Annotated in this window: 53 protein-coding genes and 1 tRNA gene (2 of these 54 cut by a window edge); 35 read left to right on the forward strand and 19 right to left on the reverse strand. The window is 58.3% G+C overall.

Features of this window, described 5'->3' with window-relative positions; genetic code table 11:
* Nucleotides 1-815 carry the start of a dihydroxy-acid dehydratase gene (ilvD, locus tag KXD86_RS14635; RefSeq protein ID WP_218636897.1) on the reverse strand. It extends 1,021 nt beyond the left edge of the window, so only the first 815 of its 1,836 coding nucleotides appear in the window; it begins with the start codon at nt 813-815; its stop codon lies beyond the left edge, outside the window.
* Between the two features lie 173 nt (nt 816-988).
* Here ilvD and KXD86_RS14640 point away from each other — a divergent pair, with 173 nt between their 5' ends.
* Complete coding sequence (locus KXD86_RS14640; protein WP_218636898.1) at nt 989-2,245, forward strand: HDOD domain-containing protein; 1,257 nt, start codon at nt 989-991, stop codon at nt 2,243-2,245.
* Nucleotides 2,246-2,296: 51 nt separating this feature from the next.
* The gene (locus KXD86_RS14645; RefSeq protein WP_218636899.1) at nt 2,297-2,875 is read left to right on the forward strand and encodes an LON peptidase substrate-binding domain-containing protein; all 579 of its coding nucleotides are present in this window, start codon (nt 2,297-2,299) and stop codon (nt 2,873-2,875) included.
* On the opposite strand, the gene KXD86_RS14650 is transcribed toward KXD86_RS14645, so the two are convergent.
* Genes KXD86_RS14650 through KXD86_RS14660 form a run of 3 tightly spaced genes read right to left on the reverse strand, consistent with a single transcriptional unit; the run spans nt 2,872 to nt 6,328 of the window.
* Entirely contained in the window at nt 2,872-4,320 is a 1,449-nt protein-coding gene (locus KXD86_RS14650) for a VTT domain-containing protein (RefSeq protein WP_218636900.1), read from the reverse strand. The two genes, KXD86_RS14645 and KXD86_RS14650, sit on opposite strands and share 4 nt — an antisense overlap.
* The gene (locus KXD86_RS14655; RefSeq protein WP_218636901.1) at nt 4,317-5,315 is read right to left on the reverse strand and encodes a GGDEF domain-containing protein; all 999 of its coding nucleotides are present in this window, start codon (nt 5,313-5,315) and stop codon (nt 4,317-4,319) included. Before KXD86_RS14655 ends, KXD86_RS14650 begins: the two co-directional genes overlap by 4 nt.
* Nucleotides 5,312-6,328: a GGDEF domain-containing protein gene (locus KXD86_RS14660; protein WP_218636902.1), complete on the reverse strand. Its 1,017-nt coding sequence runs from the start codon at nt 6,326-6,328 to the stop codon at nt 5,312-5,314. Before KXD86_RS14660 ends, KXD86_RS14655 begins: the two co-directional genes overlap by 4 nt.
* A gap of 141 nt (nt 6,329-6,469) precedes the next feature.
* Between KXD86_RS14660 and KXD86_RS14665 the strand changes: the two genes are divergently transcribed.
* From KXD86_RS14665 to lipB, 10 genes are all read left to right on the forward strand, one after another.
* On the forward strand, nt 6,470-7,723 hold the full coding sequence (locus tag KXD86_RS14665) for a glutamate-5-semialdehyde dehydrogenase (RefSeq protein ID WP_218636903.1): 1,254 nt from the start codon (nt 6,470-6,472) through the stop codon (nt 7,721-7,723).
* Between the two features lie 5 nt (nt 7,724-7,728).
* Nucleotides 7,729-8,379: a nicotinate-nucleotide adenylyltransferase gene (gene nadD, locus KXD86_RS14670; RefSeq protein WP_218636904.1), complete on the forward strand. Its 651-nt coding sequence runs from the start codon at nt 7,729-7,731 to the stop codon at nt 8,377-8,379.
* A 70-nt stretch (nt 8,380-8,449) separates the two neighbouring features.
* The gene (gene rsfS / locus KXD86_RS14675) at nt 8,450-8,800 is read left to right on the forward strand and encodes a ribosome silencing factor (RefSeq protein ID WP_218636905.1); all 351 of its coding nucleotides are present in this window, start codon (nt 8,450-8,452) and stop codon (nt 8,798-8,800) included.
* A 2-nt stretch (nt 8,801-8,802) separates the two neighbouring features.
* Nucleotides 8,803-9,273, forward strand: a complete 471-nt coding sequence (gene rlmH, locus KXD86_RS14680) for a 23S rRNA (pseudouridine(1915)-N(3))-methyltransferase RlmH (RefSeq protein ID WP_218636906.1) — start codon at nt 8,803-8,805, stop codon at nt 9,271-9,273.
* 9 nt (nt 9,274-9,282) lie between these two features.
* Entirely contained in the window at nt 9,283-11,178 is a 1,896-nt protein-coding gene (gene mrdA, locus KXD86_RS14685) for a penicillin-binding protein 2 (RefSeq protein ID WP_218636907.1), read from the forward strand.
* On the forward strand, nt 11,178-12,320 hold the full coding sequence (gene rodA, locus KXD86_RS14690; protein WP_218636908.1) for a rod shape-determining protein RodA: 1,143 nt from the start codon (nt 11,178-11,180) through the stop codon (nt 12,318-12,320). The genes mrdA and rodA overlap by 1 nt, the downstream gene beginning before the upstream one ends.
* 126 nt (nt 12,321-12,446) lie before the next feature.
* Entirely contained in the window at nt 12,447-13,340 is an 894-nt protein-coding gene (locus KXD86_RS14695; protein WP_218636909.1) for a septal ring lytic transglycosylase RlpA family protein, read from the forward strand.
* A 46-nt stretch (nt 13,341-13,386) separates the two neighbouring features.
* Nucleotides 13,387-14,550: a D-alanyl-D-alanine carboxypeptidase family protein gene (locus KXD86_RS14700; RefSeq protein WP_218636910.1), complete on the forward strand. Its 1,164-nt coding sequence runs from the start codon at nt 13,387-13,389 to the stop codon at nt 14,548-14,550.
* Between the two features lie 40 nt (nt 14,551-14,590).
* A complete protein-coding gene (locus tag KXD86_RS14705) occupies nt 14,591-14,860 on the forward strand; it encodes an HP0495 family protein (protein ID WP_218636911.1) in 270 nt (89 codons plus the stop codon).
* Nucleotides 14,861-14,865: 5 nt separating this feature from the next.
* A complete protein-coding gene (gene lipB / locus KXD86_RS14710; protein WP_218636912.1) occupies nt 14,866-15,504 on the forward strand; it encodes a lipoyl(octanoyl) transferase LipB in 639 nt (212 codons plus the stop codon).
* A gap of 3 nt (nt 15,505-15,507) precedes the next feature.
* Here the strand turns inward: lipB and KXD86_RS14715 are convergent, their stop codons facing one another.
* Complete coding sequence (locus tag KXD86_RS14715) at nt 15,508-16,599, reverse strand: GGDEF domain-containing protein (protein ID WP_218636913.1); 1,092 nt, start codon at nt 16,597-16,599, stop codon at nt 15,508-15,510.
* 250 nt (nt 16,600-16,849) lie between these two features.
* On the opposite strand from KXD86_RS14715, the gene KXD86_RS14720 reads away from it, so the two are divergent.
* Nucleotides 16,850-18,280 (forward strand): ABC1 kinase family protein, encoded by a 1,431-nt coding sequence (locus tag KXD86_RS14720; RefSeq protein ID WP_218636914.1) that lies wholly within the window; start codon nt 16,850-16,852, stop codon nt 18,278-18,280.
* Here KXD86_RS14720 and KXD86_RS14725 read toward each other — a convergent pair.
* Nucleotides 18,235-18,663 carry a YqaA family protein gene (locus KXD86_RS14725; RefSeq protein ID WP_218636915.1) on the reverse strand — a complete coding sequence of 143 codons (429 nt, stop codon included), beginning with the start codon at nt 18,661-18,663 and terminating at the stop codon, nt 18,235-18,237. The two genes, KXD86_RS14720 and KXD86_RS14725, sit on opposite strands and share 46 nt — an antisense overlap.
* Nucleotides 18,664-18,722: 59 nt before the next feature.
* Between KXD86_RS14725 and KXD86_RS14730 the strand changes: the two genes are divergently transcribed.
* Together KXD86_RS14730 and KXD86_RS14735 are read left to right on the forward strand one after the other, a co-directional pair.
* On the forward strand, nt 18,723-20,849 hold the full coding sequence (locus tag KXD86_RS14730; protein ID WP_218636916.1) for a methyl-accepting chemotaxis protein: 2,127 nt from the start codon (nt 18,723-18,725) through the stop codon (nt 20,847-20,849).
* A 136-nt stretch (nt 20,850-20,985) separates the two neighbouring features.
* On the forward strand, nt 20,986-21,240 hold the full coding sequence (locus KXD86_RS14735) for a GrxA family glutaredoxin (protein ID WP_218636917.1): 255 nt from the start codon (nt 20,986-20,988) through the stop codon (nt 21,238-21,240).
* 89 nt (nt 21,241-21,329) lie between these two features.
* On the opposite strand, the gene KXD86_RS14740 is transcribed toward KXD86_RS14735, so the two are convergent.
* The gene (locus KXD86_RS14740; protein ID WP_218636918.1) at nt 21,330-22,592 is read right to left on the reverse strand and encodes a 6-phosphofructokinase; all 1,263 of its coding nucleotides are present in this window, start codon (nt 22,590-22,592) and stop codon (nt 21,330-21,332) included.
* A 156-nt stretch (nt 22,593-22,748) separates the two neighbouring features.
* Between KXD86_RS14740 and mpl the strand changes: the two genes are divergently transcribed.
* From mpl to KXD86_RS14760, 4 genes are all read left to right on the forward strand, one after another.
* On the forward strand, nt 22,749-24,143 hold the full coding sequence (gene mpl / locus KXD86_RS14745) for a UDP-N-acetylmuramate:L-alanyl-gamma-D-glutamyl-meso-diaminopimelate ligase (RefSeq protein WP_218636919.1): 1,395 nt from the start codon (nt 22,749-22,751) through the stop codon (nt 24,141-24,143).
* Nucleotides 24,144-24,180: 37 nt separating this feature from the next.
* The gene (locus tag KXD86_RS14750) at nt 24,181-24,834 is read left to right on the forward strand and encodes a flavin prenyltransferase UbiX (protein ID WP_218636920.1); all 654 of its coding nucleotides are present in this window, start codon (nt 24,181-24,183) and stop codon (nt 24,832-24,834) included.
* A 122-nt stretch (nt 24,835-24,956) separates the two neighbouring features.
* Nucleotides 24,957-26,096 carry an acyl-CoA dehydrogenase family protein gene (locus KXD86_RS14755; protein WP_218636921.1) on the forward strand — a complete coding sequence of 380 codons (1,140 nt, stop codon included), beginning with the start codon at nt 24,957-24,959 and terminating at the stop codon, nt 26,094-26,096.
* 156 nt (nt 26,097-26,252) lie between these two features.
* On the forward strand, nt 26,253-28,154 hold the full coding sequence (locus KXD86_RS14760; protein WP_218636922.1) for a hypothetical protein: 1,902 nt from the start codon (nt 26,253-26,255) through the stop codon (nt 28,152-28,154).
* Nucleotides 28,155-28,252: 98 nt separating this feature from the next.
* Here the strand turns inward: KXD86_RS14760 and KXD86_RS14765 are convergent.
* Nucleotides 28,253-28,339, reverse strand: a tRNA-Leu gene (locus KXD86_RS14765).
* A 255-nt stretch (nt 28,340-28,594) separates the two neighbouring features.
* Here KXD86_RS14765 and rnr point away from each other — a divergent pair.
* The 8 genes from rnr (at nt 28,595) to alr (ending at nt 36,854) form a co-directional block, all read left to right on the forward strand.
* Complete coding sequence (gene rnr / locus KXD86_RS14770) at nt 28,595-31,165, forward strand: ribonuclease R (protein WP_218636923.1); 2,571 nt, start codon at nt 28,595-28,597, stop codon at nt 31,163-31,165.
* Nucleotides 31,166-31,180: 15 nt separating this feature from the next.
* Nucleotides 31,181-31,918 (forward strand): 23S rRNA (guanosine(2251)-2'-O)-methyltransferase RlmB, encoded by a 738-nt coding sequence (gene rlmB, locus KXD86_RS14775; protein ID WP_218636924.1) that lies wholly within the window; start codon nt 31,181-31,183, stop codon nt 31,916-31,918.
* A 241-nt stretch (nt 31,919-32,159) separates the two neighbouring features.
* Entirely contained in the window at nt 32,160-32,576 is a 417-nt protein-coding gene (gene rpsF, locus KXD86_RS14780; protein ID WP_218636925.1) for a 30S ribosomal protein S6, read from the forward strand.
* Nucleotides 32,577-32,601: 25 nt separating this feature from the next.
* The gene (rpsR, locus tag KXD86_RS14785; RefSeq protein WP_007154918.1) at nt 32,602-32,832 is read left to right on the forward strand and encodes a 30S ribosomal protein S18; all 231 of its coding nucleotides are present in this window, start codon (nt 32,602-32,604) and stop codon (nt 32,830-32,832) included.
* 26 nt (nt 32,833-32,858) lie between these two features.
* Complete coding sequence (locus tag KXD86_RS14790; RefSeq protein WP_218636926.1) at nt 32,859-33,725, forward strand: YybS family protein; 867 nt, start codon at nt 32,859-32,861, stop codon at nt 33,723-33,725.
* Between the two features lie 19 nt (nt 33,726-33,744).
* Nucleotides 33,745-34,191: a 50S ribosomal protein L9 gene (gene rplI / locus KXD86_RS14795; RefSeq protein ID WP_218636927.1), complete on the forward strand. Its 447-nt coding sequence runs from the start codon at nt 33,745-33,747 to the stop codon at nt 34,189-34,191.
* A 180-nt stretch (nt 34,192-34,371) separates the two neighbouring features.
* Nucleotides 34,372-35,778: a replicative DNA helicase gene (gene dnaB / locus KXD86_RS14800; protein ID WP_218636928.1), complete on the forward strand. Its 1,407-nt coding sequence runs from the start codon at nt 34,372-34,374 to the stop codon at nt 35,776-35,778.
* Nucleotides 35,778-36,854, forward strand: a complete 1,077-nt coding sequence (gene alr, locus KXD86_RS14805; protein WP_218636929.1) for an alanine racemase — start codon at nt 35,778-35,780, stop codon at nt 36,852-36,854. The genes dnaB and alr overlap by 1 nt, the downstream gene beginning before the upstream one ends.
* A 22-nt stretch (nt 36,855-36,876) precedes the next feature.
* On the opposite strand, the gene KXD86_RS14810 is transcribed toward alr, so the two are convergent.
* The gene (locus tag KXD86_RS14810) at nt 36,877-37,233 is read right to left on the reverse strand and encodes a hypothetical protein (RefSeq protein ID WP_218636930.1); all 357 of its coding nucleotides are present in this window, start codon (nt 37,231-37,233) and stop codon (nt 36,877-36,879) included.
* 161 nt (nt 37,234-37,394) lie between these two features.
* Between KXD86_RS14810 and KXD86_RS14815 the strand changes: the two genes are divergently transcribed.
* Nucleotides 37,395-38,270 carry an SDR family oxidoreductase gene (locus KXD86_RS14815; RefSeq protein ID WP_218636931.1) on the forward strand — a complete coding sequence of 292 codons (876 nt, stop codon included), beginning with the start codon at nt 37,395-37,397 and terminating at the stop codon, nt 38,268-38,270.
* 20 nt (nt 38,271-38,290) lie between these two features.
* Here the strand turns inward: KXD86_RS14815 and fnr are convergent, their stop codons facing one another.
* Entirely contained in the window at nt 38,291-39,043 is a 753-nt protein-coding gene (gene fnr / locus KXD86_RS14820) for a fumarate/nitrate reduction transcriptional regulator Fnr (protein ID WP_218636932.1), read from the reverse strand.
* A gap of 140 nt (nt 39,044-39,183) precedes the next feature.
* Entirely contained in the window at nt 39,184-40,392 is a 1,209-nt protein-coding gene (fabB, locus tag KXD86_RS14825; RefSeq protein WP_218636933.1) for a beta-ketoacyl-ACP synthase I, read from the reverse strand.
* A gap of 217 nt (nt 40,393-40,609) precedes the next feature.
* Here fabB and KXD86_RS14830 point away from each other — a divergent pair, with 217 nt between their 5' ends.
* Nucleotides 40,610-41,143: an Mpo1 family 2-hydroxy fatty acid dioxygenase gene (locus KXD86_RS14830; protein ID WP_218636934.1), complete on the forward strand. Its 534-nt coding sequence runs from the start codon at nt 40,610-40,612 to the stop codon at nt 41,141-41,143.
* Nucleotides 41,144-41,229: 86 nt separating this feature from the next.
* Complete coding sequence (locus tag KXD86_RS14835; protein ID WP_218636935.1) at nt 41,230-41,997, forward strand: AraC family transcriptional regulator; 768 nt, start codon at nt 41,230-41,232, stop codon at nt 41,995-41,997.
* Here KXD86_RS14835 and ylqF read toward each other — a convergent pair.
* Nucleotides 41,954-42,886 carry a ribosome biogenesis GTPase YlqF gene (ylqF, locus tag KXD86_RS14840; RefSeq protein ID WP_218636936.1) on the reverse strand — a complete coding sequence of 311 codons (933 nt, stop codon included), beginning with the start codon at nt 42,884-42,886 and terminating at the stop codon, nt 41,954-41,956. The two genes, KXD86_RS14835 and ylqF, sit on opposite strands and share 44 nt — an antisense overlap.
* Before the next feature lie 242 nt (nt 42,887-43,128).
* Between ylqF and KXD86_RS14845 the strand changes: the two genes are divergently transcribed.
* Nucleotides 43,129-43,584: a Spy/CpxP family protein refolding chaperone gene (locus KXD86_RS14845; protein WP_218636937.1), complete on the forward strand. Its 456-nt coding sequence runs from the start codon at nt 43,129-43,131 to the stop codon at nt 43,582-43,584.
* A 64-nt stretch (nt 43,585-43,648) separates the two neighbouring features.
* Here the strand turns inward: KXD86_RS14845 and KXD86_RS14850 are convergent, their stop codons facing one another.
* The 4 genes from KXD86_RS14850 to KXD86_RS14865 all read right to left on the reverse strand — a co-directional run bounded on the left by KXD86_RS14850 (nt 43,649) and on the right by KXD86_RS14865 (nt 50,011).
* A complete protein-coding gene (locus KXD86_RS14850; RefSeq protein ID WP_218636938.1) occupies nt 43,649-46,150 on the reverse strand; it encodes an efflux RND transporter permease subunit in 2,502 nt (833 codons plus the stop codon).
* Between the two features lie 99 nt (nt 46,151-46,249).
* Nucleotides 46,250-47,299 carry a lipoyl synthase gene (gene lipA, locus KXD86_RS14855; RefSeq protein ID WP_218636939.1) on the reverse strand — a complete coding sequence of 350 codons (1,050 nt, stop codon included), beginning with the start codon at nt 47,297-47,299 and terminating at the stop codon, nt 46,250-46,252.
* A gap of 130 nt (nt 47,300-47,429) precedes the next feature.
* Entirely contained in the window at nt 47,430-48,707 is a 1,278-nt protein-coding gene (locus KXD86_RS14860) for an O-acetylhomoserine aminocarboxypropyltransferase/cysteine synthase family protein (RefSeq protein WP_218636940.1), read from the reverse strand.
* 89 nt (nt 48,708-48,796) lie between these two features.
* A complete protein-coding gene (locus tag KXD86_RS14865; RefSeq protein WP_218636941.1) occupies nt 48,797-50,011 on the reverse strand; it encodes a serine hydrolase domain-containing protein in 1,215 nt (404 codons plus the stop codon).
* Between the two features lie 148 nt (nt 50,012-50,159).
* On the opposite strand from KXD86_RS14865, the gene KXD86_RS14870 reads away from it, so the two are divergent.
* On the forward strand, nt 50,160-50,492 hold the full coding sequence (locus tag KXD86_RS14870; RefSeq protein ID WP_218636942.1) for a DMT family transporter: 333 nt from the start codon (nt 50,160-50,162) through the stop codon (nt 50,490-50,492).
* A gap of 56 nt (nt 50,493-50,548) precedes the next feature.
* Here the strand turns inward: KXD86_RS14870 and KXD86_RS14875 are convergent, their stop codons facing one another.
* Complete coding sequence (locus tag KXD86_RS14875; protein ID WP_218636943.1) at nt 50,549-50,953, reverse strand: hypothetical protein; 405 nt, start codon at nt 50,951-50,953, stop codon at nt 50,549-50,551.
* Nucleotides 50,954-51,124: 171 nt separating this feature from the next.
* Nucleotides 51,125-51,307: a hypothetical protein gene (locus KXD86_RS14880; protein WP_218636944.1), complete on the reverse strand. Its 183-nt coding sequence runs from the start codon at nt 51,305-51,307 to the stop codon at nt 51,125-51,127.
* A gap of 654 nt (nt 51,308-51,961) precedes the next feature.
* Here KXD86_RS14880 and KXD86_RS14885 point away from each other — a divergent pair.
* Both KXD86_RS14885 and KXD86_RS14890 read left to right on the forward strand, forming a co-directional pair.
* Nucleotides 51,962-52,441, forward strand: coding sequence for a hypothetical protein (locus KXD86_RS14885; protein WP_218636945.1), 480 nt, complete (start codon nt 51,962-51,964; stop codon nt 52,439-52,441).
* Between the two features lie 510 nt (nt 52,442-52,951).
* Entirely contained in the window at nt 52,952-54,061 is a 1,110-nt protein-coding gene (locus tag KXD86_RS14890; protein ID WP_218636946.1) for a hypothetical protein, read from the forward strand.
* A gap of 150 nt (nt 54,062-54,211) precedes the next feature.
* Here the strand turns inward: KXD86_RS14890 and KXD86_RS14895 are convergent, their stop codons facing one another.
* Entirely contained in the window at nt 54,212-56,386 is a 2,175-nt protein-coding gene (locus KXD86_RS14895; protein ID WP_218636947.1) for an AAA family ATPase, read from the reverse strand.
* Between the two features lie 171 nt (nt 56,387-56,557).
* Between KXD86_RS14895 and KXD86_RS18905 the strand changes: the two genes are divergently transcribed.
* A protein-coding gene (locus tag KXD86_RS18905) for a hypothetical protein (RefSeq protein WP_228739608.1) crosses the window boundary here: on the forward strand, nt 56,558-56,570 show its start. 287 nt of this gene lie beyond the right edge of the window; only the first 13 of its 300 coding nucleotides appear in the window; it begins with the start codon at nt 56,558-56,560; its stop codon lies beyond the right edge, outside the window.

A 56,570-nucleotide genomic window follows, 5' to 3' on the forward strand; every position in this document is an offset into this window, starting at 1 on the left:
GCGATGTCCATTACCATGGCATTTTCAAAGGCGGCCATGGACGCGATGCTCAGTGGCAGAACACTGGCGTCCTCATCCTCGTAATAGCGCCGGGCATTCTCCACAATCTGACGACCTGCCTTCAGGAACAGTTGCTCGCGATCGGCGTGGGTGGCCAGCAGGGAGCCGTTGCCGGGAAGGGCTAGACCGATGGCTTCGGTCAGGCAGTTCATGGAGTTGGCGGTAAACATGCCGGAACAGGAGCCGCAGGTCGGGCAGGCACTGCGCTCGTACTCGGCCACAGTTTCGTCATCGGCGTTGGGGTCGGCGGCAATAACCATGGCGTCGACCAGGTCGAGCTTGTGCTCGGACAGCTTGGTTTTGCCGGCTTCCATCGGGCCGCCGGAAACGAAAATGGTGGGGATGTTCAGACGCATGGCGGCCATGAGCATGCCCGGCGTGATCTTGTCGCAGTTGGAAATGCAGACCAGGGCATCGGCACAGTGGGCGTTGACCATGTATTCGACGGAGTCGGCGATGATTTCCCGGGACGGCAGCGAATAGAGCATGCCGTCGTGACCCATGGCAATCCCATCGTCCACGGCGATGGTGTTGAATTCCTTGGCGACGCCACCGGCTGCCTCGATTTCACGGCAGACGAGCTGCCCCAGATCTTTCAGGTGGACGTGACCGGGTACAAACTGGGTAAAGGAATTGGCGACCGCAATGATCGGCTTGCCGAAATCCTCGTTTTTCATACCGGTGGCGCGCCAGAGGGCGCGGGCGCCGGCCATATTGCGGCCAGCGGTGGAAGTCCGCGAACGATACTGAGGCATGATGTTCTGTTCTCTCTGTTATTACCTGATGGTGGTGTCGGGTTGGCTTTGATCGACCTCAAAGGATACCAGATTAGACTCCTATCGCATGGTTGTTTTAGCGGACCGTGTTTACAATACATAACAGGGAGCACAAATCGTCTCTGGATTTGCCTCACACAAGGAGTTTGCCTATGGCTGGCCGGGACAGCCTGCCACTTCGCCGCCTCAAAGAATTTCAGCCGTTAAACCGGCTCAGTGATGATCAACTGGTGCTGCTGGCGAGCCGCGCCGAGCGCCGGACCTACGGTGCCGGCCAGCGCGTGGTGGAGCGTGGGGTCAGGGACGGGCTCGATTTCTTCCTGATCGCGGGCCTGGTCGAGCTCGAATCCATTGATGGTCGCAAGTCCCTGATCGAGGCTGAGACTGAAAAAGCGCTCAACCCCATTGCCAGGCTTCAGCCTCGAATGTACGAGGTAACGGCTGTGCGACCCTGCGAGTTCCTCGCGGTTGAGCAGGACATCCTGAACCAGTTGCTGCGATCGGCCCCGGTCGATCAGGTGGGCATGGAGTCGGGCGAAGGGTTTGGTGGCGGAGACGGCGAGGAGCATGAGCTCTTGATGGAGTTCTACTCCGAACTGCGCTCCAATCAGGTCAAGTTGCCCAGTGTTCCGGATGTGGCCTGGAAGGTTCGTCGGGCCGTGGATCGTGAGGATTCCACCGCCGAGCAGGTGGCCAGTGCCGTTTCCGCCGATCCGGCCATGGCGGTCAAACTGGTGCGGGCATGCAACAGTCCGCTATACCGTGGTTTCAGTGACGTCCGCAACGTTCGAGAGGCGGTGGTTCGGCTGGGCATGCGAACCACCCGGCAGTTGGTGACGGTGTTCTCCATGCGGGAAGTGTTCAAGAGCCGACAGCCTGCGTTGCAGAAAGAGATGGAGAATCTGTGGCGTCACTCCCGGGAGGTGGCGGCGTTGTGCTGGGTGCTTGCGGATCATGCCACCCGGCTGAACCCCGAGGAGGCTATGCTAGCCGGCCTGTTACACGATATTGGTGTCGTGCCGGTGCTGGTTCAGGCGGAGCACCACCCCAGTCTGTTCTCGGATCCGGACAACCTGCGCCACGCGATCCGAGAGCTTCGTGCGGACGTCGGTACGGCCGTACTGGAAAGCTGGGAGTTTCCGCCCTCGTTCGTCGAGGCGGTTCGTCACGCTGAGGAATGGCATCACGAATGCCGTGAATCCGAGCCGCAACTGACCGATGTGGTGATTGTGGCGCAATTGCATTCGATGATCGGTTCGCACCAGAATGCCGAGTTGCCTCCGTTCGATCAGGTACCGGCCTATCGCCGGTTGGGAGAGCTGGAGCTGAACGCCTCGCGCAGCCTCCAGCTGTTGACCGAGGCTCGTGCCAGGGTTGACGACGTACAGCAGTTGCTTTCTATTCGATGACCCGAAGGGTCTGATTTTTTTGGGGTTCGCCAAGCGGTGACTAGTGTTGATATGAATGTACCTCTCTTCCCCCTGAATTCCATCGTTCTCCCCCGGGGGAGGATACCCCTGCAGCTGTTTGAGCCGCGTTACATAGATATGCTCACCCGTTGCCTCAAGGAAGATCGCGGATTTGTCGTGGTCCTCTTGCGCGATGGCGCGGAAATAGGTCCGACCGCGTCGTTTTACGACATCGGCACCTACGTCCGGATCATCGATTTTCAGCAGCTGGATAACGGCTTGCTTGGCATCACGGTGGAAGGGACGTCAAAAGTGACCGTGGTCCGCAGTTGGCAGCAGGAAGACGGGCTCAACGTCGGCGATGTCGAGGTTCTGCTGGACGAGGCTGACAGAGAAGTGCCAGAACGGTTCAGTGAGCTGCCCTCGGTTCTCCGGGCACTGTTCAAGCACCCGGTGGTTCGTGACCTGGATATGGACGTGGACTACCGGGACGCCCGCCACGTGGGCTGGCGCCTGACGGAGCTGTTGCCCCTCGACAAGCAGGAAAAGCAGCGGCTGGTTGAACTCCAGGATCCGCTGGAACGGCTCAGCCGGTTGCAGGAACTGCTGGAAGCCCTGGAAGAAGGCTAGAGCGGCCGGAAATCCGCCTGTGCTTCCGGCCAGGCCAGGGCAACGTAGGCGATCGTGAACCCCAGCCAGAGCACGCCCGCCACCGCCATGGAAACATCGGGCGCCAGATGAATGCGGTCGTGCCGACTGTAGCTTGCCCGTATCGCCCCGGTAATGGCCAGCCCCAGCAGAATCCCTCCAATCACATCGGTAAACCAGTGCAAGCCGAGGTAAAGTCGACTCAGCGCGACCGGCAGCAGCGGCAGGGACAGCAGCACGTACGATTGCCAGCGACTGTGGCTACGGCTTTCCCCGGCAACGAAACTGGCGGCGAGGGTAACGAAGACGGTGATCCCGGCACTGTGGCCGCTGGGAAAGGCGCCCGAGGAGGGGGGGCTGAGTACCGCGTCCGGCCGTGCGATGCCCAGGGTGAACTTCAACAGCCAGACCAGGAAAAAGGTGAGTGCTGCTGCGATCACGATGTGAATGGCCGCGGCGTAGTAGCCCCGAAAGCTCAGGGCGAGGGTGGCGAGAATGGCGGCGGCGAGCAGCACTGGCGGGTCTCCCAACAGAGTCGCGAGAATCGCCGGTCCGTCAAGTAGCGGTTGTCGGAGCTGCTCGAACCAGGCGAATGCCAGTTGGTTAAACGTGTCCAGGCTGTCGGTCTGGGTCGCGAGCTGCCCCCAGAGTAGCAGCAGCCCGGACGCGCCCAACGCCAGCATCAGGGAAGCCAGTGGAAATTCCCCGCCCCGGTCTGGCCGGTGATTGGTATACAGTCGCCAGAAGCGGTGAGTGGCGTCGTAGCTCGCCATGCGACGCTCGAGCCAGGTATAGAAACGGCTGCCCTCGCCAAGTCCGAGCTGGAACTGGATCAGTATGAGATATACCGCCAGCATCACCACCAGACTGACGCCGACGACCGCGTAGAAGTGCGCTGGTGGCTGAATCTCGCTGGCCAGTGCGCTTCCGACCAGGAACCCCGGCAGAATATACACCGGCGCCCAGCCAACGGCCGAGGCGATATTGAAGGCGAGGAATCGTTGCCAGGGCATCCACAAGGCGCCGGCAATCAATGGGATGATGGGGCGGACGGGGCCGACGAAGCGACCGATGACCACACTCTTGCCGCCATGTTGGCGGAAGAAGGACGTGCCCTTGGCGATCAGCGCAGGGTAACGGCTAAGCGGCCACACGGAATCCAGGCGGCCCTGGAGTTTCCGGCCGAGAGCGAAGCTGAGCGTGTCGCCGGCGATCGCGCCCAGGCCGGCCCAGATGAGCGCCTCCGCCAGTGGCATGCCGGTTTTCCCGGCCAGCGCTGCGAACGCAAAGAGAATCGCGACCCCGGGCACCACAATGCCTGCCAGTGCGAGGGACTCTATGAAAGCGGTGCAGAACAGGGCGAAGGCCAGCCAGCCGGGGTGCAAGCTGAGCCAGGCCGACAGATTCTGCAGCCAGTCCCCGCTCATGCCGTGATGGTCTCTCCAGCACTGAACCAGACCGAGTCGGCGCCGCGCCGACGGGCTTCTTCCATGGCCTCGTGGGCCCGTTTGCGAAGCCCGTCCGTGCGGGTGTCACCACTGCCCCGGGTCGTGCAGCCGAGGCTGACCGTGGCCTTGCCAACAACCGGCCACTGGTGTTCGGCAATGGTCCGACGGATGCGTTCGGCGATGACCCGCACCCCTTCTTCCGGCGTGAACGGCAGGATCAGGAAGAATTCCGACTCGTTCAGGGTGTAGAGCGTGTCGCCGGCGCGGATCACCCCGAACAGGTGCTCGGTCATGTCGCGAAACAGGTTCTGTACGCCGGCTTTGCCATAGAGGTCCTCGGCTTCGTCCGCGTAGTCGATGCTCAGATCAATGACCGACAGCGGGTGACCGGTGGCGATGGCCCGGCTGATTTCCTTCTGCAGGGTCTCGTCCAGAAAACGGGCGTTGTGGGCGCCGGTAACCGAATCCGTGATTGCCAGATCCTCTGCGGACTGGGCCATGTGATCGTAATGCCAGATATACAGCGAGGCCGCAGTGAGCAGTATGAAGAGGCCCGCGATCACGGTCAGGGCATCCGCGGGTGGCTGCTGGAACAGGATGATCGCAGAGGTCGGTAGTAACAGCAGCACCGACAGGGCAACGGCCTGCCTGAGAGGCAGGATGAGCAGGTTGAGGATCAGCATCGGCATGGCCCAGTGGACGATGCCCGGGCTATCGAGTGTGAGGAGGGCGGCGAGCAGGCCGCTGTTCAGGCCGGCCAGGATGATCAGGTGGCCCGGGGCCGATAGCTGGTGCCGGCGGCAAATAAAGGTGTAGGCAACCCCGCCCAGGGTCAGCACGGCCATACCGGTGGCGAGGTAGAACAGTTCATAGAACCCGTAGCGAAGGTTCTGCATGGCCAGCGTAAAAATGAACAGCGTCGCCAGGCTGTAGCCAATGCTGTGGGTCAGGGTACGCAGGCGCGTTTCGGTCATGATGCTGGTCCTTCGGCCGAGGAGGTGCCCGAGTTCCCGGACTGGGCCCAGGCGCTGTAGGCCTGAGTTCGGTTGCCACCTTGTTGCTGGGCCCGGCGCAGGGCGTTGGCAGCACTCTGTTGCAGACTGTCCGCGTCGTCGCCGATGTTGAGCCCCGCGATGCCGGTGCTCACGGTCAGCGCCAGCCCGTGTGACTCCAGCAGGGTGCCGAGGCCCTTGCGGATGATCTCGGAGCGATTGATCGCGTCACTGGTTGAAATGCCGGGCAGGATGACCAGAAACTGCAGGTCGGCAACCCGGTAATAGGTATCGAAATCCCGGATCTGGCTGTGCAGGTATCGGCCAATCCGCGGCAGGATGGACCGAATATCCTCGTCCGGATCATGGTCGCTCAAGTGAGTGTCGAGGCCGATCATGATGATGGACATGTCGGTTCCCTCGCGCTCGCTGCGTTGAATTTCCTTGTGCAGATCCGCTGACAGGTATTCCCGGCTGGCGGCCTGCGTCAGTTCATCGGTGCGACGTAACGGCGCCAGCTGGCGGGTCTTGTACTCGCGCAGGAACACCAGCAAGCCCGAGAGCAGGGTGGTGAGCATGAACGCGCTGATCATCTGGTGGCGGTCGGCCAGGCCGGTTGCCAGCGGGATTGCCAGCCCTGCCAGTGCCATAAAGACCACGCTGATGATAATGGCCAGGGGAGGTTTGGTCAGGGCAAAGGCCAGCAGGGGAATTGCGTAGAACCAGTGGCTGAGTGACCAGGGGCCGGTCCAGAAACTGGTCAGCAGAAGCAGTAGGAGAACCACGAAAAACAGCTGTTGCATCTGGGGCCAGGGGCGTTGCTGGCGATTGGCGTGAAAGGTGCGTCCGCAGATCACGATGCCGGCACCTGCGGCAGCGGTGGCGGACGTCAGGGGCTCTCCCAGCAGGGCGCAGAGTGCGGCGATGGCGATCAGGGCAGCGACGCCGGCCCGTGACAGTCTGCTTAACAGAAATTTCTCGGCCAGTTGGGCCATGGTGTCCTTCCTTTTCCGAAACTCCCTAAGTATGTGGCATACCGCAGCGCTATAATATCTGTTTGGGGTGCGTACTTGAAACGGGAAAGGTAAAGTTAGCTGGTATTAATGAATTCTGCTTGAAAACACGAAGGTAAATGGATGGATATTGCAGCTTACATGGCTGACGTTGGAGTACAGGCCCGCGCGGCGGCAACGCACGTGGCGCGCTCAACCACGGCCGTGCGCAATCAGGCGCTGCTGGCAACGGCCCGGGCATTGGATGAGGCCCGCGACGAACTGGCTACGGCCAACAGCAGGGACCTCGAAAACGGCCGCCAGAACGGACTGGACGTGGCCATGCTGGATCGGCTGGAGCTCACGCCGCAGCGTATCGATACGATGATTGAGGGCCTTCGCCAGGTGGCGTCGCTGCCGGATCCCATTGGCGCAATTACCGACATGACCTACCGCCCCTCGGGCATTCAGGTTGGCAAGATGCGGGTGCCCCTGGGCGTGATTGGCATCATCTACGAATCCCGTCCGAATGTGACCGTGGAGGCGGCGAGCCTGTGTCTGAAATCGGGCAACGCGACCATCCTCCGCGGGGGCTCCGAATCCATTCATTCGAACCAGGCCATTGCGCGGTGCCTGGCCCAGGGCCTGTCCGAAGCCGGCCTGCCGGAGACCGCCGTTCAAGTGATCAACACCACGGATCGGGCTGCAGTCGGTGAGCTGATCACCATGCCGAAATACGTCGATGTGATCGTGCCCCGTGGTGGCAAAGGGTTGATCGAGCGCGTCAGCCGGGATGCTCGTGTCCCCGTGATCAAACACCTCGATGGCGTCTGCCATGTCTACATCGACAGCCACGCCGATCCGGAGAAGGCGTTGAACGTTGCGGTGAATGCCAAGACCCAGCGTTACGGTACCTGCAACACCATGGAAACCCTGCTGGTGGATTGCGAGATCGCCGAGGATATGCTGCCACTGCTGGCCTCTGCTTTCTCGGACCGGGGAGTGGAGTTGCGTGGGTGCGACCAGACCCGGGCAATCATCGATGCCGGTGAAGCGACAGAGGCCGACTGGGAGGCCGAATACCTGGGCCCGATTCTGGCACTTCGCGTGGTTGATGGCCTGGACGGTGCCATCGAGCACATCAACCGCTACAGCTCCCAGCATACCGACAGCATCATCACCGAGAATTTCACCCGGGCCCGGCGGTTCATCACCGAAGTGGACTCGAGTTCGGTCATGGTCAACACCTCGACCCGTTTCGCGGACGGTTTCGAGTATGGCCTGGGCGCGGAAATCGGCATCTCCACCGACAAGATTCACGCCCGAGGACCGGTTGGCTTGGAAGGGCTCACGTCCCAGAAGTATGTGGTATTCGGCGACGGCCACATTCGGACCTGATGCCAATGCACGTGATTTACGGCGGCACCTTCGATCCGATCCATCACGGCCACCTTCGGCTGGCGCTGGAACTGAGTGACCGGCTGAGTGTGGATCAGGTCAATCTGGTGCCCTGTCACATACCGCCCCATCGAGGCGATACTGGCGCGACGTCCGAGCAGCGATGGAAACTGTTGGAGTTGGCCGTGGCCGGGGAGCCTCAGCTTCGGGTGGATGACCGCGAACTCCGGCGGGCAGGGGCGTCCTACACCGCGGATACCCTGAGGCAGCTGCGTCAGGAGCTCGGCCCCGACGAGCCGCTTGCCATGGTGGTGGGTACGGATGCCTTTGCCGGTTTCGATCGCTGGCAGCAGTGGCAGCAGATTCCCGACCTCGCCCACATCGTTGTGGTCCGTCGGCCCGGCCCCGGGCTGGATCCGGACGGTGAGCCGGCGCGCATGCTGGCGAAGCGCGCGGTACGGGACGTCAGGTTGCTGCACAACCAGCCAGGCGGCCTGATGCTGGAGCTGGATCCGCCGCTTCTGGATATCTCGGCCACCGGCATCCGGGAACGGATTGGTGACGGCCGGTCTCCCCGTTATCTGGTTCCGGATTCGGTGTGGCAGGAGATTCGTCGCCAGGGGCTCTATGGTGCGTGCCCCGGCGGGAACTTTTAGTGCTACAATCGCGTCTGAATATGACTTTTCGGGCGGCCATATCGGTCGACGCCCGTCCTACAGGGTGATTATGCAGGCAGAACAACTGAAAGATCTGGTAGTTAACGCGCTTGAAGATGTGAAAGCACAGGACATCAGCGTCATTGATGTCCGTGACCGTACCAGTGTCACCGACTTCATGGTTCTGGCATCCGGAACGTCCAACCGTCATGTGAAGTCACTTGCCGACTCCGTCGTGTCCGAAGCCAAGGATGAGGGCGTACGCGCCAGCAACGTTGAGGGCGGTACCGCCAGCGACTGGATCCTGGTAGACCTCGGCGACGTGGTTGTACACGTCATGATGCCCGCCACCCGGGAATTCTACGATCTGGAGCGCTTCTGGCGGGATGCCCCGGATCTTGGTGTTGCAGGCAGCGAATAATCATGCGGTTACGTCTGATCTGCGTGGGGCAGAAGATGCCCGACTGGGTCAGTGCGGGGTATAACGATTACGCACGCCGGATGCCGCCAGAGCTGCCCCTGGAGCTGGTCGAGATTCCCATGGCACACCGGGGCAAGAATCCGGATATTCCCAGACTGATGCAACGCGAGAGTGAAGCCCTGCTTGCTGCTGCCGGCTCGAAAGACCGGGTCATAGCGCTGGAAGTGGGCGGTCGGCCGTGGTCGACCGAGAAACTCGCCAGCCAGTTGGAGAACTGGCAGCAGGATGGTCGCGACGTCAGTTTCTTTGTCGGCGGTCCAGACGGTTTGGCTGAGGGCTGTCGTCAGCGGGCGGACCAGCAGTGGTCCCTGTCGCCGCTGACCCTGCCTCATCCGCTGGTTCGTATTGTGCTGGCCGAGCAGCTTTACCGGGCCTGGTCGATCACCCGAAACCACCCATACCACCGGGCTTAGGAAAACGTCATGCCGTGGGGTGAATTCAAGGACACTGCTGCCGAGCGCCGATTGTTCCAGAGCCGGGCCATGGTGATGCTGGTCTTCGTTGTGATATTGATCGGCGGACTGCTCGTGCGCATGTATCAGCTCCAGGTTATCGAGCATGAGGTCTACACCACCCTTTCGGACAAGAACCGCGTCCAGGTACAGTCCGTGCCGCCTCCCCGGGGCCTCGTCTACGACCGCAACCGAATTCTGCTGGCCGAAAATCGCCCCGTGTTCAGCGTCACGCTGGTGCCTGAGCGGGTCGACGGCATGGATCAGACCCTGTCCCAGCTTGGCGGCATTCTCGACGTCTCGGAAGAGGACCTGGAACGCTTCGAGCGTCGTTTGCAGGAGCCGAGGCGGCCATTCCAGGAAATCCCCCTTCGCTACGACCTCAACGAACAGGAAATGGCGCGGCTCGCCGTCCACCGGCATGAGTTGCCCGGCGTCGAGGTGAAGGCTGAACTGGTCCGGTACTACCCCCACAGTGAACTGACGGCCCACGCGCTCGGCTTTGTCGGCCGTATCAACCGGGATGAGCTACAGCGCATTGATCCGGTCAACTACGCGGGTACCAACTACATTGGTAAATCCGGCATCGAACGCTTCTATGAAGATCTGTTGCACGGTGAGGTCGGTTACCAGCACGTGGAGACCAACGCCCGGGGCCGGACCCTGCGGGTGCTGGAGCGGGAAAATCCGATTCCCGGGGAAGACCTTCAACTGCACCTCGATCTCCGGCTTCAGAAGCGGGCGCACGAGCTGCTGGACGGGCGGCGCGGGGCCATCGTCGCCATTGAGCCGGCGACCGGCGGGATTCTCGCGCTGGCGAGCGTCCCCGGGTTCGATGCCAACAAGTTCGTGACCGGCATCAGCGTCAAGGATTACCGCGAGCTGAGTGAGAGCCGTGACAAGCCATTGTTCAACCGGGCCCTTCGCGGCCAGTACCCGCCCGGTTCCACCATGAAGCCGATGCTGGCGATTGCCGCCCTGGACAGTGGCGCGACCACTCGTGATTACACCATCTGGGACCCGGGCTACTTCCGGCTTAACGACTCGGGCCGCCGTTATCGGGACTGGAAGCGGGGCGGTCACGGCTGGGTTGACCTGATGGACGCCATGGCCGAGTCCTGTGATGTCTACTTCTACGAAATTGCCGTGAAGATGGGCGTGGATACCATGTATAGCTATCTCTCCCGCTTCGGGTTCGGCGAGGACGCCGCTCTTGACGTGTCTGGCGCCCTCAGTGGATTGCTGCCATCGAGGGAATGGAAGCGCGCCATGCGCAGTGAGCCCTGGTACCCGGGGGATTCGGTGAACCTTGGGATTGGCCAGGGCTTCATGCTGGCAACGCCGCTCCAGCTGGCGACGGCGACCTCGCTGATTGCCAATCGCGGGACCTGGGCGGAACCCCGGTTGTTGAAGGAAATCGAGGGCGATACACCGGTCTCGGATTACCTGCCTGACGGTACCCATGAGCCGCTGAAGCTCAAGAACCCGGGGGACTGGGAGTACGTCGTCGGGACCATGGCCGAGGTCATGCACGGTCGGCGGGGGACGGCACGCCGCGCGGGTGACGATGCGCCCTACCGCATGGCGGGCAAGACGGGTACCGCCCAGGTGTTCAGCCTCGCTGAAGACGAGGAGTACGATGCGGAGGAAATCCGGGAGCGGCTTCGCGACCACGCCTTGTTCATCGGTTTCGCCCCGGTTGATAACCCCAAGATTGCGGTCGCGGTGATCGTCGAGAATGGCGGTGGCGGCAGCAGTACCGCGGCTCCGGTCGCCCGTGACCTGTTTGATGCCTGGCTGCTCGAATTCCCCGCCAGTGAAGACGGAGCGCTGGTGGGCAGTGTGGACGCCGGAGGGGAAGAGTAATGGCGCTGAATGATTTTGTGGATTCGACAGCGGCCAATCCCCTCGGTCGTCCCCGGGGCATCTGGTCCGCCTTACACCTGGATCCCATCCTGCTGTTTCTTTTGCTGATTCTGGTTTCTGGCGGCCTCTTCGTCCTGTACAGCGGGGCGGATCGGAACATTGACGTGGTCAAGGCACAGGGCATCCGGCTTGGCGTGGCCTTTGTGGTGATGCTGGTGTTTGCCCAGCTCGATCCATCCGTGTTCCGGCGCTGGGCGCCGTGGCTCTATGGTGCGGGCATTGCTGCCCTGTTGGCGGTACTGCTGGTTGGTGTGGGCGCCAAGGGGGCCCAGCGTTGGCTGGCGATTCCCGGGCTGCCGCGTTTCCAGCCCTCAGAGTTGATGAAGCTGGTGGTCCCGATGATGGCGGCCTGGTATCTGTCGCGTCATTTCCTGCCACCCCGTTTCCGCCATGTGATGGTTGGGCTCGCTATTGTGCTGGTGCCCATGATGATGATTATTCAGCAGCCGGACCTGGGAACCTCGCTGCTGGTCGGCATGGCGGGGATTTTTGTGGTCTTCTTCGCCGGCATCAGTTGGAAGCTGATCAGCGCCTTTGTGGCGCTGGTGTCGGTGTCGGCGCCCATGATGTGGTTTTTTGTCATGCGCGACTACCAGAAACAGCGGGTCCTGACGCTTCTTGATCCTCAGAGCGATCCGCTGGGGGCAGGCTGGAACATTATTCAGTCCAAGACCGCCATCGGCTCGGGTGGCCTTGAAGGGAAAGGGTGGCTGCAGGGAACCCAGTCCCATCTGGAGTTCCTGCCCGAAAGCCATACCGATTTCATTGTGGCGGTGCTGGCGGAAGAGTTTGGCTTCGTCGGCATGTTGGCGCTCATGACCGTGTACTTCCTGATTATCCTGCGCTGCCTGTACATTGCGGTGACGGCCCAGGATTCGTTCAGTCGCTTGCTGGCGGGTGCCCTGACCATGACGTTCTTCATCTACATCTTCGTGAATGTCGGCATGGTCAGCGGATTGCTGCCGGTGGTTGGTGTGCCTCTGCCGCTGATCAGTTATGGTGGCACCTCCGGTGTGACGCTGATGGCCGCTTTTGGCGTGCTGATGTCCATCCACACCCATCGCCGAATGATCAGCGCCTGACGCCCGCCCGCGAAAGGTGGAAAGTGGGTAATGGTGAATCCCGGTTATAACCCGTTACAATAAAGACATGGTCGCCAAAGCTTACCAGTGAATCCGGCGGCCGTCTTTCAAGAGGAATTCCGGACAGTGAACTTCAAGCCCTCGCTCTCATGGATATTGGCGGTGACCGCCGCGCTGGTGCTCGGCGGCTGTGCCTCCGCGCCGGAAACCGACCATTCCTCCCGCTACACAATTTCCCAGGATCGGGCACCTGCCGGGGATTTTGACGCCTCGGGGCTGTCCGATGCCCGGCCCGTGTACGAGAAACCCAGGCGGGCGGGGAACAAGTCCCCCTACACAGTGTGGGGCAAGCGGTATAGTGTGATGGGCAGTAATGAGGGCTACGTGGCGCGTGGCACTGCCAGTTGGTATGGCGAGAAGTTCCACGGTCACAAAACATCAAATGGCGAGACCTTCGACATGTACACGATGTCTGCCGCCCACAAATCTCTGCGGATACCCGGCTATGCGCGGGTAACCAACCTGGACAACGGACGTTCGGTCATCGTGAGGGTCAATGACCGGGGGCCCTTCCATGGTGATCGCCTGATCGATCTGTCCTACGCCGCGGCCAAGAAACTTGGCTATCAGTCCCGGGGTACCGCCCGGGTCGAAGTGGCGGCCATCACCGTCAAGCCGGACGGGTCCATGTTCCTGGCCGGCAAGCCGTTCGTGCCGGGTGAAACGGTCAGCTATCCTGAAAGCCGCGTAGCGGCTAGTGGGCAGATGGGGTCGGGCAACGAGGCACTGTTCGTCCAGCTTGGGTCTTTCAGTAGCCGTGATCCGGCGGAAGCGTTGCTCGGCCGGGCCCGGGCCGTGCTTGAGAACCCCATGCGCGTCCGGGCTATCGACACCGCATCCGGTCGTTTTCATCGGGTACAGGTTGGCCCGTTCACCGATGAGAGCAGTGCCCGACGAACCCAGAGCCTGCTTGAGGCAAGGGGATTTTCCCAGTCAATTCTGTTGACCGACTCGCATTGAATACCAATTAAAAAAGACACACACCTAACGACGAATGAATGAACCCATGGCCTTAAAATCCTTGTTTCGCTCCTTTTCGATCATTGTTGTCCTGGCCCTGACGCTGGTAGGCAAAACCACCGCGCAGTCAGTGCTGATACCTTCGCCGCCGCAGATCGCCGGCACCTCCTACGTGCTGATGGATCCGAAGAGCGGACGAATCATCATGGAGGAGAACAGTCACGAACGCCTTCCGCCGGCGAGCCTGACCAAAATGATGACGGCCTATATCGTCGAGCGCGAGCTGGATGAGGGGCGCATCGCCATGTCCGACATGGTGCCGATCAGCGTTCGCGCCTGGAAAACCGAGGGCTCACGCACGTTCGTCCGGGAAGGTACCAGTGTACCGGTCGAGACCTTGCTGAAAGGGGTGATCATCCAGTCCGGCAATGACGCGTCGGTGGCGCTGGCTGAGTTTGTGGCGGGGAGCGAAGGCGCCTTTGTCGACATCATGAATCAGCAGGCGCAGATACTGGGCATGAAGGACACCAACTTCGAGAACGCCACCGGCCTGCCATCGCCTGAACACCGTTCCACGGCGTATGACCTCGCGATCCTGGCTCGGGCAATCATCAACGATTACCCGGATAATTACCCGATCTACGCCGAAAAGCACTTTACCTACAACAACATCCGGCAGCCGAACCGAAACAGCCTGTTGTGGCGTGACGACAGCGTGGACGGTCTGAAAACGGGCCACACCGAAGAGGCAGGATACTGCCTGGTGGCGTCGGCCAAGCGCAACGATACCCGGTTCATTGCCGTCGTGATGGGAACCAGCAGCTCCGAATCGCGCTCCCAGGAAGTGCAGAAGATGCTGAACTATGGCTTCCGCTACTATGAGAGTGAGCGCCTGTTCAGGACGGGCCAGGAGCTGATGGAAGCCCGGGTCTGGGGTGGACAGTCTGACCAGCTGTCCGTCGGCCTGACCGAGGATGTCTACGTCACCATTCCCAGAGGCTCCCGCAATGATCTGGAATCCACGGTAGACCTTGATTCCGTCATAAAAGCGCCCATTAAAGTGGGAGACGAGCTGGGTCGGGTCAAAGTGACCCTGAACGGGGACGTGCTGGTGGATCAGCCGGTACTGGCGCTGACAGAGGTGCCCGAGGGTGGATTCTTCAAGCGTATCTGGGATGCCATCAAGCTCTTTTTCTTCCAACTGTTCTGAGTAAGGGCGCCTGAGTGAAGTGTCCGGGAGTATTAACGGTATGAGTGAGCCGAAAGCACCAAAAATCGAATTCCCCTGTGACTACGTCATCAAGGTCATCGGCAACTCGGCCCCGGACTTCACCGATTTTGTGGTTGAGGTCGTTGAGCAGCATGCCCCGGGCATCACCGAGGCGGACATCTCGGTCAATGAGAGCAGCAAAGGCAGGTTTTCGTCGGTCCAGCTCACTATCGTGGCCACCGGCGAAGCCCAGCTTAAAGCGCTGTTTGAAGAACTGAAGGCCAGTGGCCGGGTTCACATGGTGTTGTGACCGGAATGACCGATCTGATCGTCCGCTCATTGGGCCAGCAACCGTACACGGAAACCTGGGAAGCGATGAAGTCCTTCACCGCGGAACGGGATGATGCGGTGACCGACGAACTCTGGTGTCTGGAGCATCCCCGGGTTTACACCCAGGGCCAGGCCGGGAAGGCCGAACATATCCTGGCGCCAGGCGATATTCCCGTGATCCAGGTGGATCGGGGAGGCCAGGTTACCTACCACGGGCCGGGACAACTGGTGGTCTACCTGTTGATCGACCTGAGCCGACGCAAATTTGGTGTGCGAGCCCTGGTGGATCAGATCGAGCAGGGGATCGTTCGCACGTTGGCCGAACTGGATATTAATGCCGCCCCGCGACCTGACGCGCCGGGCGTCTATGTTGGTGAGTCCAAGATTGCCTCGTTGGGCCTTCGGGTCCGGCGGGGCTGTTCCTTCCACGGACTTGCCCTGAATGTTGCCATGGACATGGAACCCTTCCGTCGCATCAACCCCTGCGGTTATGCGGGCATGCCCATGAGCCAGGTATCCGACTTCGCCCCGGGCGCGACTGTCAGTGATCTGGAAGCGCGACTGGTCGCGCAACTGGTCGCCGGCCTCGGAGCTTCTGCGGTTGATTACCGGCAGGGCTGGTAAGCGTCAGGCGGCGCTCTCGCCTTCGGCGGCGCAGGCCTGGTCCCGGCCGAGGGTTTTGGCCCGGTACAGGGCCTCGTCCGCGCGCTGCAGCAGGCGGTCGATGGATTCGGAGGCGCGCATGCCGGCCACGCCAATACTGATGGTCGCTTTCACCGCCTTTTGATCCACGGGTACCCCGGACCTGGCAACGGTTTCCCGAATTCGGTTGGCCATCTTCAAGGCTTCGGCTGTTTCGGTCTCTGGCAACAGGGCCAGAAATTCCTCGCCGCCCCAGCGTGCAAGCGTATCGACCTTTCGACATTCGTCCCGCAACGTCCGGGCAACCAGGACGATCAACTCATCGCCAACGTGATGGCCATGGGTGTCGTTCACCGATTTGAACAGGTCAATGTCCATCAACAGGACCGAAAAAGAGCGCGCGCTGCGCAGATAGCGCTGGTATTCAGCCTCAAGTTGCGCCAGGGCTTCTCGGCGATTGGCCAGCCCGGTTAGCGAATCGTGTTTGGCCGCGTACTCGAAATCCGCCGCCAGCTTCAGCAGGCCAAGCTTGCTGCGCCTGCGGCTTTGATCAAGGATGTAACAGGTGACGATCTCGAACCCGAAGGCCGCCAGCATGGTCAGCCGGAAACCAGGACTGTAGGGCGTGCCGAAGATCAGGTCGCCAAGGGGGCTGAACAGAAGCAAGAGGGCAACAAACCCGCCGGCACAGGCCAACACCCCGACACGAGCATCGCTGATGTAAAAAATGATGGGCGGGTAGGCGAACAGCCAGAGAATGGCCGACCCGTCTTCGACGGCATGCACCGCCAGGTAGGTAAACAAGACGGTTATCAGCGTGATGAAGCCCCGACGCTGCAGGACCTTGTTGCCGCTGATCCAGAACACGGCGGTGTTGATGCCGAGCAGCACCGCAATGGTAATGAGCAGGGGCGAGGTGACCGGGTCATCGCGCAAACTGGAGCGCCAGGCGAAGAACAGCAGCAGAGGGATCGCAAAGGCGGTCAGCCAGTTGATCAGAATGGGGACGGGTATTTCGCCCTTGACCCTGAACTGTGACAGCTTCGTGTCCGAGGTTTTCAGTGAACCATGTGTCATTTTCAAGTCTTGTTGTTGTGATGCAGTTCATGGATCCTGTGCAAGCCAATACTAGATCGGTTTTGGGCCGAAAACTGTATAAAAACGTAAACAGGTAATACAGACACCTTTAACGCTCCGGCCAGCCCGGCGCATTGGCTCGACGGCCGCCCAATACGGGTCGATACGGTTAGGTTACGCAGCCACAGTATCCGTATAATGGGCACATCCGCCGGTGACGGTGAAATTCTCGGATCGCGACAGGTCATTCATGTCAGCCAGACGTCCAGGTAAATCGGTCTCCCGCATCAAAACCGGCAGCTTCGAGCGCCGATTGAGTCTCACCCGTGCTGGGCTGTACGCCGGCGGTCGCATGGCTTCGCACATGGCCACCAACTGGTTCAGCAACAAGGAAAAGCGGGAGCAGAAACACCGGGCCATGCTGTCCAGTCAGGCCCGCTTCCTCGTTGATGAGCTGGGCCAACTGAAGGGTAGCGTGGTCAAGATCGGTCAGGTCATGGCGCTCTATGGCGAGCACTTTCTGCCCGAGGAAGTCACGGAGGCGCTGCATACCCTCGAAGACCAGACCACATCCCTGGAATGGTCAGCGATAGAACAGGTTCTGAAAGAAGAACTGGGTGCCGGGCGCCTTTCTGAGCTGGAGGTTGATCCTGAGCCGATTGGCGCGGCGTCACTGGGGCAGGTCCATCGGGCGGTGCGCCGTAGCGACGGCCTGGAGTTAGTGCTGAAAGTCCAGTACCCGGGGGTGGCGGATGCGGTCGACAGCGACCTTAATGCGGTTGCGCAGCTGCTCAAGATCGCCCGGCTGGTCAGTTTCGGCCCGGAATTCAATGACTGGCTGGAAGAAGTCAGGGAGATGATGCACCGGGAGGTGGATTATCGCCTCGAGGCACGCACCACGGAAAAATTCCGCGAGATGCTGGCCTCGGATCCGCGTTTCATCGTCCCGCGGGTGTTACCGGAGTTTTCCACCGCCCACGTGATTGCATCAACCTACGAGCATGGTCACGCGGTCAGTTCCGGGCCCGTGCGGGAGTTGCCGCTGGCACGGCGCACAGCGCTGGGTGAGGCGGCGCTTGAGCTGTTTTTCCGCGAGTTGTTTGTCTGGGGCGAAATCCAGACGGACCCCAATTTCGGGAATTACCGGATCCGGATTGCCGGCGAAGAGGGCGAAGACCGTGGTTATGATCGCATCGTGTTGCTCGACTTCGGCGCGGTTCAATCCTACAGCGACGAGTTTCTGGACCCGGTGCGGCAGATGATCCGTGCCTCCTACGAAAATGATCTGGAAGCGGTCATTGAGGGCGGTGTGAAGCTGCGTTTCATGAGCCGGGATTGGCCTCGTGACGTGCTGGAGACGTTTGGTTCGGTCTGTATGTCTGTGCTGGAACCGCTGTCCAAAGACCAGGACCAGTGGCCGGACCATGCCGTGAACGCCCAAGGCCAGTACCGCTGGAAACAGAGTGATCTGCCTTCCCGGGTGGCCCGCCAGGCGGCCCGATCGGCCATCAGCCGTTATTTTCGGGTGCCGCCGAAGGAATTCGTGTTCCTCAATCGTAAACTCATCGGCGTGTACACCTTTATCGCGGTACTGCACTCGGAGTTCAATGGTGAGCCCCTGCTTCGCAAGTACCTCTACGGTGAGGATGCTTCCGCCACCAGCCACAGCACGAAGGCGTAACGAAGGCCTTTGCCGATTCCCACCAGGATCACAAAGTTGAGCCAGGGAACCCGCATAATACCGCCCACAAGGGTCAGCGCATCGCCGCCCAGCGGTAACCACCCAAGCAGCAGTGACCACTGCCCGTAACGGTTGAACCGGTTACGAGCACGGTGCAACTGGTATTCGCTGATCGGAAACCACTTTTTATCCTTAAAGCGATCGACCTGCCGGCCGATAACCCCATTAACGACGGAGCCAAGCGTATTGCCAAGGGTGGCCCAGAACCACAGCCACCAGTACGACAGTCCCTGCGCCACAAGGGTTCCCAGCAGTATTTCTGAATACGCGGGCAACAGTGTTGCGGCTGCAAAAGCCGTCAGGAACAGTGTCAGGTACGCCAACCGGGTCTCCTTCCATCAAGAATCAGAACGTTGCCTTTCGTCAAACAGGTCGCTCCTCCATGAAACAGCTTTCCCTTCAGTTCAAACTCTATGCCTTGGTGATATCCCTGTTGCTGGTGATGGGCATCAGCATCGTTGTTACCGCCCAGATGTCACTCGGCAGCATGGAAGACCGTCTGACGTCAGAAACCAGGGATACGGTACAGGGTATTGTCATGGACCAGTTGAGCGCAACGGCCGGGAAATACGGCGAGCTGGTCAGTGGTCAGTTTGCCACTGCCTACCGGACGCCGGAGGTGGTTCGGAACGTGATTACCCGCAATATTCAAGCGGACAGTTCCGGGCGAATCAGTCGTCTGGCGCTTCAGGAAACCATCGGTGCGGTCCTCGAGGAGCAGAAGAGCCTCAGTTCCATCTACGCCCAGTTCGAACCGGATGCCTACGACGGCCAGGACCGCTATTTCACCGGAGGCGTCGAAGAGCACAGCAGTGACGAAGGAACCCTGGAAATCTACTATTACCGGGATCCGGACGGCAATGTGGTGTTCAGCCGCACCGAAGACCCCGCCACCAAGTACCTGGAAAAAACCAACGAGTTCGGCATTCGCGAAGCGGAGTGGTATCTCTGCTCCCGTGACACCAGGGCCCCCTGCATCATGGAGCCCTACGAATACGAGATCGAAGAGGGCTACAGCGAACTGATGACCAGTCTGGTCATGCCCATCCTTGACGATGGCGAGTTTGCCGGGGTCGCCGGTACCGACATCAACCTGTCCACACTGCAGAAAACCATCGCCGATGTCAGCCAGAACCTCTTCGGTGGTGAATCCCGGGTGACGCTGCTGAGCGAGCGAGGCCTGATTGCGGCGTCCAGCCATTACCAGGATCACCTTGGCCGGCCATTGCGTGAGGCACTGCCCGAGCTGGCGGACAAGTTTGTCCGGTTGCACACAGCAGAAGGCAGTTTCGATAACGGCGAAATCCTCGCTGTCTCCTATCCGGTCGAGATTGGTCTCGCCAATACCCAATGGTCGCTTTTGATCGAGTTGCCACGGGATATCGCGCTCGCCAGTGTGAACGAGATAACCACCATGCTGTCGGAGCAGGTGGCGGCAACAGCGACCGGCCAGACCGTGGTCGGCGTGGTGGTGGTCGTGCTTGCAACGTTGGTGCTGGTGTTGCTGGTGCGATCGGTTACCCGGCCGCTGAACGAAATCCGGGATCGGATGCAGAACCTGGCCAGCGCCGAAGGGGACCTGACCCGGGAGCTGGATATAGATACTCACGCGGAGCTGATTGACCTCGCAGCTGGCTTCAACACCTTCCTGGGCCGGCTTAGGGGCATGATCAACGACCTCAAGGACGTGAACGCCCGTGTCAGTGATCAGGCCCGGGGCGTTGGCGCCATTGCCCTGGAAACCGACGAGCAGACCTCCCGCCAGCATCAGGACATCGACAGCGTGGTGACCGCCATGAACGAGATGTCGGCGGCCGCGGGCGAGGTTGCCGGCTTTGCCGTGGATGCTGCGGACAACGCTCGCATGGCCCAGGATGGGATCCGGTTTACCCAGGAAACCCTGTTGTCGGCGGTCAACGGCGTCAACGAGGTGTCCGGCGACATGAGTCAGGCGAGCACGGCGATCGGCCACGTTGCCAGTCGCAGCGAGGATATCAACCGCATCCTGGATGTGATTCGGGGCGTAGCCGAGCAGACCAATCTGCTGGCGCTGAACGCGGCCATAGAAGCGGCTCGGGCCGGTGAGCAGGGGCGCGGATTCGCGGTGGTCGCGGATGAAGTCCGGACGCTGGCCTCTCGAACCCGGAAATCCACCGACGAAATCAGTGACATGATTGATGGTCTGAAGGCCGATGTGAACGGTGCGGTCTCGGTCATCGAGAGCGGCGTGGAGCGCGCGTCCAGTGCGGTTGACGGTACTCAGGAAGCGGCCCATTCGCTGGCAACGGTGGTGGATCGGATTGGCACCATCGTTGAACACGTGACGCACGTGGCCACCGCTGCGGAAGAACAGAGTTCGGTCAGTGAGGAGATCAATCGAAACCTGACCCAGATCGGCGATGCCGCGAACGACTTGAGGGAACTGGCCACCCGGGTCAAGGGCAGTGGTACAGCCCTGGATGAACAGGTGCAGGTGCTCGAACGGGAGCTCGGGCGACTGAAAACCTGACGGGCCATCCGGGCATGGACCGGCGCTATGGCGGTGATTCAAAGCATCAATTTTCATTTGCTGACCGCCATGAGATCATTGAGCCCAAGTATCAACCAGTAAAAGACTAAATAACGCCGGTGTTTAGGAGGTCGTTATGGATCAGGTGACTATTTATGGCCGCACAAGCTGTGGCTTCTGTGTTCGAGCCAAGAGCCTCTGTGAAGCCAAGGGGTTGCCCTACAAGTGGGTCGACATGATGGCAGAGGGGTTGAGCAAGGCGGATATCGCCGACAGGATCGGCCGGCCGGTATACACGGTGCCCCAGATTCTGGTGGGCGACCAGTACATCGGTGGTTGTGACGAATTCTTCTCGTTCGTTCGGCAGCAGGAAGCGGCGACGGTCGGCTGATTCGGCTGGCAGCCTTCGCTTCGAGACATAAAAAACGCCCGAGAGCGCAAGCCCTCGGGCGTTTTTTATGGCGAGTGTATTCTCGCGGCTCAGAGGTCGAACGGTGTTTTGAGCTTCTTCTCGACCAACTGGTTCTTCAGTTTCGCGACCCTGGGCAGGCCGTTATCGAACGGCGGGAAGCTTTCCCCGGCGATCAGCGGTTCCAGGTAGTCACGGCAGTCCTGGGTGATGCCAAAGCCGTCGTCGGTGATGTAGTGGATCGGCATTTTCTTCTCCTGGTTCGCCACTTCGCTCAGCGGCGCCTCACCGATTTTCCAGCGATACGGCTTGGCCTGCTCCCTGACAATGGTTGGCATCAGGGCCTGCTTGCCACTGATCGCCATCTCCACGGCCGCCTCGCCGACCGCATAGGCCTGCTTTACGTCGGTCGCTGAGGCAATGTGCCGGGCACTGCGCTGCAGGTAATCGGCAACCGCCCAGTGGTATTTGTGGCCTAGGGCCTGCTTCACCATATTGGCCAGTGCCGGAGCGACACCGCCGAGCTGGGTGTGGCCGAAGGCGTCCTTGGCACCGGCGTCCGCCAGGAATCGACCGTCTTCGTATTGGGCACCTTCTGAGGCAACCACCACGCAATAACCGTATTCCTTCACGCAGTGATCGACCCGTGCCAGGAAGGCTTCGCGATCGAACGGGATCTCCGGGAACAGGATGATGTGCGGAGGCTCGCCTTCGCCCTGACCGGCCAGGCCGCCGGAGGCGGCGATCCAACCCGCATGGCGCCCCATCACTTCAAGAATGAAGACCTTGGTGGAGGTTTCGCACATGGACTTGATGTCCAGACTGGCTTCCAGTGTGGAGGTAGCGATGTACTTGGCGACGGAGCCGAAGCCGGGGCAGCAGTCGGTAAAAGGCAGGTCGTTGTCGACGGTTTTGGGGACACCGATGCAGGTAATGGGGTAGCCCATCTTGTCGGCAATCTGAGATACCTTGTAGGCGGTGTCCTGAGAGTCACCGCCACCGTTGTAGAAGAAGTATCCGATGTCGTGGGCGCGAAAAACTTCAATCAGGCGTTCGTACTCGCGGCGGTTCTCGGAGATGTTCTTGAGCTTGTGACGGCAGGAGCCGAATGCGCCACCGGGAGTGTGGATCAGGGCCTGGATGGCGTCGTCGCTTTCAAGGCTGGTATCAATGAGTTCTTCCCTCAGTGCCCCGATGATGCCGTTACGGCCGGCGAAGACTTTGCCGATTTTGTCCGGATGCTTGCGCGCGGTCTGGATGACCCCGCAGGCACTGGCATTGATAACGGCGGTAACCCCGCCGGATTGAGCGTAGAATGCGTTCTTGATGGCCATCTTGGGCTGGAGCCTCCTGCTGGTTCGACAATGGCGCCGATGATACGCCAATCGACGCGGATTTTCATGAGCAGGATTGCGGATGGCAAGCCTCTTGACGGGCCCGGACGGATACGGGAGGCTTGTCGGGTTTCAATGGGAGAGGGCAGTAGCGGAATGCATATTCATATCCTGGGGATCTGTGGCACCTTTATGGGCAGCCTTGCGGTGTTGGCGCGGGAACTGGGCCATACCGTCACCGGTTCCGACCAGGGCGTCTATCCACCCATGAGTACCCAGCTGGAAGCTCAGGGCATCCAACTCATGGAAGGCTACAGCGCTGACCACCTCGAGCCGGCACCGGATCTGGTGCTGATTGGCAACGCCATGTCACGGGGCAATGAGGAGGTGGAAGCGGTCCTCAACCAGAACATCGATTACATGTCAGGGCCCGAATGGTTGGCCCGGGAAGTGCTGAGGCACCGCTGGGTGCTTGCCGTGGCGGGCACCCACGGCAAAACCACGACCACCTCCATGCTGCTGTGGATTCTGGAGCAGGCCGGGTTTGAGCCGGGTTACCTCGTCGGTGGGGTGCCCAACGACTTCCCGGTGTCGGCGCGACTCGGCAACAGCGATTTCTTTGTTATCGAGGCCGACGAATACGACAGCGCGTTCTTCGACAAGCGCTCGAAGTTCATTCACTACCGACCCCACACCCTGATTCTGAACAACCTGGAATTTGACCACGCCGATATCTTCGACAACGTCGAAGCCATCGAGCGACAGTTCCATCATCTCGTCCGAACCGTGCCTTCCCGGGGGCTGATCATCCGGCCGGCGGTGGATGCGCATCTGGACAATGCCCTGGAGCTGGGTTGCTGGAGCCCGGTCCAGGACACGGCTATCGGTAGCGAAACTCCCCGCACTTCGGACTGGCGGGCCGAGCTGCTATCGGAGGACGGTAGCCGATTCATGGTCATCCACCATGAACAGCCGGTGGCGACACTGAAGTGGTCCCAGACTGGCATGCACAACGTGCGCAATGCCCTGGCTGCGATCGCCGCCGCCCGTCACGTGGGGGTGACGCCGGACCACGCCGTGGCGGCCTTGTGCCGGTTCTCCGGCGTGAAGCGCAGAATGGAACTGTTGGCCGATGTGGGCGGGGTCCGGGTCTACGACGACTTCGCCCATCACCCGACAGCCATCGCGACCACGCTCGAAGGGCTGCGGGCGCAGGTGGGGGACGAACCGATCGTCGCGCTGATTGAACCCCGTTCCAACACCATGAAGCAGGGTGTGCACCAGAAAACATTGCTGCCAAGCGCTGCAGCCGCTGATCGGGTGCTTTGGGCCAACCTCAACGGCATGGCGTGGTTGCCAGAGCTGGTGGCCGACTGGCAGTCCGGTCACGACGATGCCGGCCAGCACAGTGTTGAAGCGTCGGTGGATAGCCTCATCGGCCGGGCGTTGGACGATCTCCCGAGTCCCTGCCACATTGTCATTATGAGCAACGGCGGATTTGGCGGTATCCACGGCAAACTCGTTGCCGCGCTTGAACGTATCCAGAACTGATATTCCAGTGATCGTTTCCTCTACCCAGGGCTGAGCCATGACCGAGCATTCCCAGCAGGCGCGCACCATCAATCTGGCGTTCACCGGCGCGTCCGGTGCCCAGTACGGGCTGCGTCTCCTGCAATGTCTGGTTGCGGCCGGCTGTCGGGTTCATGTCATGATCAGCCGGGCGGCGCAGGTGGTGATAGCCACAGAAACCGATCTGAAACTGCCGGGCACGCCGCCGGGGATGCAGGCAACCCTGACCGAGTGGGCGCAGGCGGATCTGGGGCAGGTGCTGGTGTTCGGCCGGGAAGACTGGTTTGCACCGCCGGCGTCGGGCTCCGGGGAAAAAGCGCCCCTGGTGATCTGCCCCTGCAGCACCGGCACCCTCTCCGCCCTTGCCACGGGCGCCAGCAACAACCTCATCGAGCGGGCCGGTGATGTGGCTCTGAAGGAGCGTCGGCCGTTGATCCTGGTGCCGAGGGAAGCACCGTTTTCCGAGGTTCATCTGGAAAACATGCTGAAGCTGAACCGGATGGGTGCCGTGATCATGCCGGCCAGCCCCGGTTTCTACCACAAGCCGGCATCGGTGCAGGACCTAGTGGATTTTGTGGTGGCCCGTGTGCTGGATCATCTCGATATTCCCCAGGACCTGATGCCTCGCTGGGGCGAGGAACGAGCGCAAGCCAAGCGCAACGCACCAACCTGACCCTGCCCCCGGCGATGGTTTTGGTCAGCGCGATTGATGGTTTTCATCATTGAGCGAACGGGCCTCCCGGCCGAGACTTGGTGGACGATAAACACAACACAGGTCATCCACCGAGGTTCACCATGATTCCACGTACGCTCTTCGACGCAGATCTTGAAGGCTTCCGCGATTCCGTCCGCAAGTTTCTGGAGCAGGAGGCGGCGCCCTATCACGAGCAATGGGAAAAGGACGGCCAGGTCAGCCGCGAACTCTGGCAAAAGGCCGGGGAGCTCGGTTTCCTGTGCCCCACCATGCCGGAGGAGTACGGCGGCGTCGGTGCGGATTTCCGCTACAGTGCCGTGATTATGGAAGAGGTGTCACGGGCGGGTCTGTCGGGCATTGGTTGGGGCCTGCATTCGGACATCGTTGCGCCTTACATCCTGAACTACGGCTCGGAAGAGCAGAAACAGCATTACCTGCCCAAGCTGGTGTCCGGCGAAATGATCACCGCCATTGCCATGACGGAGCCCGGCGCCGGGTCCGATCTTCAGGGTGTGAAAACCACGGCAGTCAAAAACGGTGATCACTATGTCTTGAATGGTTCCAAGACGTTCATCACCAACGGGCAGCTGGCTGACCTGGTGATCGTGGTTGCCAAGACCGACCCGAAAGAGGGGGCCAAGGGCACTAGCTTGCTGCTGGTTGAGAGCGCCTGGGAGGGATTTGAAAAAGGCCAGAACCTGAACAAGGTCGGCATGAAAGCCCAGGATACCTCCGAGCTGTTCTTCCAGGACGTGAAGGTGCCGGTTACCCACCTGTTGGGCTCCATGGAAGGGCAGGGCTTCTTCCAGCTTATGCAGGAACTGCCGGCTGAGCGCCTGCAGGTCGCTCTGTCAGCGGTCGCGGCCGCGGAAGCGGCGTGGCAGTGGACGCTGGATTACGTGAAAGAGCGCAAGGCATTCGGTAAGCCGGTCATCAAGTTCCAGAACACCCGGTTCAAGATGGCGGAAATGAAGGCGGAGATTACCGCGGCCCGCGTCTTTACCGACCGCTGCCTGGAACTTCACCTCGACAAGAAACTGGACATCCCGACGGCGGCCATGCTCAAGCAGCTCACCACCGATCTTCAGTGCAAGGTCATGGATGAGTGTGTTCAGCTCCACGGTGGCTATGGTTACATGTGGGAGTACCCGATCGCCCGTGCCTGGGCGGATTCCCGCGTGCAGCGCATCTATGCCGGCACCAATGAGATCATGAAGGAAATCGTCGCCCGCTCATTCTGAGGAGGCGGGGTCCCGGGGTCGTCAAGCCGCCGGGACCCACATCCTGCTGCGAATGCGTTACCAAAGTTTACAAATTGCCAAACCTATCAAGGTCTAGGCTCTCTACATCCCCTAAAGTAGCGGCACAACCTCTAACAAGGATAAACGGTTGCCGCGATGAAACGCCTCCCGAGTCTCTCCGTCTTCACTCTTGCCTTCGTCCTGACCGGTTGCGGTGAGGAATCTGATCAGTTGCCGGTCGATGGCAGGGAATTCGATGGTGTTGAATACAGCCAGTCATCGGTTTACACCGGGAAGGTCATCGATGGTTACCTGAATAATGCCCGGGTCTGGCTCGACATGGATGGCGACAGTCAGTACACCGCCGGGCCGCTGACCATCACCCTGGACAATGGCTCGGATGTGGTTCTGGAGTCGGGGGAGCCCACCGCCATGAGCGGTCCGGGTGGAGCCTTTTCCCTGGATGTTTCGGAATTGTCCGTTGACCCTGTGGTCGGGCCGGACTTGGATCCCCGCGACTATCCCCTGATCGCCCTGGCCATTCCGGGGCAGACGCTGGAAGAGACCCGCGCCGGCGATGTGGTCATTACCGACGCCTTCATGATGTCGGCGTCACCGGGGCTCCGTAACGTCACGCCGCTGACCACGCTGGCCAGGTTTCGGGGCTTGGCGGGCCTGCCCGAGGGGGCGGGGGACGATCTGGACGCCAGCCTGGTTGACCTGAATCTGGTGCGTGACTATGTCCTCGCCGGCGACGAGCAGGCCCATGCCTATGCCCGGGCCCTTGCGCGGTTCATGGCCAGTCAGTTGCCCCGGGAGTATGGCGACTTGCTGGCGGCGCCCGGAAGCGACGGTACCGAGCGGTACCTGAGTCCCCAGGCGGCCTTCCTTCTCGGTATCTCGCTGGTCCAGAACGCCAACCAGGTGATCGGCGTGGTCGATGAAGCGGCGAACGGCGATTACGCGAATGTCGATGTCACTGCGCTGACCCTGCCGGAGGTTCCGCTGGAACTGAGTGATCCGGCGTTGCTGACCAAGCAACGGATCTTCGCGCAACCGGAGCGGTCCGGTACCTTGCCGACGAACCTCTCGGACCTGCTGTTATCAGCGGAGATTTCCTTCGACTACAGCGAAGATGGTCGCATCCAATCGGTGTCCGCGGAGGGCTGTCTGGCGCCATCGATGCCGGAACTGGCACGGCTTGTTTCGGTGGGTGGCTATGTCGCCAATCTCGGTACCCAGTGGCTGCCGTCTGCCGCCTTGTCGGCCCAGAGCCGGATAAACTTTGATAACGCCGGGATTGATGAACGGCTTGAGTTCGATTGGGCAAACAATCGGATCTACTTCGAGACAACCACCACCTGCCACGATCAGGAAGGTATCTTCGCAGGGTCCAGTGAGCTGGGCGGCAGCCCGGAAGTCACCTACAGCTGGACCATGCAGGATGGCAGCCTGACCGAGCTGATTGCTCAGATCCCCCAGCCCGGGGGCGGTACGCTGGTCCGGACACTGGAGCCGCTCACAACCAATGCGACGACTGGTTTTCCCGGATACCGTCTGAGTGAAGAGGGCGCAGAGCAGGAATCACTGGCGTTCAACGAAGTCCTCACTGACTGCACCGTGGCGCCGGCGGCGGTGGGCATGGATCTCGTTGTCAGCGCGTCTCAGGCCTACGACTTTTCGGGCTATTCACCGCAACCGGCGACCTTTGTCGACCTCGTTCTGGAGTTCGATGCGCGGGCGTTCGCGTATCCGGGGCCCCAGGACAGCCTGACGGTCAGGCGACCCCTGCGGTACGGATTCCTGGACCCGGCATCGGCCAGTCTGACCAACGTCGAGTCAGACGGGAGCCTGGAATGGGCAATGTTTTATCCACCGGTCGGCGGCGAGGCGTTTGTGGCGGCCCAGCCCAACCTCATTGAAGAGGCCTACCTGAGAAAATACAACAGCGGTTTGGTCTGCGGTCGGGCGTTCGAGGAGCAGCAGGCAGGCGCCTTTGCGCGCGTGGAGTATCAGTACGAGGCGCTGTCTGAATATCTGGTCGGGTTGCTGCAGTAAGGCGGCATCCGGCCAACGCAACGTTCCAGACCGAATGCGGTCAGGGCTGAGAGAACTTGCTGGATGCTTGGGATCTGAACACTTCCTGAGGGAGGAAGTGGTGCCGAGGAGAGGACTTGAACCTCCACGGGGTTGCCCCCACTAGCACCTGAAGCTAGCGTGTCTACCAATTTCACCACCTCGGCAGGTGATTTGCAGAGCCGCCCTTAGTTTATTGAAAACTCGGCGTTTCTGCCAGCGTTGAGGCGTGTCCCTCAACCGATGGCGCGTACTTTAATAATTCCCGGAAAAGCTGTCAAACTTTTTTTGCAGAAATGGTGGGCAGGTATTTGTGCCTATTCCGGGCGCCTTGTTAGGCAGCAGCGGCATCCCAACGTTATACTGCAGAACAAATGAATGAACCTGTGCCGATGTGGCGCAGACATACAGCAAGGATCCGAATGGTTTCCAGGAAGAAAACTGACCGGGACCCGCACGCCAACCGTGAGGCCCAGAAATACGAGAATCCCATTCAGAGCCGGGAATTCATTCTCGGTCATTTGAAGGAGAGAGGTGCACCGGCAACCCACGAGACACTGTGTGGCGAGCTGGGGCAAACGTCGCCAGAGGGTATTGAGGCCCTGCGGCGTCGCCTGATTGCCATGTGCCGGGACGGGCAGCTTATCTGTAACCGTCGCGGCGCCTACCTCCCGATCGAAGAGGCAGATCTGGTCACCGGCCGTGTCATCGGACACAAGGACGGCTTCGGCTTCCTGGTGCCGGATGATGGTGGCTCTGACCTGTTCCTGACCGCCCGCCAGATGCGCCAGGTGTTCCATGGCGACCGGGTGGCGGCCCGTGTTGACCGGGTCGATGACCGGGGGCGTCGGGAAGGGGTGATTGTCGAGGTGCTTGAGTACCGGACCAGTCAGACCGTTGGGCGCTTTTTCCAGGAAAGCGGCATCAGTTTCGTGGTGCCGGAGAATGCCCGCATCAACCACGAGGTTCTGATCCCCCAGGAGCATGCCGGGGGAGCCCGTCACGGGCAATACGTGGTGGTGGACATCATCCGTCAGCCAAGTGTTCGTACCCAGCCCCTGGGGAAAGTGGTCGAGGTGTTGGGTGAGCACATGGCGCCCGGCATGGAAATCGATGTCGCCATTCGGTCATACGATATCCCCCACAGTTGGCCGCCGTCAGTGGGCGAGCAGGTGGCAAAGATTCCGGAAGAAGTCACCGAAAAAGACAAGGAAAATCGGGTTGATATCCGCAATCTCCGGTTGGTGACCATTGACGATGAAACCGCTCGGGATTTCGATGACGCGGTCTACTGTGAGCCCCGGCCGCGGGGCGGATACCGCCTGATCGTCGCAATAGCCGACGTTTCCCACTACGTCCGTCCCGGTACGCCACTCGATGAAGAGGCAGTGAATCGCAGTACCTCGGTGTACTTCCCGGATCACGTGGTTCCGATGCTGCCAGAGAAGCTCTCGAATGGCCTCTGCTCGCTGAACCCGGGCGTCGATCGCCTGTGTATGGTGGCCGACATGACCATCAGTGCTGCGGGCAACATCAGTGGCTACAGCTTTTACCAGGCAGTGATGTACAGCCATGCGCGCCTTACCTACAACAAGGTAAGCGACATGCTGGAGCACCCCGATTCCGAGTCGGGCTATCGTCTGTCGGAGCAGTACGCCCACGTCCTTCCGCAGCTGCACAATCTGTACGGGCTGTATCAGCTGCTGCGCGAGGCGCGGACCGAACGCGGTGCGATCGATTTCGAAACCACGGAAACCAAGGTCGTCTTCGATGCCAACCGGAAAATCGAAGAGATTGTGCCGGTTACCCGTAACGACGCTCACAAGATCATTGAGGAATGCATGTTGTGTGCGAACGTCGCCACAGCCCGATTCCTCAAGAAACATAAGATTCCTGCGCTTTACCGGGTCCACGATGGGCCCTCCGAAGAGCGCCTGAATGCGGTCAGACTGTTCCTCGGCGAGCTGGGGCTGCAGCTGGGTGGCGGAGATAATCCCACGTCCGCCGATTATCAGGCGTTGCTCTCCGAGATTGCCGAACGGTCGGACGCGAATGTCATTCAAATGGTCATGCTGCGCTCCCTCAGTCAGGCGGTATACAGTCCTGAGGAAGGGGGTCACTTCGGTCTTGGCTTTGCGGGCTACGCGCATTTCACCTCGCCAATCCGGCGTTACCCGGATTTGATCGCCCACCGGGCGGTGAAGTCCGTTATTCACGGCGATAACGCGTCAAAAGACGTGGTCAAACCGCCGAAATCGGACCCGGCGCTGGCCGAATACCCCTACGATTTTCCTCAGATGGAACGTCTGGGGGAGCATACTTCGATGGCCGAGCGCAGGGCGGATGATGCCACCCGGGACGTCATGGCCTGGCTCAAGTGCGAGTACCTCCGCGACCACGTCGGGGAGGAATACGACGGCGTCATTGCCGCTGTGGTGCCTTTCGGGTTCTTCGTGGAGCTGTCCGGTGTCTACATCGAGGGTCTGGTCCATGTGTCGACGCTGAGCGGGGATTACTTCCACCACGACGCCGCCAAGCATCGACTGATCGGGGAGCACACCGCGATGAGCTTCAGGCTTGGCGATGAGGTCCGGGTCAAGGTTGTTCGGGTCGGCATGGAGGATCGCAAGATTGACCTGGAACTGATCAGCGATCCAGTGCACCGTCAGGCGGATCGTGACGCTCTGGCCGTTCCCAAGTCTGATGAGCGTGGCAAGGGGAAGGGCAAGCGTACCGGTGGAAAAGGCAAGGCGGGAGCCCGGGAAAAATCGGGTCCCAAGGGGCGTGCGCCGGCTGACGGTGAGCTGAAGCGTCCACGCAAAAAATCCGGTGGCAAGGCGCCCGCCAAACCCGCGACGCCCGCAAAGGCTTCCGGTGCCGATAATGAGCCGCCATCGGCCAGGGATGAGCTGGTTGCCCAGGCTGCCAAGCTCGCATTAGAGAAAGGCAAGAAGTCCGGTCAGGGCGATAAAAAACGGAAACCCCGCAAGTAACAGGAATCAGAGCCAGTGTCCGGAGAGTTTGTATTTGGTTGGCATGCGGTTGAGGCGGTTCTCAAGCGTGAGCCCGAGAGATTGCAGCAGGTCTGGATCCAGACCGGTCGTCAGGATAAGCGGGTAAAAAGCGTCACCGACGCCCTTGATGCCCTTGGTGTTCGCTGGAAGGTGGTGCATCGCAGGGAACTGGATGAACGGGTGTCCGGCGTCCATCAGGGCGTCGTGGCGGCGGTCAGTGAAAGTCGTGAATGGACGGAAGACGATCTGCTGGCCCAGCTCGCTGGCAGTGACAAGCCGCCGTTTCTGCTGGTGTTGGACGGCGTCACTGATCCTCATAACCTCGGAGCGTGCATGCGCACGGCGGATGCCGTAGGTGTCCAGGCGGTCATCGTTCCCAAGGACAAGTCCGCGTCACTGACGCCCGTGGCCCGCAAGGTGGCGTGTGGCGCTGCTGAGACCGTGCCCTTTGTTCGTGTGACCAATCTCGCCCGTTTCCTGCGCACCCTCAAGGAGTTGGGTATCTGGCTGATCGGAACCGCCGGTGAGGCCGATGCCACGCTCTTTCAGGCCGATTTCAAGGGGCCGGTGGCACTGGTCATGGGTGCCGAGGGGAAGGGGATGCGCCGTCTGACCCGGGAGCATTGCGACCAGCTCATCAATATTCCGATGCTGGGTCACGTGGACAGCCTCAACGTATCCGTGGCTACGGGTGTTTGCCTATACGAAGCCCTGCGCCAGCGCCTTGGTTAACCCTTGCACAGAAGCCCCCGGCCGCCTAGAATACGTGACCCCTTTTCCAAGGGGTGGTTTTGTATTGCCTGCTCGTCAGGCCTCCAAAATCCAGCTTTTGATCAAGCCTTTCTTGTAAGGCCTTATTGATAAAGCAAAAAAACGGCAGCCCAGGCTGTCACCTCCTTGCTTTCACGTTTAACCGGTTGGGCCAGGCGCCCGAAGGTTGAAAAGAAAGCTGTTTAAACCGTAGGGAGAACTCATGCGTCACTACGAAATCGTTTTCATGGTACACCCGGATCAGAGCGAGCAGGTGCCCGCGATGATCGAGCGTTATACCAGCGTCATCACTGAAGATGGCGGTCAGGTACATCGCCTTGAAGATTGGGGCCGTCGTCACCTGGCTTACCCGATCAACAAGATTCACAAGGCTCACTACGTGCTGATGAACGTTGAATGTTCACAAGCCGCAATGGACGAGCTGACTCACAACTTCCGGTTCAACGATGCCATCATCCGTGACCTGATTCTGCGTCGCGATGAAGCCGTTTCCGATCTGTCTCCGTTGAAAGCCGCCGAGTCCCGTGAGGACCGTCGTTCTGGTGGAGATGACCGTCCGCGCCGCTCAGCCGAATCCGACGACCGTCGCAAGGCTGAGACTCAGGACGAAGAAGAGTAATTAACCGGAGTTGAGGAGTTAAGTTATGGCTCGTTTTTTCAGACGTCGTAAGTTCTGCCGTTTCACGGCAGAAGGTGTTAAAGAGATCGATTACAAGGATCTGGACACCCTGAAAGGCTACATCACTGAAACCGGCAAAATCGTGCCCAGCCGCATCACCGGCACTAAAGCACGTTATCAGCGTCAGCTGGCTACCGCTATCAAGCGTGCCCGCTACCTGGCACTGCTGCCGTACTCGGACAGCCACGACAACTAAGTAACAGATAAACAGGACTTGGGACCATGCGTGCACTTGCACAGTATGTAATGCGCGGTCCCCTGCAGGCCGGCGGGGTAGCAGCAGTCACGACTGCCATACCTTTGCTGTTCTGGATTGGCGCAGCGGTTGTCGGCCTGGTTATTCTCAGGCTTGGCATCAGTCAGGGGTTAAACATTGGCCTCTGGGCACTACTTCCGGCGCTCGGTTGGAGCTGGTTCGGGCAAGACCCGACAGCCCTGGCGGTGCTGCTTCAGGTAATGTTGATGGCGTCATTGCTCAGAACCACGCTGTTCTGGGAAAGAGCCCTCCTCGGGGGGAGTTTTCTGGCAATCGTCACGGGGCTCATGTTGCCCGTGATCTACCCCGCTCTGTTGGACGATCTGGTCCAGGCCGGGGTGAGCTTTTACGAACAGTACAATGCCGACGTGGCCCAGACCCTTGGGGGCGACCTCGAGAAAGTCATACGGGACACCATGAATGCCAGTATGGCGGGTACCTACCTCGCCACTGGCATCGGCATGACGATGCTGGCCAGGTCATGGCAGGCGGGGCTTTATAACCCCGGCGGATTCCGCAAGGAGTTCCATGCCCTGAGACTGTCGCCCGCCGTTGCGGTAGTGTGTGCGGTCACCATGGTGGTTGGTCCGATACTTGGGCTGAACGCCATGCTGCTGGTCTGGGTGGCGGGTACGCCCCTGTTCCTGGCGAGCGTGGCCCTGGTCCACGGCCTCGTTGGACGTAAAAAGCTGAGTGGGCAGTGGCTGGTGCTGTTCTATATTGCACTGGTTCTGTTGGGCCCAAGCCTGATGATTCTGTTAGTAGTTCTGGCTTTTGTGGATAGCTGGCTGGATATCCGGGGGCGTATAAAACCTGCCGGGCCGGCTGAATAAGCACGAAGAGGTTAACGAGATGGAAGTTATTCTGCTCGAGAAAGTAGCAAACCTTGGATCCCTGGGTGACAAGGTAAAGGTTAAGGCCGGTTACGGTCGTAATTTCCTGCTTCCGTATGGCAAGGCTGTACCTGCCACCGAAGCAAACCTGAAGGCGTTCGAAGAGCGTCGCGCAGAGCTTGAAAAAGCGGCTGCCGAGAAACTGGCTGCTGCCCAGGCCCGCGCCGAGGCTCTGGAAGGTGCGTCCTTCACCATCAGCTCCAAGGCTGGTGACGAAGGCAAGCTGTTCGGTTCTATCGGTGTTCGTGACATCGCAGACGCGATCACAACCGGTGGCACTGAAGTCGAGAAGAGCGAAGTTCGTCTGCCTGAAGGTCCGATCCGCGTGACCGGCGAGTACGACATCGAGCTGCAGCTGCACTCCGACGTTGAAGTAACTGTCAAGCTGGCGGTTGTTGCAGAGTAATCTGCAGCAACACTGGCCAGGCCGGGTCACCCCGGCCGCGCTTGATTGAACGGGCCCGAGCCGGAGACGGTTTCGGGCCCGTTGCTTTCTGGTATTCTTAGCTTTTTGTAAGCCTTCTCCCATTCCCGAAGCGTTCCCCGTAAACTGTGTGCTTCGTGGTATCCAGCTGAAGACGTTGTTATGGCCAAGCCCAACCTGAAATCCGCCAACTCTGATCTAGAAACCAGTCGCATCAAGGTCCCCCCGCATTCCGTCGAGGCGGAGCAGGCGGTACTCGGTGGCCTGATGCTGGACAATCGCCGGTTTGACGAGATTTCAGAGATCATTTCCGCTGTCGATTTCTACCGGCAGGATCACCGTCTCATTTTCGGCGCTGTCGAGCGACTGGCCAGTGAAAGTGAGCCTCTGGACGTCGTCACCCTGGCGGAATTTCTCGAACGCGCCGGCGACATCGAAGATGCCGGCGGACTGGCCTACCTTGCCGAGCTGGCCGAGAAAACGCCCGGTGCGGCGAACATCCGGGCCTATGCCGATATCGTTCGTGAGCGTTCGATCCTGCGCCAGTTGGTGGAAGTATCCGGCAAGATTTCCGATTCTGCGTTCAATCCCCAGGGACGAAACAGTAACGAGATCCTTGATGAGGCCGAACGCAACGTCTTCCAGATTGCCGAATCCCGAGTCAAGGAAGGTTCCGGTCCCCAGGCCATCAATCCGATCCTGACCAAGACCCTGAGCCGCATTGAGGAGCTCTTCGAGTCGGGCGAGCAGACCACGGGCCTGACCACCGGATTCCGGGACCTGGACGACCGGACATCCGGGATGCAGCCCGCCGACCTGATCATTGTGGCGGGCCGGCCTTCCATGGGTAAGACCACCTTCGCGATGAACATCGTCGAGAATGCCCTGATCAGCACGGGCACGCCGGTCCTGGTGTTCAGTATGGAAATGCCGGCAGACGCCCTGGCCATGCGGATGCTGTCCTCCCTGGGCCGCATCGACCAGACCAAGGTCCGGGGCGGCAAACTCGAGGAAGACGACTGGCCGCGCCTGACCTCGGCCGTCAGTCTGCTCAAGGACAAGCCCCTGTACATTGACGACACCCCGGGCCTCAGCCCCACGGAAATGCGCTCAAGGGCCCGGCGCATCGCCCGGGAGAACGACGGCAAGATTGGCCTGATCATGGTCGATTACCTTCAGTTGATGCGCGTGCCCGGCAACACGGAGGGCCGGACCGCGGAGATCTCCGAGATCTCCCGCTCCCTGAAGGGGATCGCCAAGGAATTGAGCTGTCCGGTGGTGGCCCTGTCGCAGCTGAACCGGAGTCTCGAGCAACGGCCCAACAAGCGGCCGGTGAACTCGGACCTGCGGGAATCCGGTGCGATCGAGCAGGACGCCGACGTCATTATGTTCGTCTACCGCGACGAGGTTTACAACGAGGACACGCCGGACAAGGGCATTGCCGAAATCATCATTGGCAAGCAGCGGAACGGGCCTATTGGTACGATCCGGCTGGCCTTTATCGGCAAATACACCAAGTTTGAAGATCTGGCGCACGGGGATTACGGCGATTACGGTGGTGATTACTGATGCCCCGAAGCACTGTTGCCCGAATTGATCTGGAGGCGTTGCGCCAAAACTTTCGGCTGGCTTCTGAGCGAGCCGGCACGGCACAGGCCATGGCGGTGGTCAAAGCCGACGGTTACGGTCATGGCATCGTTCCGGTGGCGAAGGCGCTGGCGGCGGATGCCCAGAAGTATGCGGTGGCTTGTCTGGAAGAGGCGTTTGCCATCCGAGACGCCGGTCTGCGACAGCCCGTGGTGATGCTGCAGGGCGTGCATGCTGAGGGTGATCTTGAGCTGTGCGTGCGACGAGGTTTCGAGCCGGTTCTGCACAGTCATCAACAAATTGACTGGTTGGCGCAGAGTGAGGCGCGGCCAACGTTCTGGATCAAGATTAACACCGGGATGAACCGTCTTGGATTTCTTCCGGCGGAAGTGGAAGACGTCATGACGCGGCTGGATTCGATGGGTGCCCGCTCGGGCGTGCTGGGTTTTATCACCCACTTTGCCTGCGCGGATGACCTCGACAGCCCCATGACGGCCGAACAGACGGCCCGGTTTGAGGAAGCGACGGTGCCCTGGCCCGAGCTGATGCGGAGCGTTGCCAATTCTGCAGCCCACTTTGTTCCTGGTCAGGCGATGTATGACTGGAGCCGCCCCGGCATCATGCTGTATGGCGGTTCGCCATTGGTAGGCAAGACTGGCCCCGAGCTGGGACTGAAGCCCGTAATGTCGCTTGAAGCACCTCTGATCAGCATCCGAACGGTGCGGGCAGGAGAAACGGTGGGCTATGGCGCCGGTTTCCTGGTGGATCGGGACATCCGCATGGGTATGGTGGCCGTCGGCTACGGTGACGGTTATCCTCGTCACGCCGGAACCGACACGCCCGCCGCCGTGAACGGTCAGCGTATCCGCCTGATTGGTCGCGTCTCGATGGACATGCTTGCGGTTGATCTGACGAACGCGCCCGATGCGAAGGAAGGGGATCCGGTCGAACTGTGGGGGCAAACGGTGGGTGTTGACGAGGTGGCGACGTGCGCGGGAACCATCTCCTATGAGCTGCTTACCGGCATCACGGCCCGGGTGCCCAGGGAATACCGGTAAACAGTCAGGGATTGGTCACCGTTCAGCCTTGTTCCGGCTCGTGGATGATCTCGTCAATGAAGTCGAGAATGGCCGCGAGGCTCTTGTCATCGAGTTTTTTCAGGACCTTGTGAACCACCATTTTACTGCCTTTTAGCATGCTGCTGATGCCCATCCGGGCCATCCCCATCATCATGCTGCTGGCGTTCAGGCGGCGCAGTGGCTCCAGGAAGAAGAAGTCGAGTCCCGCCTCGGTCAGCTCTACAATGAGCTCGAACAGCTTGTCGATGGCTTCCCGGTCGGCCTTGCCGCGGTCCCGGAGCTGACTCACGGTGTAAAGAGCTCGGGTGCGAAGTTCGTCTGGAATCGGCGCCACGATGTGGCTCTGTTGTTTCAGCATGGTGGGTCCTGTTGTTTTATGCGTCTGAAAGAAAAGGCAAAAGTTAAACTGTTGGCGTTTCCTCTTGGCTGTTATTGTAGGGATCGGTGGTGGTAAGCCATTGGCCTGACCGGTCCGGGAAACCCGTCATATCAGTGATATTCTGGAGGAATTGACCCCCCGTGCATGTGCTTGTCGTTCATGATTATGGCCCACTGGGTAAACTGGTGCTGGAGCGTTTGCGTGAGACGCCGCTGCAGGTAAGTCCCCTGTTGGTCAGCGATCCTGCCAGTGCGGATCTCAATGCCCTTGAGAACTGGATTCCCGAAGATGCCGATCTGATCGTCAACGCCCTCTGGCTGTCGGATCCGGAGGTTGCCCAGAACGATCCGGAAGACACCCACAAGGCCGCTTTCTCCTTGCCGGTGGCCATGGCTGAGTATGCGGCGGAGCGTGGCATGGCGCTGCTGCAGCTTTCCTCCTGTTACGTGTTCGATGGCCGCAAGCAAAGTGGGTACATCACCTCGAACCCCGGGCAGCCGGTCAATGAGCTGGGCAACTGGCAGTGGGAGTGCGAGCAGGCACTGCGAACGCTCCTGCCTCGACACATCATTCTTCGCACCGGCTGGAGTCTGTCGCGTTTTATCCGCAAAGTGCAGGCAAGCACTGCGGCCGGGGAGACACTGTCATTGCCGGGCCGGTGCCGTGGCCAGCCCGTCGCGGCTCGCGACCTGGCGAGGGTGATGACCGCCGTGATCCAGCAAATCGATTGTGGTGCCGAAGTCTGGGGCACCTACCAATACGCCGGTGCCGAGGAGATCAACCTGTACGAGCTGGGGCTGGCAATCGCCGGTCTGCCGGGGATTCCCGAAGGTATCCGGGTGGTGGACGAGGTGCCGGACTGGGGGCACCTGGAACCGATCAATACCACATTGATCTGCACCAAGATCCGCAACACCTTTGGCATCAAGCAGCTGCCGTGGCGCTCAGGGCTGGTGGATGAGTTGGAGATGCTGAAGACTTCGAGTGGCCGAGGCGTGAAGGCGCCGGCTGAATAGCAGCCGGCGTTTCGGATGACTTACTGGCTGCCCTGCCGCGAGAATTCCCGGGTGACCATCTGCAACGCTTCCACGTCCAGAAGTTCAACCTCGCGACCGCGGGCCTTGATGATGCCCTGATTCTGGAATCGGGTGAAAACCCGGCTAACGGTTTCTACGGCCAGGCCGAGGAAATTGGCGATGTCGTTGCGCGCCATGGGCAGGCTGAAGTTGGTGCCGGACATGCGCCTGCGCTGAAAACGGCTGGACAGCGATAGCAGCAGCGCCGCAATACGCTCCTCGGCAGTATTCTTGCTCAACAGCATGGCGAGCTGATGGCTGTTCTGAATCTCCTGGCTCATCAGGTGGTACATGTGGTGCTGCAGGTCCGGCAGCTTGCCGGTCAGTTCCTCCAGCTTTTCCACCGGAAATTCGCACACGCTGGTTCGTTCCAGAGCCTTGGCGGTGCAGGCATAGCTTTCGCTGCTCATGCTGTCCAGGCCAATCAGTTCGCCAGGCATGAAAAAGCCGGTGACCTGTTCCTCGCCACCCTCAGTAATAATCGAGGTTTTCACGGAGCCGCTGCGCACCGCGTAGCAGGAGCGAAAGGGCGTGCTCTGATCAAAAATGTGCTCACCCCGATTGAAGATACGCCCCTGCTGGACAATGTCCTCCAGCCTGGCGAGGTCGTTTTCTTCGATCGCAAGCGGCAGACACAGGTTGCTCAGGCTGCACTGGTGGCACGAGGCTTTGAGTGGGGATGAAGCCTGACGGAGTCGGATTGCTTGGGACATATCAGGAGAACCGTCCGAATTGATTCATGTCAAAGGGTACTTTAGTACGGAATGGCTTCAATGCCAATGATCCAGACCATGCCAGAGAGTATACAACACGGATGGGATGCGGGCCTGAAAGGCCCGCAAATTTTCCCGATTTACAGCTTCTCGAACACCAGCGAGGCGTTGGTGCCACCAAAGCCAAAACTGTTGGACATCACCGTAGACAGGTCGGCCTCCTGCGATGCCGGGCCTACCAGTGGCATGTTGCTGATTTTCTCATCCAGATCCTTGAGGTTCGCAGTGCCGGCGATGAAACCGTTTTGCAGCATCAGGAGTGAATAGATCGCTTCGTGCACGCCGGCGGCCCCGAGTGAGTGGCCGGACAGGGATTTGGTTGAGGAAATCGCGGGAATGTCATCGCCAAAGGTATTCCGTACCGCGCCCATCTCTGCCACATCGCCCACAGGCGTGCTGGTGCCGTGTGCGTTGATGTATTGAACCTTGCCGCGAATCGTCGCCATGGCCTGGTTCATGCACCGCTGGGCGCCTTCGCCGGAGGGCGCGACCATGTCATAACCGTCCGAGGTTGCGCCATAGCCGGTCAGTTCCGCAATGATGTTGGCCCCGCGTTTCCGGGCGTGCTCCAGTTCCTCCAGTACGACCATGCCGCCGCCGCCGGCAATGACAAATCCGTCGCGGCCACTGTCGAACGGGCGCGATGCGGTCTCCGGAGCTTCGTTGTACTTGGTGGAGAGGGCACCCATGGCGTCAAACATCATGGTCAGGCTCCAATCTTCTTCTTCACCGCCGCCGGCGAAGACAATGTCCTGCTTGCCGGCCTGGATCTGCTCCATGGCGTGACCGATGCAGTGGGCACTGGTGGCACAGGCCGAGGACATGGAATAGTTCACGCCCCGGATCTTGTAGGCGGTGGCCAGGCAGGCCGACACCGTGCTGGTCATGATGCGTGGCACCATGTACGGCCCGATACGTTTGACGCCTTTCTCCCGCATGATGTCGGTCGCCTCCACCTGGCTGGAGCAGGAAGCCCCGCCGGAGCCGGCAATCAGGCCAGTGCGGTCATTGGAGATCAGGTCTTCGGTCAGGCCGGCCTGGGCGATGGCCTGTTCCATGGACAGGTAGCTGTACATGGCCGAGGGGCCCATGAACCGGCGAATCTTGCGATCAATGACCGAGGTGTCCACGTCCGGTGAACCGGAAACCTGGCTGCGAAACCCCATTTCCTTGTAGGTTTCATTGAACCGAATGCCGGATTTTCCGCTTTTCAGGCTTTCCGTTACCTCGTCCAGTGAGTTACCGAGGCAGGAAACAATGCCCATACCGGTGACGACAACGCGTCTCATACTTTCCTCCTTTACGACCCGCCAGACATGGCGAAATCATGTGATCAGTGACGTTATGACCAGTTTAGGCTTTTTGCCGTGGCGGGGATATTTGACCTTGGTAAGGGGCGGTGGAACCGGTCCGAAAACCCGGGGTAATAGCCGTTACGTACAAGGCCCTGGAAACGGAGCCTGATAAAGTGATCAATATCAAAGACAACAACAAGGTGAGAGGTCTATGCGATCGTTACCGCAATTTTTGAGTGATTACGGCGAGAGCCACCGGAATTCGTTCAACCAGTGGGTGCACATCGTGTGTGTGCCGGCCATCGTGTTTTCAACCCTGGGCCTGCTCTGGCTCATTCCCATCGGCAGTTGGCTGGGTCTGACCGGCACGGCCGGTGAGTGGGTCAATGGCGCAACCCTGTTGGCGGTGCTGTCCGGCCTCGTGTACCTGCGGCTGTCGCTCGGGGTGTTCGTGCTGATGGCGGGCTGGTTCGCCGTTTCGGCCTGGATTATCCAGGGCGTTATCGCGGCCGGTTGGTCCCTGTTCTGGACCAGTCTCGTGGTCTGGATCGCGGCCTGGGCTTTGCAGGTGTACGGCCATAAGGTTGAAGGGAAAAAACCGTCGTTCGTGGAGGACCTGGTGTTTCTGCTGATTGGGCCCATTTTCGTCAGCATCGAGTTCGGCGCCAAGGTCGGACTGCCTGTGCCTTATGCCCTGAGCCGCGATGGCAAGGATCAGCACGGAGGTTCCGTTCAGGGGCACTGAATGCCCACGCGACGGGGCCATGCTGGCGAAACCGCTGACCTGGGGTATGCTTTGGGCACAGTAGAAATTCACTGACCGGCCCGATTATGCAGCATACGCCCAACGGCACCCTGTTCCTCTGGCCCGATCACTGGCAGGTGGTCGGGCATCTGATGCCCAATCGTCCGCACCGCCATATCAGTGCCTCGTGGCTCGTCGGCCTGGATGGCCCCTTCCGGCTCCAGGTCGGCGGCCAATGGCGATCGACATCGGCGGCGCTGGTGGCGCCCGATGCCGTTCAGGCACTGGAGCCCGGTGGCGGTCGCATGTGGTGCGCGCAGCTCGATCCGGACAGCCACTTCTGGCGCGCCCTGCAGCCGCTTCTGAACGGCCGACAAACGGTCGATATCGCATTGTCGGCGCACCACCTGTCGAGCCTGGAATCGGACACCTGTCAGTTGGTCCGGCAATCCCTGTCGACGGCAATCGAGCGACTTGGGGGCTCGCCGGTGCCGGTGGACCCCCGCGTGCGAACAATCTGCGATTACCTTCGCACAGAGTTGCCCGAGAAAGTGGATGTATCGTGGCTGGCAGAGTCGGTAGGGCTGTCGTCGTCGCGACTCAGCCACCTGTTCCGACAGGAAATCGGTGTGCCGATGCGACGGTTTCTGCTGCATTTGAAGATGAACCGTGTGTTGGCCCACTGGGAGCCCGGGAAGTCCATGTCCGGGCTGGCGATGGACGCCGGGTTCTATGACCAACCCCATTTTGTTCGCACCGTCCGGGACATGTTTGACGCCTTGCCGTCCGAGTACGTCTCCAACGGCGGGTTCAGGGTTTGCCGTTGCGGCCCTTCTTCTTCCCCTTCGCCTTGAGTTCTTCCCGGGCGGCCTTTTCAGCGGCGGCCTGAGCGGCTTCTTCGGCTTCTTTTTCGACCATGGCCGGGGTTTCCAGGGAGATGCGCCCGAGCGTACCGGCGCGGAATTCGTTCAGCAGGATCTCGGACACCTTATGAAGGTCCGGAATACCGCCACGGCCAAAAAAACGTCGCTTGGCGGCGATTTCATCCATCAGACCAATGCCGTCGGCGGGCAGCTCATCCAGGCCATAGCGGGCCATTACCAGGTCCGGGTAGGCTTCACGCAGGTAGTCTGCCTCAAACAGGGCGACGTCCTCGAAATCAAGGACCGAACTGCGGATGGCGCCGGTGACCGCCAGCCGATAGCCACAGGCTTCCGGTGACAGCTTGGGCCAGAGGAAGCCGGGCGTGTCGTACAGCAGGATGTTGTCGGGCAGTTTGATGGCTTGCTGGGCCCGGGTCACGGCCGGCTCGTTTCCGGTTTTGGCGGCGGGCCGACCTGCCAGGGTATTGATGATGGTGGATTTGCCGACGTTCGGGATGCCCAGAATCATCACCCGCAATGCGCTTTTCTGGCGATCATGCTCGGGCGTCATTTCCTCGGCCAGCTTCAGGATACCCAGGGCTTCGCTGCGCTGGTTGTGGGTCAGTGTAATGGTGCGTACGCCCCGCTCCTGCTCGAGCCAGGCCTGCCACTCTGCGGTTATCCCGGGATCCGCCAGATCGCGTTTATTGAGTACCTTGATCAGAGGCTTGTCCCCACGCAGGGCAGGCACCAGCGGATTTTCGCTGCTGAACGGGATGCGCGCATCCAGGACCTCGATAATAAGGTCCATCTGGGGCATGACCTGTTTGATCTCCTTGCGGGCCTTGTGCATGTGCCCTGGAAACCAGTTAATCGCCATCTCGTCTACTCCGCGGGTCGTTGAACGGCGCCATTATGAAGGGGAATGACCAAATTTTCACATTTGTTTAGAACCGCCTGTGTGGCGGGCTGAGGGTAAACAGAGTGAGAAGTGTGTACAAAAAGGAGGGGTATCGGGGTGAACAACGGCGCCAGGATGTTTTAGGGTGTACAGCCTGAATGACGAAACCAACGCAAATCGGTGGCGTTTCCGATGTGGCCACCCTGTAAACGGAGAACCTTATGAAGCTCGCAAAATTGTTTGGTACCGCCCTTGTTGCCGTGAGCCTTTCCGCTCCGGCGCTGGCCCAACAGGCCGCTGGCGGTCAGCCGGATCAGGTGGATCAGTTGGCGCAGATGGTGGGTCTTTCTGACGACCAGCAAACCGAGATCCGGGGTATCATCGACGAGATGCAGGGCAAGATCGCCGAACTCCGTCAAGAGGCGCGCGCGCTTCAGCAGCAGATGCAGGCCGAGATCAAGCCGGACTTCGACGAAGACTCCATCCGCGAAAATGCCGAGGAACTGGGCGACCTGACTGGAGAGATCGCAGCGCTCTCGACCCTCATGCAGGCGAAAGTCGACAGCGTGTTTACCGAGGAACAGCGCGAGACGCTGGACCAGCGCATGCAGCAGATGCAGCAGCAAATGCAGCAGCAGCGCCAGATGATGCAACAGCAGCAGGGCCAGGGTCAGTAACGACGTGCCTGTTCCCAGTGCATTATGAAAAAGGCCGCATCTTCGGGTGCGGCCTTTTTTTGGCTCAGGTTCCTGCGCTGGTGCCCGGGCCGAAGGGTTTGACCATGATCAACAGCCGGGGCAGCAGCGTCAAGGCGCCCAGCAAGGCCATGAACATGGCGAAACCGGTGAACAGACCAAAGTAAATGGTCGGGATGAAGTTGGAGAGCACCAGAATCGAAAAGCCGGCAATGATGGTCAGGGAGGTGTAGAACATGGCCCGGCCGATGCTTCGGTGGCACCGGTGCATGGTGGCAAGGTAGTCCCCGTCTTTTGCGAATTCGGTTTTGAACCGGTGCAGGTAGTGAATGGTGTCGTCCACGGCAATGCCCACGGTAATGGCGGCCACGGTGATGGTCATCATATCCAGCGGAATGCCCAGCCATCCCATCAGGCCAAGGACCGAGCCGGCAGCGATCAGGTTGGGTGCGATGCCGATCAGGGCCAGTTTTAATGAGCGGAACAGCAACAGGAACATCGCCATAATGGCCAGGAAGACCGCGCCTATGGTCTTGATCTGGGAATCGAACAGGCTCTGGAGCATGTTGTTGTACATGACGGTCATACCCGCGAACAGCACCTGATCCTCGTCGTAGTCGAGCTCGTTGGTCAGGTGTGAGTGGATGCGGTCAAGCAGGGCCTGGCGCCGAAGTTCGGGCATGGTTTCCAGAATGCGGACACTGAAACGGGCCTGGTCGTGTTCCTCGGAGATATAGGGCGTCAGCAGAACGTCCTGCAAATCATCCGGAACCGCCGCCGGCACAAACGCCAGCTCCAGGGCGTCCAGTCGCTCGCCCTGGTTGATCTGTGCCAGGATATCGAGGGTGGAGGTGATGGACAGGACCTTGCCGGTTTCCGGCAGACTATCGAGGTAGTTGTGCACCTCCTCCAGTTTCTGCATTTTCTGGTAGGTGTACCAGGTGTCCCGGTATTCCTCGCCACCTTCACACTCCTCCACAAACGGATCGCAGCCACTGGCGAAGGGATCACTGTCTGTGGTGACATTTTCCGGCGGTGCCTCGTCGGTGATGACGATGTCCAGCGGTGTGGTACCACCCAGGCGATTGTCGATGGTGATCATGCCCTGGTGGATTTCGGTCGAGGACTTGAAGTAGTCGATGAAGCTGTTTTCCACCGTCAGTTTGCTCACGCCCACCGCACACAAGACCGCGATCGCCGCCGATCCCGCCAGAACGGTTTTGCCAAAGCGCTCGGTGAAACCGGCAAAGGTCTCGGTAAACGGCACCCGATTGGACAACACGTTTTTATCCAGCGGCGGGGGCAGAATGCGCAGCAGCGCGGGGAAAATGATGAAGGTGATCAGGAAAGCCACGGTGAGGCCGAGCGTCATCATCCAGCCGAAATCGATGACCGGGCGGATGCCACTGAACGTCAACGAGCCAAACGCAACGATGGTGGTGATGGCCATGTAGAAACAGGGCTTGAGCATCGCCATCACCGTTTTGCGCAACGAGTCCTTGGGGTCGGCCTCCGGTTCGTCGTGCTGAAATTCCCGGTAGCGGACAATCAGGTGAATGGTGAGAGACAAAGTCATGATCAGCAACAGCGCAATGAAGTTCGCGGAGATCACCGTTACCGGCCACTGAGCCCAGCCCAGAAAGCCAACCATCAACCACACCGTAAAGCCACAGCACAGAGTGGGTATCAGCACCCAGCGCCACTGGCGGAAGATGATCGCCAGGGTGAGCAACAGAAAGGCCAGTACCCCGAACCCGAAGGTCGAAAGGTCGTTCTGGATAAAGCGAATCATGTCCGAGACGATCATAGGCACGCCACCAAGATGAATCTCCGCCTGGTCCCGGTACCTGTCCAGAATGGTGCGCACGGTGGCAATGGTGGCGTCACGCTCCTGGCCGAGCTTTCCGGTGTAGTCTATGAATGTCTGCCGGACCGTTTCCAGCTGGGCCCGTTCAGCATCAGACGCCTTGCCGCCTGCAACCTTGTCGCGCAGCTCGTTACGCTGCTGAAGCAGCTCGAAGTAGCGCTCCGGCGTAGGCAGATTGACCTGGATGGCCGTCGTTTTCGCATCCTCGCTGATCAGCAGGTTGGGGTAGAGCGGGTTGTTCAGGAGCGCTTCCCGGGCTGTTTCCGGGGGGACATTGTCGGCATCGATCGTTTTGATCTCGCTGTCGACGGTGTCCAGGGTCAGGTCGGGGCTGTGCAGCAGAGGTACGTTCAGAATGCTGTTGGTGGAACCGACCGCGTCGAGCGCCTGCAGCTCATCCCTCAGCGCGCGAAGGTGGTCGAGCCCCTGTTCGGAGAACAGTTCGCGTTTCGGGGTGTAGGTAACAATGAGAAAGTCGTCGGAGGTGGTGAACCGGCGATGGACCTTCCGATACTGTTCCAGCGACCGGTCGTCTTCCAGGACCAGGGATTCGGCCGAGGCGTCCAGCCGGAACTCGCCAAATTTCACTGCGGCCAGACCCAGTAACAGGCCGAAAACGGTTAGGACAACAACGGGGTGGGGAAGGATCAGGCGATCGTACAGGGCGCGTAACCGGTTCATGAAGCAACAACTCTGCTGGAAAACGAGTGCAGAGTGTGCCACAAACTTTCGGTGACTGTGACCTTTGGCGATGTCGCCGGGGAAAAGCGGCTTGCCGCGTCAGTCGACCGCTTTGACCGGAATCTGCATGGCGTTGGTGGCCTGGGGTACTTCCGGTACGGCAAGACCGAGGTTGTTCTGGTCGAACACCTTGTCCGCACGGTAGCTGGAGCGAACCATCGGCCCGGAGGGCACCTCCATGAAACCCTTCTCCAGACCAATTTCCCGGTAGCGATTGAACTCTTCCGGGGTGACGTACCGTTCCACCGGCAGGTGGTTCGGCGTGGGCCGCAGGTATTGGCCCAGGGTCAGGATATCCACACCGATAGCGCGCAGGTCGTCCATGGTCTGGAGGATTTCCTCTTCGGTTTCACCCAGTCCCAGCATCAGGCTGGTTTTGGTGAGCACGTCGGGGCGGTATTGCTTGGCGTGTGCCAGAACGCTCAGGGTCTTCTCGTATCCGGCGCGGGGATCCCGCACCCGGCTGGTGAGGCGTTTCACGGTTTCAACGTTCTGGGCGAACACGTCCAGCCCGGAATCCACTACTTTCTCCACATGCGGCATGACGGCATCGAAATCCGGTGTCAGGGCCTCGACGGCCACTTCCGGCGTGCGCTGTTTGATCGCCGATACGCAGGCGGCGTAGTGGGCGGCGCCGCCATCGTCCAGATCGTCGCGGTCTACTGAGGTCAGAACGATGTAACGCAGGCCCATCAGCTCGACGGACTTGGCGGTGTTCTCGGGTTCCTCGTGATCCAGCCAGCCTTTGGGGTTGCCGGTATCTACCGCGCAGAATTTGCAGGCCCGGGTGCAGACTGAACCCATCACCATGATGGTGGCCGTGCCGGCCGTCCAGCACTCACCAATATTGGGGCAATGGGACTCCTGGCAGACCGTACTCAGGCGGTGTTCGCTGACATTCTTACGCACCGCTTCGTAGCGCTCGCCCCCTGGCATGCGAGCCCTCAGCCATTTTGGCTTGCGCTCCACCGGCCTGGAATCCCGATTCTCGCCCGAGCTGCGCTTGATACCATCCTTGATGGCGGAAAAGCCGTGCTCATTACGGAATTTGGAACCACTGGTAATGCGGGGTTTTGCGCTGTCGCTCATTGCAACGGGACTCTCATGAAGGCTTGGTCAGCCTTCAAGAGTAATGGCCGGGACTCGGAGATACAAGGCAGGTACGGGCAATCACGGGGATGTGCCGGGCACGACATTGGTCGTACCCGGCAGGGAGCAATCAGGCGGTTGCAGCGTCCAGCGCCTGGGTGATGTCGGCGATCAGGTCGTCCACATGCTCGATGCCGATGGACAAGCGCACCAGATCCGCACTCACACCGGCGCTTTTCAGCTCCTCCGGATTCAGTTGCCGGTGGGTGGTAGAAGCCGGGTGGCAGGCCAGGGACTTGGCGTCACCAATATTGACCAACCGGTAGATCAGTTGCAGGGCATCGATGAACCGTGCTCCGGCCTCAAGGCCGCCCTTGATCCCGAAACTCAGGATGCCCGACGCCTTGCCGCCACAGATCTTCTCACAGGTCGCCTTGTAGGGGCTGCCATCGAGGGTGGCGTAGTTCACCCATTCGACGGAGGGATGGTCCTGCAGGAAGTTGGCAACTTTTTCCGCGTTCTCGCAGTGACGTTCCATGCGAAGGGCGAGGGTCTCCAGTCCCTGCATGATCAGGAAAGCATTGAAGGGGGCCAGGGCGGCTCCGGTGTTTCGCAGGGGAACCACCCTGCAGCGACCGATAAAGGCCGCGGGCCCGAGAGCCTCGGTATACACCACGCCGTGATAGGACGGGTCTGGCTCGTTCAGCATGGGGAACTTGTCGGCACTGGCTTTCCAGTCGAATTTGCCTGAATCCACCACGATGCCCGCCACGGTGGTGCCGTGGCCGCCGATGTACTTGGTGAGGGAGTGGACGACGATGTCGGCCCCATGCTCGAACGGTCGACACAGGAAGGGTGTTGCCACCGTATTGTCGACGATCAGCGGTATGCCATGCTTGTGGGCAATGTCGGCCCAGCGCTCGATATCCACCACATTGCCCGCCGGGTTGCCGATGGATTCGCAAAACAGGGCGCGGGTGTTGTCATCAATGGCTTTTTCGACCGCATCGAAATCATCGTGGGGCACCATCCGGCAGTCGATACCCTGGTTCGGCAGCGAATGGGCGAACAGGTTATAAGTGCCGCCATAAAGCTGGCTGGTGCTGACGATATTGTTGCCGACCTTGCAGATGGTTTGCAGGGCATAGGTGATGGCGGCCATTCCCGAGGCCAGCGCCAGTGCCCCAACACCACCTTCGAGTTGCGCCATGCGCTCCTCAAGCACCCCGTTCGTCGGGTTCATGATGCGCGTATAGATGTTGCCCTGCACCTTCAAATCAAACAGATCCGCACCGTGCTGCGTGTCATCGAAGGTATAGGAGGTGGTCTGGTAGATGGGCGTAGTCGCCGCATGGGTGGTCGGGTCTCCGCTGAAGCCCGCGTGTAAAGCCAGTGTCTCGAGTTTCATCGCAACTTCCTTGCTGTGTAATCATTGGTGTTGTTGGTTTCGCAAATCAGTATGCCACAGAGTATGCAAAGCGCAGATCCGTGCCCGGGTCAGACCAGGGCGCCGTGGACCATGGCTCGCAACTCCTGGCGCACAGGGTACGACGAAGAGGGTATCAACTGAGTCATGAAAATGACGACCATGTCCTCCTCCGGATCGATAAAGAAATTGGTGCTGGCCAGGCCGCCCCAGCCGTACTCACCCACGGAGCCATTGGTGTGCGATTTGGCGACGTCCGTCTTGACGGAAAAGCCCAACCCGAAACCATTGCCCTCGTAGGGCGTCTCGCTGAACGCGCCGATGGACAGCGCCGGCAGGTCCTGGTTTCCGGGCAGGTGATTGCTGCGCATGAACGCCAGGGTTTTCCGCCCTATGATGCGCTGGCCGGCGTATTCACCGCCCTGGCACAACGCCTGTGCGAAACGGTGGTAATCATCGACCGTCGACACCAGCCCCCCGCCGCCAGAAAGGAATGCCGGGGTGCGCAGGTAGCGGGATCGCGCTGGGTCGTCCTGCAACTTCATGGTGTTCCCCGGCTGGTGCAGGTAGCAGGCCGCAAACCGGTCCAGCTTGTCCTCCGGAACCTGGAAGCCGGTGTCGGTCATCCCCAGGGGCGCGAAGATGTGTTCCTGAAAATAGTCATCCAGAGGCTGGCCCGACAGCACCTGGACCAGGTACCCGACCACGTCAGTGGAAACCGAGTAGTTCCAGGCGGTACCCGGTGAGAATTCCAGTGGCAGCTCTGCCAATCGGTCGATCAGTTTGTCCAATGTGAGGGTGCCGCTGCCGTCCAGCTTGAGCTGGCGATAGGCGGCATCTACATTGGTGCGCTCAAGAAACCCGTAGGTCAGGCCGGACATATGGGTGAGCAGGTCGCGAATGGTCATGCTGGCGGCGGCCGGCTCGGTCTGGAAGTCCGGCCAGGCACCGGCCTTGTACACCGACAGGTTTTTCCACGAGGGGATGTACTTGTGAACCGGATCGTCCAGCAGAAAGCGGCCCTGTTCGTACAACTGCATCATGGCAATGGAGGTGACCGGCTTGGTCATGGAATAGATCCGGAAGATGGTATCTCGCCGGGCTGGCTTGTTGCGCTCAACGTCCATCAGCCCCTGAGCCCGGGTCCAGACCACCTCGCCATGCCGGGCCACCAGGGTTACGGCCCCGGGAAGCTTGCCAGGCTGGATGTAGCTTTCGTCAAGGTGGCGGGTAATGCGCTCCAGTCGGTCGAGCGACAGGCCTGCGACGGTGGTGGTTTGCGGCATGAACAGGTCCTCCGGGTAAAACGGGAGCTTATGCCATTCTTTCCATCGGGTGAAGGGGGGCGCCCCCGGTTGGATCGCTTTCGGTTTCTACGGTTCATTTTCCGGTTGGCGACAAGCACAATGGCCGCCTCGATGCAGGAGGTTAAACATGACGAACTGGGTATTTCTCGCGCTGGCGATCGTCGCGGAAGTGGTGGCAACGTCCTTCTTGAAGGCGAGTGAGGGCTTCAGCCGGCTGATGCCCTCCGTGGTTGTGGTTGTCGGGTACGGTGTCGCTTTTTACCTTCTGGGGCTGGCATTAAGAACCATCCCGGTGGGAACCGCGTACGCCATTTGGGCAGGTCTTGGAATTGTTCTGGTGGCGGCGGCCGGTTGGCTGGTGTTCGGTCAGAAGCTGGACGCGTGGGGTGTTGTCGGAATGGCGTTGATTGTGTCTGGGGTTTTCGTGCTGAACGTCCTTTCCAAGGCGGGCGCCCACTGAGGTGAAGACGGTTGCCCGAAACGGACGTTTCGGTCGCACACACTCTGCCATGGTCTTCAGCGTTCTTCAGTAATGAGCTTTGCCATGGTCCAATAAGTTGTGTGTGCAAGCACAAGCATTATGCCCGTCACGATGGCATCGACAGGTTCAATATCCAGCATCCAGATGCCGCAAAGAGAAAATGCCAGGAGCAGGACGAATTCAAAGCCGACGTAACACATCGATTTCTGGAACCAGCCCGCTTGTTGGTGCGCCGATTCCCCAAGGTCAGGCTGGTCATCGCCCCATCGCCGCTCGTACACCATCGTCCAGATCCGTGAAAGCGGGACAACGGTAATCGCGAACAGAAACGCCTGGTTTGCGCTCGTATCATGGAAGGTCATCATGGCGATGCCAATGAGCAGAACGGAGGCCAGGTCCAATGGGAGAGTTACAATGTTATCTTCGGTGTCCCGGAACATCCTCGAATCCGCTCTACACTACCGTTCGCGAAGTCTGTGTCGTTCACGGGAAACCAGCCTTGATGCACATCAATTTTCGAGCTTCTATCTAACGGGCGTTGAAATTGGCTCGTAGCCTGACTGCCGTCCCTGACCGTATGATGCCTGGGATCTTCCGGGCGAGAGACGTGTTCAGCCCCGCTCCCTGATGGCTTTGATGAATTCCGCAAGGTTGGGATAGAAGAAGACGGCGAGGCATATCCAGAAGATTCCGATGGACAGCACCGCTGTTTTGAAGCCGGTTCCCGCAATGGCGAGGGCAATCGGCACCACCACCAATGCAAGCAATGCGGGAATTGTGCTTCGGGGTTTCATGGGCGCTGCGATCCGATACAAGGTTCAAGGGTGATGTCCCCAGCATATCGAAAGAAGCCTCGGGCAACTGTCAAAGGTTGTGTAATCGGGGGAAGCAGGCCAAGGCCCTCGATCGAGAAAGGAGGGGCGCAGTGGTGCGGCAATAAAAAAGGGCTGCAACCGAAGTTACAGCCCTTTGAATCTTGGTAGCAAGGGGCGGAGTCGAACCGCCGACCCCAGCATTATGAGACCTGTGGAACCCGCACAGTAAAAGGAACAGGTGTTCAAATCAGCTATTTAAAGAAGCTGGCCGTTCGTTGGCAGACAACGAAGTACAGGTTGGTAGTCAAAGGGGCAACCCTTCCTATCGAAAGCCAACTCTTTTTCATTGCTTCCCCTGTTCTCAAAAGAATGCATTAGTCTAAGCAGTCGAATTGGTGGAAGGATCAAATGGAATAAACCATTAGATGGAACGATTACAGGGGCTGGACTAAGCTTTTGGATTATCGGTTTTGAACAGAGTTGACTGCGTTTGAATACTTCAACAATGAAGCTGTTTGGTTGTCGCCGTTGCAAAATACAATGTCAAAATCCGGTTATACAGATCCAGGACTCGAGGCTTGGTGAACCCTAGTCAAGCTTTGGTGGTTTGCTCAGGGAAGGATTAAAACGAAAATGGACACTAAAAGTATTCTTTTCGAAACACTGAAATATACAGCCATAACTCCAATCTTGATGTTGGGAGGCTGTGCTTCCATAAATTTCGACTCAAACGATACTACCGGTTTAGTTTACTACGAACCTAAGCCTTATCTTTTCTACTCTCAAACGACAAGCTGCGTGAGCTCAGTCACAGCGGTTACCTTACCCGGCAAGAAAAAGGTAATGAGTTTTGGGTGGGGGATCGGTTCCTCAGATTTATCCGCAAACTTTTCAAACGGAGTAATAACTGCTGTTGGTCAAACAAACGATTCAAAACTTTCCGAAACCTTAACGTCCATAGCCGCCGTTGCCGGGGTTATGACGGCCGAAGGCGAGGCCGAATGCCAGCCGGTATCTCTACTGTTTCCGATTGACGACAAAGGCCTCCTTAACTCGGAGAAACCTATCAACTTACTCATTTGGGAGAAAAGGTTAGAAGATAAAACCGAGTGATCAGCGGAGTGCTCTGTTTATAGCTGGTAGAAGGTTACGACTATGGAAACTGACATTGACCTGCTCCGCTCTGGCTTAACCGTTTCCAGCTTAGTAATGATCATCAAAGCGGAGGATGATGAACATGAAGAGGCGATTTTCAGAAGTCCATCCCGCCCCAATAGATGGCTTCGGACGGAGGGACTTCAAGGTTCAGCGAAGAATAATGCTCTGAAAGCCACTGAACGCGCCGGCGGGACGCAGACTTTGCCGATAGTATTCTCAGTTATCCAGTTGTAACTGGAATTTCGATTCACAAATAAAAAAGCTAACTGTTTAATTTTGTACGCAATTATTGTCCTTGGCGTTTTGCAGTCCCAACGGGTTATGACTAACTATAATTTTGGATGTTGATTTTTGATGGTGTGCTATCGACCGGACGCGCTCTAGCAGAGGTCTCTCGAGCGGAAGCGTTAGGCAACACCATTAGTGAAAACTCCATATGTTAAACGTGATCAAATAGGAAATACAATGAGCGACGCCACGATTGACGAAATAAGAAATGGGATCATACTTCGAACTCAGTCAAGAACAGCATTATACCAATATGTAGATCCAGGGCTAGCCGATGAAATTGAGACGCTTTTTATTGGAGAGGTCGCAAACGCGATAGCAACATTATACGTTGGATACAAGCTAGGCGATGAGATCGAAGACGTAGGCTCCGCAATAGCTCGGACCATTGATGCGGTGGGAGATATTGCTAGGTCTATTGCAAAAGTAATAGATAAGTTGGCGGATATCATAGATGCAATAGATAAAGCAATAGAGGCTATCAGTCGACATATTGATTCGGCATTTATGAATCAACACATAAGCGATATGAAGTCGCGCAGCCTCTTGCTGCAAGACATAATTGTACGCCTTGACAGCTTGCCGCCTGAGAGTTCGGACCCGAGAGTGGCGCAGTTGCTCGCTCGGCTACAACTCAATACAGATGAATTATATACAGCAATTATTCGATACACGAACCAAGAGCCAATAGGACCGAGTCCTGCGACTTTTATAGGCTGCGCTCCTGCTATTGCTATGTGGGTACAGACTTATACTCTATTAGAACGGTATAAAAAAGCTGAAGACAGAGTTCCTCCTTGGGATTTAGCTTCTCAAAAAGAAATATTTAGATTTGTAAACGATTTCTTTGACGATTATATAGCTGAAAATGCAAGAGTTAAGCTCGAGCTGGAAAATGATTATTTATTGCCAACGCTTGGAACAGTTGTGGAGTTTAATGGCAGAAAGTTTGTTGCCTCTGATATATCGCGCCAAAGCTCGTATCCAGATAATGAGCGGTATTATTCTCTTTTCTCTAAAGACTCGTTTAATTATTTTGATGTTTTCTCTACCAAATATCGCGGTTCCATTGGTGGAAATCCGATTCCTGATTTAACCTGGGGGCCATTAACAGAGAACAACTACGATAAATTTCCTGAACCGCAGGTCGTATTGGAAGCACTAAGGTGGCAACAAGAAGCATTGCCTAAAGTGCAATTGAGAAATCGATTTTTGCATGAAACAAATTCCTTTCATCTTCAAAAAGAAGAAGCTTTAAAAGCATTGAGTCCTCAAGATGATTGGTAATAACTTCTGCCTAAATATCGTAAGTAATGAACATTGCCAAGTTGAAAGCAGTTAAGTTAGAGAGGCGCAGGTTACGCAGTTAAAAATAGGAATATAAAAAAGATCAGTGGGGCAAGGGAACTGATGACACCCTTACCCCCCCCCAACCCTTTAAGCGGAAATCTTAGCTGTCATTATATCGTAATGGTCTTTATAGCCTTGAGTATAAAATACTAACCTAAGACCTTCCTTAAAGTCAGTATAATTGAATTCTTTGAAGTCAAATATGTTCTGGCCTAGAGAATGAGACTCGCGATTTATATATCTACAGAAGGCTTGAAATCTAGTACTTTGAAGTTCTGGCTTTTGAGTTATGACGCTTAAGTCAGACTTTTCTACGAAATTGAAGAAATACTCAATTATGTTTCGCATGCAGTTTGCTATTAGTGCTGGTGGTTGGTTTGGATCGTTTATTACTGACCAGTATGCATGATAATCATTCTGTATTTCTTCATATTTCATTTTTTTTATAGAGGTTCCTGTCGCGTTCTTGCTTAACCGTAAAAGGTTTTGTTTTTTGTCGCGATTATCTTTCTTTGTCTCTGTTAAATCGTAGAAGAAATAAAGACTGTGTGTTAATACTATGACTTGCTCGTATAGTTGTGAGTAGAAGAAGTCCCGCTTCAACATTTGCGCTACATTAAATACATATATGTGTGACAGGCTTGATACAGGGTCGTCAATTATTATTGATTTTTTTGTTGTTGTATCATTGGGCGATGCTTTTCCTTTGCATAGTTCGCAGAAATATAGAAAAGTTATTACTGTCTTTTCGCCTTCACTTAAACTTGTAAAGTCAGCGTCAGATTGATTGTCTCTTACTATTTTGTATAGCGTGTCGGAGTGTTTTACTATTTTGAAATCAGTTATCCCTAGCTGTTCAAGGTTTTGGTTTATGTTGTTTATGGCGTCGTCAATATTGACGGTTTGACTTTGTGCTTTTGATAGATCTGAGTTGGTGGTTTGAATTTCGGATTTCTTTAAAAGGATTGATTGATTTATTCCCTTAATTTTTGTGCTAATTTCCGATTCCTTCGATTTGTAGAATGAAATTGTTTGGTCATAGGTCCATCTCATCAAGTCCCAGAACTCATCCTTCAGTTTTCTAACTTCATCTTTTTTGTTGTCAATTTTTTTGTTGTGCTCTGATATTTCAGAGTTTATGTCAGATATTGAATGGTTTAAGTCTTCAATTGCCTCAGCAGTTGAGTTGAGCTCTACTCTTTGGCTTGGTGAGTTAATTTTTTCTTTTATTTTTTCTATGTTGGCCGTAAATATATCTACCGCATGATTGTACTTTAAATATATCTCTTCAATATGTTTGTCTATGAAAGGGTTTTTTTCTATTTCTTCAAAGCTTTTGAGTGAGTTCAGGCTTTTCTCGTAGGAGGTAAGCTTCTGCCTCATGGAGTCTAAGGCTCCGTCGAACGACTCATCGAAGTAATCTTTGATATTTTCTAATAGGGGCTTTGTAATGGTTTTCTGCTGACAAAACGGACAACTCTGATCATCCTCGGACTCCAAGTTCAAAAAGTCTAAACCCTTTCTTACCCAGTCGGAGTTATTTAGATGATCTATTAATTTTGAAACCGTACTATCGTTGTTGCCTACTATGGCTTCTTTGAAGATTTCATCTTTTTCGATTTGGTAGTGGTTGAAGGAGAAGGGGGGCAGAGTTTGATATTTTTTAGCTGAACTATCACTAAGGGTTTGGAAATCGTGTCTTATTTTTTCAATGCTTTTCGTCGGTTTTTCTGACGGCATTACCTTTTCTGATAGATAATTAAATAGAGTTTCTTTGTTTCCTTTTTTGCCTTCGAGAAAGCTGTCTAGTGTTCGATTTTTTGTCGAATTTTCTTGCTTTATCTCCCAGGTCTTATCGCTCGCTTTAGATTTCTCGTTATCCAGCGATTGGCGTTCAGTTTGTAAATTAGATTCTAGTTGGCGTAACTGATCTGTTTTTTCGTTGAGGTCTTTAGTGAGATTCTCGATCTTAGTTTCAGCTTCTTTGTTTTCTTTTGATAGGCTGAAAACGCCGCTTATTTTTTCTGCTTCATAAAAATTGTCATTTATGAAGTTTTGGTTATAGACGAGTTTTTTTGTTTCTGGAGCTATGGATAATTTGCAATGTCGGTATACGGGGGAATGGGGTGAGTATAAAAAATTTGAGATTGTGCTTTTTCCAGTTCCGTTCAGCCCATATATAAGAGTAACTTGTTTATTGGTGTCAATAACCGTAGCTTGCTTGTAACTGGCGACACGGTCCATCGTGATGTTGGTTATCATGCTTAGGAGCTCCGAATTATCGTTTTTCAAATGATGATTGATTTTTGTATTGCTGTATTTTTTAAAATTTTTAGCTTTGATCTTCAGCAAGAGCTAGCGTGAATATCACTGTAACACGTCTGATAGATACCGAGTAATCGGTTCAATAATGGACAGAAAGGAACACTTCACATGATTCACGATT

Source organism: Marinobacter arenosus (assembly GCF_019264345.1).
GTDB classification, from domain to species: domain Bacteria; phylum Pseudomonadota; class Gammaproteobacteria; order Pseudomonadales; family Oleiphilaceae; genus Marinobacter; species Marinobacter arenosus.

What these genes read in the sequence shown, in the direction of transcription:
- KXD86_RS14640 (WP_218636898.1), top strand. Translation starts at nt 989, where the DNA reads ATGGCTGGCCGGGACAGCCTGCCACTTCGCCGCCTCAAAGAATTTCAG.
- KXD86_RS14645 (WP_218636899.1), top strand. Translation starts at nt 2,297, where the DNA reads ATGAATGTACCTCTCTTCCCCCTGAATTCCATCGTTCTCCCCCGGGGG.
- KXD86_RS14650 (WP_218636900.1), bottom strand. Translation starts at nt 4,320, where the DNA reads ATGAGCGGGGACTGGCTGCAGAATCTGTCGGCCTGGCTCAGCTTGCAC.
- KXD86_RS14655 (WP_218636901.1), bottom strand. Translation starts at nt 5,315, where the DNA reads ATGACCGAAACGCGCCTGCGTACCCTGACCCACAGCATTGGCTACAGC.
- KXD86_RS14660 (WP_218636902.1), bottom strand. Translation starts at nt 6,328, where the DNA reads ATGGCCCAACTGGCCGAGAAATTTCTGTTAAGCAGACTGTCACGGGCC.
- KXD86_RS14665 (WP_218636903.1), top strand. Translation starts at nt 6,470, where the DNA reads ATGGATATTGCAGCTTACATGGCTGACGTTGGAGTACAGGCCCGCGCG.
- nadD (WP_218636904.1), top strand. Translation starts at nt 7,729, where the DNA reads ATGCACGTGATTTACGGCGGCACCTTCGATCCGATCCATCACGGCCAC.
- rsfS (WP_218636905.1), top strand. Translation starts at nt 8,450, where the DNA reads ATGCAGGCAGAACAACTGAAAGATCTGGTAGTTAACGCGCTTGAAGAT.
- rlmH (WP_218636906.1), top strand. Translation starts at nt 8,803, where the DNA reads ATGCGGTTACGTCTGATCTGCGTGGGGCAGAAGATGCCCGACTGGGTC.
- mrdA (WP_218636907.1), top strand. Translation starts at nt 9,283, where the DNA reads ATGCCGTGGGGTGAATTCAAGGACACTGCTGCCGAGCGCCGATTGTTC.
- rodA (WP_218636908.1), top strand. Translation starts at nt 11,178, where the DNA reads ATGGCGCTGAATGATTTTGTGGATTCGACAGCGGCCAATCCCCTCGGT.
- KXD86_RS14700 (WP_218636910.1), top strand. Translation starts at nt 13,387, where the DNA reads ATGGCCTTAAAATCCTTGTTTCGCTCCTTTTCGATCATTGTTGTCCTG.
- KXD86_RS14705 (WP_218636911.1), top strand. Translation starts at nt 14,591, where the DNA reads ATGAGTGAGCCGAAAGCACCAAAAATCGAATTCCCCTGTGACTACGTC.
- lipB (WP_218636912.1), top strand. Translation starts at nt 14,866, where the DNA reads ATGACCGATCTGATCGTCCGCTCATTGGGCCAGCAACCGTACACGGAA.
- KXD86_RS14715 (WP_218636913.1), bottom strand. Translation starts at nt 16,599, where the DNA reads ATGACACATGGTTCACTGAAAACCTCGGACACGAAGCTGTCACAGTTC.
- KXD86_RS14720 (WP_218636914.1), top strand. Translation starts at nt 16,850, where the DNA reads ATGTCAGCCAGACGTCCAGGTAAATCGGTCTCCCGCATCAAAACCGGC.
- KXD86_RS14730 (WP_218636916.1), top strand. Translation starts at nt 18,723, where the DNA reads ATGAAACAGCTTTCCCTTCAGTTCAAACTCTATGCCTTGGTGATATCC.
- KXD86_RS14735 (WP_218636917.1), top strand. Translation starts at nt 20,986, where the DNA reads ATGGATCAGGTGACTATTTATGGCCGCACAAGCTGTGGCTTCTGTGTT.
- KXD86_RS14740 (WP_218636918.1), bottom strand. Translation starts at nt 22,592, where the DNA reads ATGGCCATCAAGAACGCATTCTACGCTCAATCCGGCGGGGTTACCGCC.
- mpl (WP_218636919.1), top strand. Translation starts at nt 22,749, where the DNA reads ATGCATATTCATATCCTGGGGATCTGTGGCACCTTTATGGGCAGCCTT.
- KXD86_RS14750 (WP_218636920.1), top strand. Translation starts at nt 24,181, where the DNA reads ATGACCGAGCATTCCCAGCAGGCGCGCACCATCAATCTGGCGTTCACC.
- KXD86_RS14755 (WP_218636921.1), top strand. Translation starts at nt 24,957, where the DNA reads ATGATTCCACGTACGCTCTTCGACGCAGATCTTGAAGGCTTCCGCGAT.
- KXD86_RS14760 (WP_218636922.1), top strand. Translation starts at nt 26,253, where the DNA reads ATGAAACGCCTCCCGAGTCTCTCCGTCTTCACTCTTGCCTTCGTCCTG.
- rnr (WP_218636923.1), top strand. Translation starts at nt 28,595, where the DNA reads ATGGTTTCCAGGAAGAAAACTGACCGGGACCCGCACGCCAACCGTGAG.
- rpsF (WP_218636925.1), top strand. Translation starts at nt 32,160, where the DNA reads ATGCGTCACTACGAAATCGTTTTCATGGTACACCCGGATCAGAGCGAG.
- rpsR (WP_007154918.1), top strand. Translation starts at nt 32,602, where the DNA reads ATGGCTCGTTTTTTCAGACGTCGTAAGTTCTGCCGTTTCACGGCAGAA.
- KXD86_RS14790 (WP_218636926.1), top strand. Translation starts at nt 32,859, where the DNA reads ATGCGTGCACTTGCACAGTATGTAATGCGCGGTCCCCTGCAGGCCGGC.
- rplI (WP_218636927.1), top strand. Translation starts at nt 33,745, where the DNA reads ATGGAAGTTATTCTGCTCGAGAAAGTAGCAAACCTTGGATCCCTGGGT.
- dnaB (WP_218636928.1), top strand. Translation starts at nt 34,372, where the DNA reads ATGGCCAAGCCCAACCTGAAATCCGCCAACTCTGATCTAGAAACCAGT.
- alr (WP_218636929.1), top strand. Translation starts at nt 35,778, where the DNA reads ATGCCCCGAAGCACTGTTGCCCGAATTGATCTGGAGGCGTTGCGCCAA.
- KXD86_RS14810 (WP_218636930.1), bottom strand. Translation starts at nt 37,233, where the DNA reads ATGCTGAAACAACAGAGCCACATCGTGGCGCCGATTCCAGACGAACTT.
- fnr (WP_218636932.1), bottom strand. Translation starts at nt 39,043, where the DNA reads ATGTCCCAAGCAATCCGACTCCGTCAGGCTTCATCCCCACTCAAAGCC.
- fabB (WP_218636933.1), bottom strand. Translation starts at nt 40,392, where the DNA reads ATGAGACGCGTTGTCGTCACCGGTATGGGCATTGTTTCCTGCCTCGGT.
- KXD86_RS14830 (WP_218636934.1), top strand. Translation starts at nt 40,610, where the DNA reads ATGCGATCGTTACCGCAATTTTTGAGTGATTACGGCGAGAGCCACCGG.
- KXD86_RS14835 (WP_218636935.1), top strand. Translation starts at nt 41,230, where the DNA reads ATGCAGCATACGCCCAACGGCACCCTGTTCCTCTGGCCCGATCACTGG.
- ylqF (WP_218636936.1), bottom strand. Translation starts at nt 42,886, where the DNA reads ATGGCGATTAACTGGTTTCCAGGGCACATGCACAAGGCCCGCAAGGAG.
- KXD86_RS14845 (WP_218636937.1), top strand. Translation starts at nt 43,129, where the DNA reads ATGAAGCTCGCAAAATTGTTTGGTACCGCCCTTGTTGCCGTGAGCCTT.
- KXD86_RS14850 (WP_218636938.1), bottom strand. Translation starts at nt 46,150, where the DNA reads ATGAACCGGTTACGCGCCCTGTACGATCGCCTGATCCTTCCCCACCCC.
- lipA (WP_218636939.1), bottom strand. Translation starts at nt 47,299, where the DNA reads ATGAGCGACAGCGCAAAACCCCGCATTACCAGTGGTTCCAAATTCCGT.
- KXD86_RS14860 (WP_218636940.1), bottom strand. Translation starts at nt 48,707, where the DNA reads ATGAAACTCGAGACACTGGCTTTACACGCGGGCTTCAGCGGAGACCCG.
- KXD86_RS14865 (WP_218636941.1), bottom strand. Translation starts at nt 50,011, where the DNA reads ATGCCGCAAACCACCACCGTCGCAGGCCTGTCGCTCGACCGACTGGAG.
- KXD86_RS14870 (WP_218636942.1), top strand. Translation starts at nt 50,160, where the DNA reads ATGACGAACTGGGTATTTCTCGCGCTGGCGATCGTCGCGGAAGTGGTG.
- KXD86_RS14875 (WP_218636943.1), bottom strand. Translation starts at nt 50,953, where the DNA reads ATGTTCCGGGACACCGAAGATAACATTGTAACTCTCCCATTGGACCTG.
- KXD86_RS14880 (WP_218636944.1), bottom strand. Translation starts at nt 51,307, where the DNA reads ATGAAACCCCGAAGCACAATTCCCGCATTGCTTGCATTGGTGGTGGTG.
- KXD86_RS14885 (WP_218636945.1), top strand. Translation starts at nt 51,962, where the DNA reads ATGGACACTAAAAGTATTCTTTTCGAAACACTGAAATATACAGCCATA.
- KXD86_RS14890 (WP_218636946.1), top strand. Translation starts at nt 52,952, where the DNA reads ATGAGCGACGCCACGATTGACGAAATAAGAAATGGGATCATACTTCGA.
- KXD86_RS14895 (WP_218636947.1), bottom strand. Translation starts at nt 56,386, where the DNA reads ATGATAACCAACATCACGATGGACCGTGTCGCCAGTTACAAGCAAGCT.